General features: G+C 71.1%; 55 protein-coding genes (1 of these 55 running past the window's edge). 20 read left to right on the forward strand and 35 right to left on the reverse strand.

Features of this window, described 5'->3' with window-relative positions; translation table 11 throughout:
* Window positions 1-26: 26 nt before the first annotated feature.
* Entirely contained in the window at window positions 27-254 is a 228-nt protein-coding gene (locus CEY15_RS06740; RefSeq protein ID WP_017836608.1) for a DUF3107 domain-containing protein, read from the reverse strand.
* A 289-nt stretch (window positions 255-543) separates the two neighbouring features.
* Between CEY15_RS06740 and CEY15_RS06745 the strand changes: the two genes are divergently transcribed.
* On the forward strand, window positions 544-2,112 hold the full coding sequence (locus CEY15_RS06745) for a DEAD/DEAH box helicase (protein ID WP_095717920.1): 1,569 nt from the start codon (window positions 544-546) through the stop codon (window positions 2,110-2,112).
* A 26-nt stretch (window positions 2,113-2,138) separates the two neighbouring features.
* Window positions 2,139-3,461: an Rv3212 family protein gene (locus tag CEY15_RS06750; protein WP_017836610.1), complete on the forward strand. Its 1,323-nt coding sequence runs from the start codon at window positions 2,139-2,141 to the stop codon at window positions 3,459-3,461.
* A 37-nt stretch (window positions 3,462-3,498) separates the two neighbouring features.
* On the opposite strand, the gene CEY15_RS06755 is transcribed toward CEY15_RS06750, so the two are convergent.
* The gene (locus CEY15_RS06755; protein ID WP_141244220.1) at window positions 3,499-3,936 is read right to left on the reverse strand and encodes a hypothetical protein; all 438 of its coding nucleotides are present in this window, start codon (window positions 3,934-3,936) and stop codon (window positions 3,499-3,501) included.
* Window positions 3,937-4,323: 387 nt separating this feature from the next.
* On the opposite strand from CEY15_RS06755, the gene CEY15_RS06760 reads away from it, so the two are divergent.
* A complete protein-coding gene (locus tag CEY15_RS06760) occupies window positions 4,324-4,572 on the forward strand; it encodes a WhiB family transcriptional regulator (RefSeq protein ID WP_017836612.1) in 249 nt (82 codons plus the stop codon).
* A 94-nt stretch (window positions 4,573-4,666) separates the two neighbouring features.
* On the opposite strand, the gene CEY15_RS06765 is transcribed toward CEY15_RS06760, so the two are convergent.
* Window positions 4,667-4,882, reverse strand: coding sequence for a biotin/lipoyl-binding carrier protein (locus tag CEY15_RS06765; RefSeq protein WP_017836613.1), 216 nt, complete (start codon window positions 4,880-4,882; stop codon window positions 4,667-4,669).
* 104 nt (window positions 4,883-4,986) lie between these two features.
* On the opposite strand from CEY15_RS06765, the gene CEY15_RS19105 reads away from it, so the two are divergent.
* Window positions 4,987-5,061 (forward strand): 50S ribosomal protein bL37, encoded by a 75-nt coding sequence (locus tag CEY15_RS19105; RefSeq protein ID WP_371204257.1) that lies wholly within the window; start codon window positions 4,987-4,989, stop codon window positions 5,059-5,061.
* Window positions 5,062-5,135: 74 nt separating this feature from the next.
* On the opposite strand, the gene CEY15_RS06770 is transcribed toward CEY15_RS19105, so the two are convergent.
* Window positions 5,136-5,480 carry a zf-HC2 domain-containing protein gene (locus CEY15_RS06770; RefSeq protein WP_017836614.1) on the reverse strand — a complete coding sequence of 115 codons (345 nt, stop codon included), beginning with the start codon at window positions 5,478-5,480 and terminating at the stop codon, window positions 5,136-5,138.
* On the reverse strand, window positions 5,480-6,157 hold the full coding sequence (locus tag CEY15_RS06775) for a sigma-70 family RNA polymerase sigma factor (RefSeq protein ID WP_017836615.1): 678 nt from the start codon (window positions 6,155-6,157) through the stop codon (window positions 5,480-5,482). The genes CEY15_RS06770 and CEY15_RS06775 overlap by 1 nt, the downstream gene beginning before the upstream one ends.
* A gap of 98 nt (window positions 6,158-6,255) precedes the next feature.
* Between CEY15_RS06775 and CEY15_RS06780 the strand changes: the two genes are divergently transcribed.
* Window positions 6,256-6,798 (forward strand): aminoacyl-tRNA deacylase, encoded by a 543-nt coding sequence (locus CEY15_RS06780; RefSeq protein ID WP_095717810.1) that lies wholly within the window; start codon window positions 6,256-6,258, stop codon window positions 6,796-6,798.
* Between the two features lie 32 nt (window positions 6,799-6,830).
* On the opposite strand, the gene CEY15_RS06785 is transcribed toward CEY15_RS06780, so the two are convergent.
* Window positions 6,831-7,625 carry an SOS response-associated peptidase gene (locus CEY15_RS06785; RefSeq protein WP_095717811.1) on the reverse strand — a complete coding sequence of 265 codons (795 nt, stop codon included), beginning with the start codon at window positions 7,623-7,625 and terminating at the stop codon, window positions 6,831-6,833.
* Window positions 7,626-7,666: 41 nt separating this feature from the next.
* Here CEY15_RS06785 and aroA point away from each other — a divergent pair, with 41 nt between their 5' ends.
* Together aroA and rsgA are read left to right on the forward strand one after the other, a co-directional pair.
* Entirely contained in the window at window positions 7,667-8,989 is a 1,323-nt protein-coding gene (gene aroA, locus CEY15_RS06790) for a 3-phosphoshikimate 1-carboxyvinyltransferase (RefSeq protein ID WP_095717812.1), read from the forward strand.
* Window positions 8,990-8,993: 4 nt separating this feature from the next.
* On the forward strand, window positions 8,994-10,043 hold the full coding sequence (rsgA, locus tag CEY15_RS06795; RefSeq protein ID WP_017836619.1) for a ribosome small subunit-dependent GTPase A: 1,050 nt from the start codon (window positions 8,994-8,996) through the stop codon (window positions 10,041-10,043).
* Window positions 10,044-10,090: 47 nt separating this feature from the next.
* Here the strand turns inward: rsgA and CEY15_RS06800 are convergent, their stop codons facing one another.
* The 4 genes from CEY15_RS06800 to CEY15_RS06815 all read right to left on the reverse strand — a co-directional run bounded on the left by CEY15_RS06800 (window position 10,091) and on the right by CEY15_RS06815 (window position 13,739).
* Complete coding sequence (locus CEY15_RS06800) at window positions 10,091-11,209, reverse strand: ferredoxin reductase (protein WP_017836620.1); 1,119 nt, start codon at window positions 11,207-11,209, stop codon at window positions 10,091-10,093.
* A gap of 147 nt (window positions 11,210-11,356) precedes the next feature.
* Window positions 11,357-11,878, reverse strand: coding sequence for a DUF6912 family protein (locus tag CEY15_RS06805; RefSeq protein WP_095717813.1), 522 nt, complete (start codon window positions 11,876-11,878; stop codon window positions 11,357-11,359).
* A 31-nt stretch (window positions 11,879-11,909) separates the two neighbouring features.
* Window positions 11,910-13,325 carry a wax ester/triacylglycerol synthase family O-acyltransferase gene (locus tag CEY15_RS06810; protein ID WP_095717814.1) on the reverse strand — a complete coding sequence of 472 codons (1,416 nt, stop codon included), beginning with the start codon at window positions 13,323-13,325 and terminating at the stop codon, window positions 11,910-11,912.
* A gap of 3 nt (window positions 13,326-13,328) precedes the next feature.
* Window positions 13,329-13,739: an HAD family hydrolase gene (locus CEY15_RS06815; RefSeq protein WP_095717815.1), complete on the reverse strand. Its 411-nt coding sequence runs from the start codon at window positions 13,737-13,739 to the stop codon at window positions 13,329-13,331.
* A 131-nt stretch (window positions 13,740-13,870) separates the two neighbouring features.
* Between CEY15_RS06815 and CEY15_RS06820 the strand changes: the two genes are divergently transcribed.
* A complete protein-coding gene (locus tag CEY15_RS06820) occupies window positions 13,871-14,449 on the forward strand; it encodes a hypothetical protein (RefSeq protein ID WP_245847349.1) in 579 nt (192 codons plus the stop codon).
* Between the two features lie 6 nt (window positions 14,450-14,455).
* On the opposite strand, the gene secA is transcribed toward CEY15_RS06820, so the two are convergent.
* The 12 genes from secA to CEY15_RS06880 all read right to left on the reverse strand — a co-directional run bounded on the left by secA (window position 14,456) and on the right by CEY15_RS06880 (window position 29,806).
* Complete coding sequence (secA, locus tag CEY15_RS06825; RefSeq protein WP_176475042.1) at window positions 14,456-17,227, reverse strand: preprotein translocase subunit SecA; 2,772 nt, start codon at window positions 17,225-17,227, stop codon at window positions 14,456-14,458.
* 170 nt (window positions 17,228-17,397) lie between these two features.
* A complete protein-coding gene (gene hpf / locus CEY15_RS06830; RefSeq protein WP_017836627.1) occupies window positions 17,398-18,081 on the reverse strand; it encodes a ribosome hibernation-promoting factor, HPF/YfiA family in 684 nt (227 codons plus the stop codon).
* Between the two features lie 233 nt (window positions 18,082-18,314).
* Complete coding sequence (locus tag CEY15_RS06835; protein WP_017836628.1) at window positions 18,315-18,920, reverse strand: ComF family protein; 606 nt, start codon at window positions 18,918-18,920, stop codon at window positions 18,315-18,317.
* Window positions 18,921-19,085: 165 nt separating this feature from the next.
* Complete coding sequence (locus CEY15_RS06840) at window positions 19,086-20,825, reverse strand: LpqB family beta-propeller domain-containing protein (protein ID WP_095717818.1); 1,740 nt, start codon at window positions 20,823-20,825, stop codon at window positions 19,086-19,088.
* The gene (gene mtrB, locus CEY15_RS06845) at window positions 20,822-22,549 is read right to left on the reverse strand and encodes an MtrAB system histidine kinase MtrB (RefSeq protein ID WP_095717819.1); all 1,728 of its coding nucleotides are present in this window, start codon (window positions 22,547-22,549) and stop codon (window positions 20,822-20,824) included. Before mtrB ends, CEY15_RS06840 begins: the two co-directional genes overlap by 4 nt.
* A complete protein-coding gene (mtrA, locus tag CEY15_RS06850; protein ID WP_017836631.1) occupies window positions 22,546-23,226 on the reverse strand; it encodes an MtrAB system response regulator MtrA in 681 nt (226 codons plus the stop codon). Before mtrA ends, mtrB begins: the two co-directional genes overlap by 4 nt.
* Window positions 23,227-23,336: 110 nt before the next feature.
* Window positions 23,337-23,975: a dTMP kinase gene (locus CEY15_RS06855; protein WP_095717820.1), complete on the reverse strand. Its 639-nt coding sequence runs from the start codon at window positions 23,973-23,975 to the stop codon at window positions 23,337-23,339.
* 11 nt (window positions 23,976-23,986) lie between these two features.
* Complete coding sequence (gene ahcY, locus CEY15_RS06860) at window positions 23,987-25,453, reverse strand: adenosylhomocysteinase (protein WP_017836633.1); 1,467 nt, start codon at window positions 25,451-25,453, stop codon at window positions 23,987-23,989.
* A 60-nt stretch (window positions 25,454-25,513) separates the two neighbouring features.
* Window positions 25,514-26,755, reverse strand: a complete 1,242-nt coding sequence (gene manA, locus CEY15_RS06865) for a mannose-6-phosphate isomerase, class I (RefSeq protein WP_017836634.1) — start codon at window positions 26,753-26,755, stop codon at window positions 25,514-25,516.
* 4 nt (window positions 26,756-26,759) lie between these two features.
* Window positions 26,760-27,854 (reverse strand): hypothetical protein, encoded by a 1,095-nt coding sequence (locus CEY15_RS06870; protein WP_095717821.1) that lies wholly within the window; start codon window positions 27,852-27,854, stop codon window positions 26,760-26,762.
* Window positions 27,847-29,223 (reverse strand): phosphomannomutase/phosphoglucomutase, encoded by a 1,377-nt coding sequence (locus tag CEY15_RS06875; protein ID WP_031264822.1) that lies wholly within the window; start codon window positions 29,221-29,223, stop codon window positions 27,847-27,849. The genes CEY15_RS06870 and CEY15_RS06875 overlap by 8 nt, the downstream gene beginning before the upstream one ends.
* A 106-nt stretch (window positions 29,224-29,329) precedes the next feature.
* On the reverse strand, window positions 29,330-29,806 hold the full coding sequence (locus tag CEY15_RS06880; RefSeq protein ID WP_017836637.1) for a DUF3499 domain-containing protein: 477 nt from the start codon (window positions 29,804-29,806) through the stop codon (window positions 29,330-29,332).
* A gap of 235 nt (window positions 29,807-30,041) precedes the next feature.
* On the opposite strand from CEY15_RS06880, the gene CEY15_RS06885 reads away from it, so the two are divergent.
* Window positions 30,042-30,494, forward strand: coding sequence for a metallopeptidase family protein (locus tag CEY15_RS06885; protein WP_031264823.1), 453 nt, complete (start codon window positions 30,042-30,044; stop codon window positions 30,492-30,494).
* Window positions 30,495-30,548: 54 nt separating this feature from the next.
* Here the strand turns inward: CEY15_RS06885 and CEY15_RS06890 are convergent, their stop codons facing one another.
* Window positions 30,549-30,860 carry a WhiB family transcriptional regulator gene (locus tag CEY15_RS06890; protein WP_017836639.1) on the reverse strand — a complete coding sequence of 104 codons (312 nt, stop codon included), beginning with the start codon at window positions 30,858-30,860 and terminating at the stop codon, window positions 30,549-30,551.
* A 260-nt stretch (window positions 30,861-31,120) separates the two neighbouring features.
* On the opposite strand from CEY15_RS06890, the gene cofD reads away from it, so the two are divergent.
* Window positions 31,121-32,185, forward strand: a complete 1,065-nt coding sequence (gene cofD / locus CEY15_RS06895) for a 2-phospho-L-lactate transferase (protein WP_095717922.1) — start codon at window positions 31,121-31,123, stop codon at window positions 32,183-32,185.
* The gene (locus tag CEY15_RS06900; protein WP_245847351.1) at window positions 32,182-33,612 is read left to right on the forward strand and encodes a coenzyme F420-0:L-glutamate ligase; all 1,431 of its coding nucleotides are present in this window, start codon (window positions 32,182-32,184) and stop codon (window positions 33,610-33,612) included. The genes cofD and CEY15_RS06900 overlap by 4 nt, the downstream gene beginning before the upstream one ends.
* Window positions 33,613-33,617: 5 nt before the next feature.
* Here CEY15_RS06900 and CEY15_RS06905 read toward each other — a convergent pair whose 3' ends face one another.
* Together CEY15_RS06905 and CEY15_RS06910 are read right to left on the reverse strand one after the other, a co-directional pair.
* Window positions 33,618-34,730, reverse strand: a complete 1,113-nt coding sequence (locus CEY15_RS06905; RefSeq protein ID WP_176475039.1) for a sugar phosphate nucleotidyltransferase — start codon at window positions 34,728-34,730, stop codon at window positions 33,618-33,620.
* An 81-nt stretch (window positions 34,731-34,811) separates the two neighbouring features.
* Entirely contained in the window at window positions 34,812-35,690 is an 879-nt protein-coding gene (locus CEY15_RS06910; RefSeq protein ID WP_017836643.1) for a glycosyltransferase family 2 protein, read from the reverse strand.
* A 114-nt stretch (window positions 35,691-35,804) separates the two neighbouring features.
* Here CEY15_RS06910 and CEY15_RS06915 point away from each other — a divergent pair, with 114 nt between their 5' ends.
* Both CEY15_RS06915 and CEY15_RS06920 read left to right on the forward strand, forming a co-directional pair.
* Complete coding sequence (locus tag CEY15_RS06915; protein ID WP_245847353.1) at window positions 35,805-37,364, forward strand: LCP family protein; 1,560 nt, start codon at window positions 35,805-35,807, stop codon at window positions 37,362-37,364.
* 85 nt (window positions 37,365-37,449) lie between these two features.
* Window positions 37,450-38,136: a TIGR03089 family protein gene (locus CEY15_RS06920; RefSeq protein ID WP_095717823.1), complete on the forward strand. Its 687-nt coding sequence runs from the start codon at window positions 37,450-37,452 to the stop codon at window positions 38,134-38,136.
* A gap of 138 nt (window positions 38,137-38,274) precedes the next feature.
* Here CEY15_RS06920 and CEY15_RS06925 read toward each other — a convergent pair whose 3' ends face one another.
* From CEY15_RS06925 to CEY15_RS06945, 5 genes are all read right to left on the reverse strand, one after another.
* A complete protein-coding gene (locus CEY15_RS06925) occupies window positions 38,275-39,444 on the reverse strand; it encodes an acyl-CoA dehydrogenase family protein (protein WP_095717824.1) in 1,170 nt (389 codons plus the stop codon).
* A 201-nt stretch (window positions 39,445-39,645) separates the two neighbouring features.
* The gene (purE, locus tag CEY15_RS06930) at window positions 39,646-40,158 is read right to left on the reverse strand and encodes a 5-(carboxyamino)imidazole ribonucleotide mutase (RefSeq protein WP_017836647.1); all 513 of its coding nucleotides are present in this window, start codon (window positions 40,156-40,158) and stop codon (window positions 39,646-39,648) included.
* A gap of 44 nt (window positions 40,159-40,202) precedes the next feature.
* Window positions 40,203-41,489: a 5-(carboxyamino)imidazole ribonucleotide synthase gene (locus CEY15_RS06935; RefSeq protein ID WP_095717825.1), complete on the reverse strand. Its 1,287-nt coding sequence runs from the start codon at window positions 41,487-41,489 to the stop codon at window positions 40,203-40,205.
* A gap of 22 nt (window positions 41,490-41,511) precedes the next feature.
* Window positions 41,512-42,075, reverse strand: coding sequence for a PH domain-containing protein (locus CEY15_RS06940; RefSeq protein WP_017836649.1), 564 nt, complete (start codon window positions 42,073-42,075; stop codon window positions 41,512-41,514).
* A 3-nt stretch (window positions 42,076-42,078) separates the two neighbouring features.
* Entirely contained in the window at window positions 42,079-42,957 is an 879-nt protein-coding gene (locus tag CEY15_RS06945; protein WP_095717826.1) for a biotin--[acetyl-CoA-carboxylase] ligase, read from the reverse strand.
* Between the two features lie 105 nt (window positions 42,958-43,062).
* Here CEY15_RS06945 and CEY15_RS06950 point away from each other — a divergent pair, with 105 nt between their 5' ends.
* The 4 genes from CEY15_RS06950 (at window position 43,063) to CEY15_RS06965 (ending at window position 47,726) form a co-directional block, all read left to right on the forward strand.
* A complete protein-coding gene (locus CEY15_RS06950) occupies window positions 43,063-44,712 on the forward strand; it encodes an acyl-CoA carboxylase subunit beta (RefSeq protein ID WP_095717827.1) in 1,650 nt (549 codons plus the stop codon).
* Window positions 44,709-44,939, forward strand: a complete 231-nt coding sequence (locus tag CEY15_RS06955) for an acyl-CoA carboxylase subunit epsilon (RefSeq protein ID WP_095717828.1) — start codon at window positions 44,709-44,711, stop codon at window positions 44,937-44,939. The genes CEY15_RS06950 and CEY15_RS06955 overlap by 4 nt, the downstream gene beginning before the upstream one ends.
* Before the next feature lie 154 nt (window positions 44,940-45,093).
* Window positions 45,094-45,774 carry a Maf family protein gene (locus CEY15_RS06960; protein ID WP_095717829.1) on the forward strand — a complete coding sequence of 227 codons (681 nt, stop codon included), beginning with the start codon at window positions 45,094-45,096 and terminating at the stop codon, window positions 45,772-45,774.
* Between the two features lie 164 nt (window positions 45,775-45,938).
* Window positions 45,939-47,726 (forward strand): acetyl/propionyl/methylcrotonyl-CoA carboxylase subunit alpha, encoded by a 1,788-nt coding sequence (locus CEY15_RS06965; RefSeq protein WP_095717830.1) that lies wholly within the window; start codon window positions 45,939-45,941, stop codon window positions 47,724-47,726.
* A gap of 127 nt (window positions 47,727-47,853) precedes the next feature.
* On the opposite strand, the gene CEY15_RS06970 is transcribed toward CEY15_RS06965, so the two are convergent.
* The gene (locus CEY15_RS06970; RefSeq protein WP_095717831.1) at window positions 47,854-49,629 is read right to left on the reverse strand and encodes a glycerol-3-phosphate dehydrogenase/oxidase; all 1,776 of its coding nucleotides are present in this window, start codon (window positions 49,627-49,629) and stop codon (window positions 47,854-47,856) included.
* 79 nt (window positions 49,630-49,708) lie between these two features.
* Here CEY15_RS06970 and glpK point away from each other — a divergent pair, with 79 nt between their 5' ends.
* The gene (gene glpK, locus CEY15_RS06975; protein ID WP_095717832.1) at window positions 49,709-51,268 is read left to right on the forward strand and encodes a glycerol kinase GlpK; all 1,560 of its coding nucleotides are present in this window, start codon (window positions 49,709-49,711) and stop codon (window positions 51,266-51,268) included.
* Window positions 51,269-51,284: 16 nt separating this feature from the next.
* On the opposite strand, the gene CEY15_RS06980 is transcribed toward glpK, so the two are convergent.
* From CEY15_RS06980 to CEY15_RS06995, 4 genes are all read right to left on the reverse strand, one after another.
* A complete protein-coding gene (locus CEY15_RS06980; RefSeq protein WP_095717833.1) occupies window positions 51,285-52,358 on the reverse strand; it encodes an ABC transporter ATP-binding protein in 1,074 nt (357 codons plus the stop codon).
* The gene (locus tag CEY15_RS06985) at window positions 52,355-53,959 is read right to left on the reverse strand and encodes an ABC transporter permease (protein ID WP_245847356.1); all 1,605 of its coding nucleotides are present in this window, start codon (window positions 53,957-53,959) and stop codon (window positions 52,355-52,357) included. Before CEY15_RS06985 ends, CEY15_RS06980 begins: the two co-directional genes overlap by 4 nt.
* Before the next feature lie 55 nt (window positions 53,960-54,014).
* The gene (locus CEY15_RS06990; protein ID WP_095717835.1) at window positions 54,015-55,040 is read right to left on the reverse strand and encodes an iron ABC transporter substrate-binding protein; all 1,026 of its coding nucleotides are present in this window, start codon (window positions 55,038-55,040) and stop codon (window positions 54,015-54,017) included.
* A gap of 99 nt (window positions 55,041-55,139) precedes the next feature.
* On the reverse strand, window positions 55,140-56,546 hold the full coding sequence (locus CEY15_RS06995; protein WP_017836661.1) for an NAD(P)H-quinone dehydrogenase: 1,407 nt from the start codon (window positions 56,544-56,546) through the stop codon (window positions 55,140-55,142).
* Between the two features lie 152 nt (window positions 56,547-56,698).
* Between CEY15_RS06995 and CEY15_RS07000 the strand changes: the two genes are divergently transcribed.
* Both CEY15_RS07000 and CEY15_RS07005 read left to right on the forward strand, forming a co-directional pair.
* Complete coding sequence (locus CEY15_RS07000) at window positions 56,699-57,235, forward strand: gamma-glutamylcyclotransferase family protein (protein ID WP_017836662.1); 537 nt, start codon at window positions 56,699-56,701, stop codon at window positions 57,233-57,235.
* Window positions 57,183-57,671 carry the 5' portion of a purine-nucleoside phosphorylase gene (locus CEY15_RS07005; protein ID WP_428844187.1) on the forward strand. 420 nt of this gene lie beyond the right edge of the window, so the window shows 489 of its 909 coding nt (coding positions 1-489); the start codon lies at window positions 57,183-57,185; its stop codon lies off the right edge, out of view. The genes CEY15_RS07000 and CEY15_RS07005 overlap by 53 nt, the downstream gene beginning before the upstream one ends.

The following is a 57,671-nucleotide window of genomic DNA, read 5'->3' on the forward strand; positions in this document are numbered from 1 at the left end:
GGACACCCACTTTGTTCAGCAGTCTCCTAGGAGAGGAACCCCACCGGGCGGCGCGCCGACTCGCCGATCTCGACGTAGGCGACCCTGTCGGTCGACACGAGATAGCGGCGGCCCTTCTCGTCGTCCAGCTCCAGGACCGCCTTGCTCTCCGCGGTGAGAGCGGCCTCCACGCGGGCGTGCACGTCCTCCGGGTTCATCCCGGTCTTGAACACGAGCTCGCGATTGCTGTCGGCGATGCCGATCTTGACCTCCACGGTGCCTGCCCTTCTCATCGTCGGCGCATGCCACGCCGTCGTCGCTGATACGTGGGACCCAGGCTAACCCGGACCCGGTGTCCCGCGGCGTCACGGGATAGGGTGGACCCACGTGGATCACACCCGCGCCCGGTCGATAGTCCGGGCCCCGCACCAAAGGATCCCCGTGGAAATGTGCGCGCGCCCCGCTCGCCGAGGCCGTCCATCGGAAGGCCCGTCCTCCCGCGCGCGAGACGAGAAAGGCACCGCCCTGTCCACCACAGATGTGACCACCAGCGAAGTCGACGGCATGGCCACGACGACCGCGGTCGTCGACGCCCCGTCCTCCGACGCCTCCCCCAGCTTCGCCGAACTCGGGGTCCGTCCCGAGATCGTCACCGCGCTCGGTGAGCGAGGCATCACCCACACCTTCGCCATCCAGGAACTGACCCTGCCGCTGGCCCTCGCCGGTTCGGACCTGATCGGTCAGGCCCGCACGGGGATGGGCAAGACCTACGGGTTCGGGGTGCCGCTCCTACACCGCATCTCCACGGGCGAGGTGACCCGGGAACTCGACGGCACGCCCCGAGCCCTGATCATCGTGCCCACCCGCGAGCTGTGCGTCCAGGTCACCCAGGACCTCAAGATCGCCGCCACCGGGCTCACCGCCCCGGGCCGATCGGGGACCCGCCCCCTCAAAGTGCTGTCCATCTACGGCGGCACCCCCTACGAGCAGCAGACCGACGCTCTCGAGAAGGGCGTCGACGTGGTGGTGGGGACCCCCGGGCGACTGCTCGACCTGGCCAACCAGTCGAAGCTGGTGCTCGGCAAGGTCGAGGTGCTGGTCCTCGACGAAGCCGACGAGATGCTTGACCTGGGCTTCCTGCCGGACATCGAGAAACTGCTCCGGATGGTGCCGGACCAGCGTCAGACCATGCTCTTCTCGGCCACTATGCCCGGACCGATCATCACCCTGGCCCGAACGTTCCTCACCAAGCCCACGCACATCCGGGCGGAGGCCGCCGACTCCGGCGCCACACACGAGAACACCACCCAGTTCGTCTACCGCGCGCACTCCATGGACAAGCCCGAGGTGGTCTCGCGGATCCTCCAGGCCGAGGGACGTGGCGCCACGATGATCTTCTGTCGCACCAAGCGCACGGCGCAGAAGTTGGCCGACGACCTGGCCGAGCGGGGATTCCGGGTGGGGGCGATCCACGGTGACCTGGGCCAGGGCGCGCGCGAGAAGTCACTGAAGGCCTTCAGGTCCGGGGACGTCGACGTCCTCGTGGCGACCGACGTGGCGGCGCGCGGCATCGACGTCGACGACGTCACCCACGTCATCAACTACCAGTGCCCCGAGGACGAGAAGACCTACGTCCACCGGATCGGCCGTACCGGACGAGCCGGACGCAAGGGCGTCGCTGTCACCCTCGTCGACTGGGACGACCTGCCCCGCTGGGGCCTCATCGACAAGGCTCTCGGCCTGGGCCACGGCGAGCCCGCCGAGACCTACTCGACGTCCCCCCACCTCCGCACCGACCTCGGCATCCCGGAGGGCGCGGGGGGCCGGGTCGGGGCCGCGACCGGGACCGGCTCCGGCCGGCGACCGGCCGATCGCGACGCCCGGGGATCCGGGCGCGGATCCGGCACCCCTCGTCGGCGCACGCGATCCGGGCAGTCAGGGCAGTCGGGGCAGCCCGGGTCCGGCGATGCGGGCACAGCCTCCAACACCAACACCGCCTCCGACTCCAGCCCCGCCTCCGACTCCGGCCCGGCCGGTGGCGACGCCGCGGGCGGCGGTGACGGCACCCCGAGGCGTCGTCGGCGTCGTCGGCGGAATCCCTCGTCGTCCTCCGAGTCCACCGGCCGGGACTAGAACCGACCTCCACCCCTGGAAGGCACGTGCGCACACTCAGGAGAGGGCCCGGCCGCCGGCTGCCGTTCGCCGGAGTCGCCCCCGAACGCCGGACGCGACGAGACCTCGTCACCGCCGGGGTGATCGCCGTCGTCATGGTGGTGACGGCGGCCGCGGTGCTGCTGTCCGGCAGCGCGGCCGGGTCACAGCTGCGTGCGGCGGGGTCAGAACAGCCCGAGTACGGTCCGGCCACCGAGCCCCCGACCTCGCTCCAACCGCTCTGGTCGCACGAGTCCGCCGACCCCGGTCCCCCGCTCACCACCAAGGGCACTCTCGTCACCGTCTCCCCGGACGGGGTACTCGTCGGTCGGGACGCGGGATCCGGCGAGGAGCGCTGGTCCTACACGCATGCGGGGCGGTTCTGTGCCGGGGCGTTCTACGCCGATCGACTCGTGGCCGCGTTCGACGGCGCCTCCGGGTGCAGTGACGTGACGTCCCTCGACCCGACCAGGCAGGAATACGCGAGCACCAGGCAGAGCGCGTTCGCGGACTCCATGGAACTCACCGCGTCCTGGAGACACGTCCTCGCGTTCAGTCCGGACCGACTCGAGATCTGGCGCGACGACCTGGTCCGGACCGTCGAGTACGGGGCGGTGAGCGCACCACAGGAGGCCGGGATGCAGCCCCGGGCGGGGTGCACGCTCGTGACGGCCGACCTCACCGACGAGCGCTTCGCGGTGTCCGAGCGCTGCCCCGGCGAGGAGTCCGTCAGGCTGACCATCTCCGAGACCGTCCCCGAGGACAACCGTGCCCCCGAGGAGATCGCCTCGGAGCCGACCGGTGCCGATGGCCTGTGGATCATCGAGGTGACCGAGCAGGGGGTCCTGGCGCTCCGGAACCAGGGCCCCGATTGGACCGTCGAGTGGTTCACCTCCCCCACTGAACACTCGACCGTCCTCGTCCTGGAGGGTGAGCCGGGTGTGCTGCCCTCACCCCTGTCCGTCTCGGGCGACAGTGCTCAGGTCCGGTGGTTCGACGGGCGCTCCACGCACGCCTTCGACGGGCCGTCCGGGAGGCACTCCTGGACGCTAGGGGCGTCGACCGGCCCCGGATTGACCGGTGGGTGGTCCCCGGACCCGGAGGCCCATGCGAACGACGAGTGGGTACTCGTCCCCGTCGACGACGCCTTCGCGCTCCTCGACCACGACACCGGGCGCGAGGTCCGCCGTCTCCCCGGGGCCCCCGCGACAGGGGGCGAGGTGACAGGGGGCGATGTGACTGCGGACGGGGTGACGGGACTCGCCCAGATCGGCGACATCCTCTACGAGAGCCGGGCGGGCCTGGTCCACGCGTACAAGTTCCTCGACTGATCCTGCCGCCGGGTACCCGGGTTTCCGGTCGATCAGGTCACGCGGCGTACCACTCGATCGCGTCCCTGCGGAACAACGAGACCAACGCGACCGCGCAGATCACGGCCAGGAGCAGGCCTGCGAGGTACTGGTCCGAGCCCACGCCGACGTACCAGGCCACGAACAGCAACAACAGTTCGGCGATCACCACCAGACCCCGGCCCCACCGGCGCCCCCGCAACAGTCCGACGCCGGCCGCGAGAAGACCTCCACCGAGGATCGCGAACCAGACCGCGGTCCCGTAGCCACTGATGACGACGGTCTCCTCGCGATGGCCACCGGCCGCACGGATGGCGAGCGCCACAGCCACCCCCACACCGATGAGCCCCTGCACCGAGGAGATCCACCCGGCCACCCGGACGGGCGTGGGGATGGCCGCTCGGGGATCACGCCCATCCAGCGGCGGACGGTGGTCGTCAGGTCGGGTCACGTTCACCTCCACAGACTATGTCGCGGCTGCGACCGAACCCGCACCACCCTTGCGGACTGGACTCCGTTTAACCCATTACAGCGCCTGGCGTGGGCTTTCAGCTCGATTTGACAACCGGGGTGACCTTTGCCACATCGCATCACGAGAGGGTTGACTTGTCATGGAATCGTGGCACGATCGTTCGTAACAGCGCAGACGCACAAAGTTTGCATTGCCTTAACCGAGAGCTCTTCCGTCAGGAGCGAGCCCGAGGAGAGGGTACACCCCCCACCACATCGCCGGATGTGAAAGTACGTGTACGTCCGCGCGCCGATCTTCGCACATCGGCGCGTCGACGTCGTCTTCTCGTGTCCGGTTGACCCGATAACGGTCTCGTAACCGTAAGGAGTTCCCATGGACTGGCGCCACAAGGCCATCTGCCGCGACGAGGATCCCGAGCTGTTCTTCCCCGTCGGCAATTCCGGACCCGCCCTCGCCCAGATCGCCGAGGCGAAGATCGTCTGCAACCGTTGCCCCGTCACCGCCGAGTGCCTGGCCTGGGCCCTCGAGTCCGGCCAGGACGCGGGCGTCTGGGGCGGCATGAGCGAGGACGAGCGTCGCGCTCTGAAGCGTCGTCGCGCCCGCACCCGCACCTCGGTCTGATCAGCACCGTCTGATCAGCACCGCCTGATCGACACGAAGGCCGGTTCCTCTCCCCCGTGGGAGCGGAACCGGCCTTCGTCGTTCCGGGCGGACGTCAGCCGATCACGGCGATGAGATCACCGGCCTGGATGACATCCCCGGGGGCCACGGCCACCTCGGTGACGGTGCCGGCCGTCTCGCACAACACCGGGATCTCCATCTTCATGGACTCGAGGAGCACGATGGTGTCGCCCTCGGCGACCTCGGTGCCGACGGCTGCGACGACCTCCATGACGTTCGCGACCATTTCGGCACGGACCTGTTCAGTCATTCGGATGTTCCTCTGCTTTCCTCACGCGGCGGCCCCCGGACTCCCTAATGCAACCACACAGGGGTTCTCGTGGGAGACTTGTACACCGACGAAAGGAGGCGACCATGGGCAAGCGTGGCCGCAAGAGGCGGGATCGCCGCAAGAACAAGGCCAACCACGGCAAGCGTCCGAACAGCTGAGTCCGGACCACCAGAACCGAGTGGAGGGGCGGGCACCGACACGGTGCCCGCCCCTTCACTCGTCCACCGGGGGGTCACTCGGTTCGGTGATGTCCCTCCGCATTGCGCCGGTGGACGGTCGTGGTCCGGTGCACCACCGTCGTGCCGTCGGCGTCGGTGGTGGTGACCGTGGTGCGCCGGATCTCCACCATGAGCCGTTCCCGCAGCCCGGACGGCGCCTTCTCGCAACACGAGCTGGACAGCTTCGCCTTGAGCCGACGCTCGGACAAGAAGAGCTCCCGGCAGTGGGGGCACCCGGCGAGGTGGTGCTCGAGCCTCGAGCGGCACGCGTCGTCGCATTCGAGGTCCACGAGCAGGGACAGGTCGCGCCGGGCGGCCTCGCAATCGATCCGATCCAACCGCGGGTCGTGCTCCCTCATCACGACGCACCCCCCGCCCTGTCGCGACCGAAGCCACGCTCGGTCGCCACGTCGCGGAGCAACTCACGGAGCTGCTTCCGGCCCCTGTGCAGGCGCGACATCACGGTTCCCAACGGGGTGTCCATGATCTCGGCGATCTCCTTATAGGGAAGATCCTGGACATCCGCGTAGTAGACCGCCATCCGGAACTCCTCCGGCAACTGCGCCAATGCGGCCCGGATCTCGTCGTCCGGCAGCAGCTCCATCGCCTCGACCTCCGCCGAGCGCAGTCCGGTGGAGGTGTGTTCCGCGGCGGCCGCCAGCTGCCAGTCCGTGATCTCCTCGGTCGGATACTGGGCGGGTTGGCGCTGCCGCTTGCGGTAGTGGTTGATGTACGCGTTGGTCAGGATGCGGTGCATCCAGGCGCGGAAGTTCGTCCCGGGCTTGAACGAGTGGAAGCCCGCGTACGCCTTCGCGTACGCCTCCTGCACGAGGTCCTCCGCGTCTGCCGGGTTGCGGGTCATCCGCAGAGCGGCACCGTACAACTGGTCGAGAAGCGGCATGGCCAACTCCTCGAACTGCTCGGCACGTTGGTCGGACTCGTCGGGCTGCAACTCTGTCGGCAACCGGTACTCCTCACCTGTCGGTGACCCGGAGTCTATCCGCACGCCGGGGGCGTCGAGGACCGCGGTCCGCATCGCACCCTCCTTCCCTCGCCCCGGAACCGTCCCGGGTACCTGCTCTCACCAACACCCGCCTCTCGCGCGCTATTCCACCGCGCCCCGTCACTACGCTGGTGTGGGTGACACGCAAACGCGCGGGACAGCGCACACCCGCCACCGCGGCGACCCCTGCCGTCGCCGCCCTGCTCTCCGCGGGCGTCGACCACGTGGTGCACACCTACAGCGCAGGCGCCGGTGCCTTCGGCGAGGAGGCCGCACGCGTCATGGGCGAACGCCTGGGGATCGACGGCGACAGGGTGTTCAAGACGCTCGTGCTGGCGACGGCCCGCCCACCGGCGGGGACCCGGACCCCGCTGGCGGTCGCGGTCCTACCGGTCACGGCCATGCTCGACCTCAAGGCCGCCGCCGCCGCACTGTCCTGCGGAAAGGCCTCACTCGCGCCCGTGGAGGTGGTGGAGAAGACCACCGGGTACGTGGTCGGCGGGGTCTCGCCCCTCGGGCAGAAGAGGGCCCTGGCGACGGTCGTGGACCGGTCCGCGTCGGACCACCCCACCATCCTGTGCAGCGCCGGCCGGCGGGGATGGGAGATCGAGCTCGCACCCGCGGATCTCGTCGCCCTCACCGGAGCCACCACGGCGGCGATCACCGCACGGTGACGCGCCGGGGCGGTCCGGTCGGATCTGTCCGGTCAGAACAGCATCCCGGCGGTCGGATCCACCGGGCGCACCAGGTCCGGACCCTCGTTCCGGACGTTGGAAACCGCGCGCGAGACCGGCCGGATCTCCACCCGGTCGGCCCACCGACCCAGGTCACCGCCCGCCCCGTCGACCAGCGCCCGGGGGTCGCCGATCACGGACGGGTCGAGCCAGTCGGAGACCACGGACGGGTCCACCACGAGCGGCATCCGGTCGTGGACGCGGCGCAGCGGACCGAGCGCCTCGGTGGTGAGGATGGCGCACGAGAGCTGGGTGACGCTCTGGTCGGTGGGATCACGCCGGGCTTCCCACAGCCCCGCCATGAGCAAGCCCTCGGTCCCGGGCAGACTCATGTGGAACGGCTGCTTGGGCCCCGCCCGGCCCCCTGACGTCGCCGGCTGGCCGGGGACCCACTCGTACCACCCGTCCATCGGCACCACACAGTGGCGCCGGGCGACGGCGGTGCGGAACGACGGCTTCTCGAAGGCGGTCTCGACCCGGGCGTTGAACAGGGTCGGCAACCTCGCCGGGTCCCTGGCCCAGGACGGCACCAGGCCCCAGCGCATCGAGCGCAGGACCCGCCGGGGGGTCCCGCTCGGGTCGAAACGCTCGCGCGGGGCGTCCAGGACGAGCGCCGCGATGGTCGTGGTGGGTGCGATGTTGAACCGCGGCGAGACCGGACCCCGGTCGGGCCACAGCCCCGGTGGGGGCGACGAGGCCTCGTCCACGGCGTCGAGTTCCACCGCGAGCCGCGCCGGATCCGAGGAGAGCGAGAACCGTCCACACATGCGGCCCATCCTCCCACCCGGGCCGGGCGGGATCGGAGAGGATGCGCGACAATGACCAGGTGAGTCATTGGAACGCACCCGTCGCCGACACGCCCGTGCACGCCGTGGTCCCGGTGCCCGGGTCCAAGTCGCTGACCAACCGCGCCCTCGTGCTGGCCGCACTGGCCGACTCCCCCGCGCGGGTGAGCGGGACGTTGCGAAGCCGGGACACGGACCTGATGATCGGGGCGCTCCGTGCGCTCGGAACCCGCATCGAGGGTCCCGCGGGACCGCTCGGCCCGGACGACACCGACCTGCTCGTCACACCCGGGCCGTTGCACGGGGCGGACATCGAGTGCGGCCTGGCGGGGACGGTCATGCGATTCGTGCCACCTCTGGCCGCGCTCGCCACCGGCACGTCGACGTTCGACGGTGACGCCGCCGCGCGGGTGCGTCCCCAGGCCACGGTCCTCGACGCGCTCCGCTCTCTCGGGGCCGACGTCACCGGGGACAGGCTCCCGTTCTCGGTGTCCGGGACCGGTTCCCTCCGGGGCGGACGGGTGGAGATGGACGCCTCGGCCTCCTCGCAGTTCGTCTCCGGACTGCTGCTCTCCGCCGCCCGTTTCGACGACGGGGTGGACCTGGTCCACGTGGGTGCCTCCGCCGTCCCGTCCGGTCCGCACATCGAGATGACGTTGGCGATGCTCAGGGACGCCGGGGTGGTCGTCGAGCAGCCCACCGCGTCGTCCTGGCGCGTGGCGCCGGGGCCGATCTCCGCCGTCGACCGGGTGGTGGAGCCCGACCTGTCCAACGCCACCCCGTTCCTCGCCGCGGCCGCCGTCACCGGCGGGTCCGTGCGCGTGCCCCGCTGGCCGGTCTCCACCACGCAACCGGGGGACGCCATCCGCGGGATCCTCGAGGAGATGGGCGCGTCGGTGACACTCGAGACCGCGGACGGGGCGGATCACGGGACCCTCGTCGTCGTCGGACCCGACCACCTGTCACCCCTGGTCGCGGATCTGTCCGCCATCGGTGAGCTCACCCCGACGATCGCCGCGCTGTGCGCGCTCGCCGACGGACCGTCCACGCTCACCGGGATCGCGCACCTTCGTGGGCACGAGACCGATCGGCTCGCCGCTCTCGCCGCCGAACTCGGCGCGGTGGGGTGCGAGGTCACGGAGCGAGCCGACGGCCTCGAGATCGTCCCGGGGCCCCTGCACGGCGCCCCGTGGCGGGCCTACGCCGATCACCGGATGGCCACCGCCGGTGCCATCATCGGCCTCGGTGTACCCGGAATCGAGGTGGACGACATCGACTCCACCGCCAAGACCATGCCGGGGTTCACCTCGATGTGGACCGCCATGCTCGCCGGCGGGACGACGTAGCGTCGTGGCCACCAGGCGGGGCGGGAGCGGCGCGCGCGGCTGGGACGAGTCCGACATCCGGATCCGGCCGGGCAAGGGATCGAGGCCCCGCACCAAACGCAGGCCCAGCCACGCCGACGCGGCGTCCGCGATGGTCGTGAGCGTCGATCGGGGACGCTGGGGATGCGTGCTGCTGGACGACGGACCCGACCACGTCGCCGGCACCCGGATCGTCACCATGCGGGCCCGCGAGCTGGGTCGCACGCCCATCGTCGTGGGCGACCACGTCGGCGTTGTCGGTGACCTCACCGGCACCCGGGACACCCTGTCGAGGATCGTCAGGGTCGCCGAACGCAGCACGGTACTGCGCCGGACCGCCGACGACTCCGACCCGTACGAGCGGGTGGTGGTGGCCAACGCCGAACTACTCCTCATCGTCGTCGCGGTCGCGGACCCCCCGCCTCGCGCCGGCTTCGTCGCCCGCGCGCTCGTGGCGGCCTACACGGGCGGGCTGGACCCCGTCCTGTGCCTGACCAAGGGCGACCTGGACGACCCGTCGGTGTTCGCCGCCGAGTTCGAGGCACTCGACGTCCCCGTCCTGCGGACCGGGATCGACGACGACCTCGGGGCCCTGCACGATCGGATCGACGGCCGGATCTCCGCCATGATCGGCCACTCCGGGGTCGGCAAGTCCACCCTCGTCAACCGTCTGATCCCCGACGCCCGCCGGGCGACCGGCGTGGTCTCGGGCGTGGGTAAGGGCCGGCACACCTCGACCCAGTCGGTCGCCCTCGAACTGGGGTCCGGGGGCTGGGTGGTGGACACCCCGGGGATCCGGAGCTTCGGACTGGCGCACGTCTCACCCGACGACGTGGTGGCGGCGTTCTCCGATCTGGACGAGATCGCTCAGGACTGCCCGCGGGGCTGCACCCACCAGGGCCCGCCCGCCGATCCGGAGTGCAGGTTCGACACCGTCACCGACCCCGCAGTCCACCGACGTGCGCTGGCCGTCCGAGAACTCCTCGGCGCCCTGCAGTCCAACGACGCGTGGGCACTCGGTTCGGATCAGGACTGAGCACGGATCGGGGGCGAGCAGGGGCCGGGGGCGGCGCGCCGACGCGGTCAGAGCTTGAGTTCGACGTCCCCCAACGCCACCGAGACGCAGGTCTGGATCCGCTCACCGGGCCCGTGGTCGGTGCCATTGCGCAGGTCGCGGACGTGCCCCTCGTCGAGTCCCACGACACACGTCTGGCAGATGCCCATCCGGCAGCCGAAGGGCATCTGCACGCCCACCTTCTCCCCGCCCTCGAGGATGGTGGTGGCACCGTCGAGCTCGACGGTCTTGCCGGTCGACCCGAACGTCACGGTGCCGCCCGAGGCTCCGGCGTCCCGGTTGACGGTGAAGCGCTCCACGTGGAGGTCGTCCCGGTCGGTGGCGTCGAAGTGCTCGTCGAGCTCGTCGAGCATCGCGTTGGGGCCGCACGCCCAGGTCGGTCGCTCCGACCAGTCGGGGACGAGGGCGGACATCTGGCGCGAGTCGATGCGGCCCTCCTCGCTGGTCACCCGGAGATGCAGGACGTAACCGGGCTGGGTCTTCTCGAGGGCGCGCAGCTCGTCGTAGAAGAGCGCGTCGTCCCTCTCACGCACCGAGTGCACGTGGACGACGTCCGGGAACGGCTCGGTGACCGAACGGCGGTCCAGGGACCGGAGCATCCCCATGACCGGGGTGATCCCGGAACCGGCGGTCACGAACATCAGCTTGGGAGGGGTCGGCGTCGGCAGGTGGAAGTCGCCCGCCGGCGCCGCGAGGCGGACGATGGTCCCGGGTTCGACGGTGCCGACGATGTGGTTGCTGAGAAGTCCCTCCGGCAGCGCCTTGACGGTCACCGAGTACTCGCCGCGGCCGGTGGTGGGGGCCGAGGTCAGGGAGTAGGAGCGCCAGGTCCAGCGGCCGTCGAGGAGGACGCCGATTCCCAGGTACTGGCCGGGCTGGTAGTGCGGGGTCGCGCCCCAGCCGGGCTTGATCACCAGCGTGACGGTGTCCTCCGCCTCGCGGCGCACCGTGACCACCTCGCCTCGCAGTTCGCGGGAGGACCACAGCGGATAGATGAGCGACGAGTAGTCGTCCATCCGGAGCGGGTGCGTGAGGCGGTTGAGGAATCGGTGCGCGGCCCGTGGTTCCGGAACCCTCGCAGCCGCTGCGCGCAGTACACGGTTGAGCCCGCTGGTCGACTCGGTCACTGGTGCCTCCTTGAGACCGGGGACCGCACGACCCGAGGACCGGGCCGACGGTGCCGGAGATGAGAACCTACGGTAGCGAAGGGTAGCGCCTGGCGGGCACCCCACGGGCATGATCCCGCCCAACGGGCGCAGACTCTCCGACCCTCTTCAGAGCAGACTCAACAGGAACGGCAGTTCACCCGCGTCGTACCAGGCGAGGTCGATGTCGAGTGCGTCGCCCACGGTGAGCTCCGCGTCCTCGTCGCCCAGATCAGCACGGTCCACGGCCTCGACCGCGGCCTCGACGGCATCGGCGGCGCCGGCCAGGTCCACGTGGACGGCGGCGATCTCCTCCATCGCCACGGTCCCCCTGGACAAGCGCACCACGGCGGTGTCCAGATCCGGTCGCGGCTGGGCGTCGGCGTCGAGGACGTCCACACTCACCACCACCCGGCGGTAGGGGTGCGTGTCGTGCACCGCACCGGAGTCGATCTCTCCACCCAGCAACCGCAGCGAGGCACGGGCCGCCTCGAGGTACGCCACGTGCTCGATCTCCTCCGTGTCCCCCTCGGCGTAGGACTCCACGAGCGCGGGGGTCGCCGCGAAAGCGGTCCCGCTGCGGACGGGCATCTCCCCGCTGTCGAGCAGTGTCTCCAGCATCGCGAGCGTGGCGGGGACGAACAGACGCATGATGGTGCCTTCCTCGGGTGGGCGGTGCGGGTCAGCGGGAGGTGCCGGTGAGCTCGTCCAGCGCCGAGGAGATGAGCTCCCCGATCTCCTCCACGTCCGGCACCGCCTGACGGTCCGCGGTGAACCCGCAGTAGACGACCCCCGAATAGCTGCTCATCGACACGGCCAGCGCCTGACCGTCGAGCAGCGCCGGGACGGGATAGACCTCCGCGAGCTCACCGTCACCCCAGAACATCTTGTGCTGCGGGCCGGGCGCGTTGGTGACGACCAGGTCGTAGCTGTCCGACGGCAACATGATCGCGGCGCGGGAGCCCAGCGCGTGCAGGGTGGGCGGGGCGAAACCCGAGAGTCGGGCCAACGACTTGGCGCCCACCGCCTGTCTGGGATGCCGCTGGGTGGCCGTCTCCCTGGAGATCTGCGCGAGCCGCATCCTGGGGTTGGGCTCCCCCACCGGCATCCCGATGAGCGCGGAGGCGATCTCCGCGGAAGTCGCCTCCGCGGAGGCCTCGGGACCATCGGAACCCTCGGCCGGGCCCGACTCCGAGGACACGGCCATCGGGACGATCGCGCGGAGCGTGTCCGCAGTGGACAGGGGGTGACCGCAGGACAGGATCCACGACCGCAGTGCCCCGCAGAGGACTGCCAGGACCACGTCGTTGACCTTGCAGCCGTGCTCCCGGGCGATCTCGCGTGCACGGTCCAGGGGGAACGACGCCAGCCCGACACGGCTGCCTCGGGGTCGGGAGGTCCGGAACATCTCCGCGAGTCCCCCGGCCGGGCGCAGAACGGTCAGGCTCGCGGCGCCGACCAGACCCCGGCTCGCCCTCTCCACCGCGTTCACCAGACGGGCGGAGCGCCGGACCAGCTCCAGGGGGTCCGTGGCGATGGTGATCAAGGCGTCCAGCACGAGCACCCCGTCGCCCGGAGACGGGACGGGGGTCCAGGTGGCCACCTCGTGTACGTCCGCCGACGCCTTCTCGTCGGTCATGAGGACCTGCGCGAGGTCCACGGCGTTGGGGCCGCCGAGCAGGACGTGATGGGTCTTGGTGAGCACCGCCAGCCGCCCGTCGGCGAGGCCCTCGATGAGGTAGAGCTCCCACAGTGGCCGGCCGGGTTCGAGCGGACGGTCGACCAACCGGGCCACCAGATCGGCGAGCTGCCGTATCCCGCCGGGAGCCGGCAGGGCGGACCGCCGGACGTGGAAACTCAGGTCGAAGTCCGGATCGTCGACCCAGACCGCCCGCGCGAGACCGAAGGGGACGTACCGGATGCGCTGCCGGAACCGGGGCGCGTCGGCGAGCCGGGCGTCGACGAACTCCATCACCCGGTCGATGTCCCAGGGATCGTCCCGGGAGACGAGCGCCAGGGAGCAGGAGTGCCGACTCCGTGATCGGGTGGCGTCCCCGAGGAGCAGATCCGCGTCCGCCGTCGCCAGCCTGGCCGCCACCGGTCAGACCGCCTCGTCGAGTCCGAGCAGCCCGCGGATCTCCACGGCCGCGCGGTCGAACACCTGATAGAACACTCCGATCATCCCCGTCTGGACCGCGCCCAGGACGTTCTCGATCGCGTCGTCGACCATCACGCACTCGCGCGGCTCCAGCTCCAGGCGGCTGGCCGCCTCGAGGAACGCCTCGGGATCGGGTTTCTCCACTCCGGTCCGGCCGCTGAGCACCACGTGATCGATCCCGTAGGCACGGGCGTCCTCATGCACCCGGTCGGCACCCGGACCCTCGGGCTCGTTGCTGAGGACCGCCAGGCGTACGTCGTTGGCACGTGCGCCGATGAAGATCTCCCGCCAGCTCTCGCGGTCCTCTTCCGTGCCGTCCAGCACCCCGAAGTAGTCGACAATCAGTCCTCGCATGGCACCAGCCTAGGCAACGCCCGTCGACGGTGCAGAGGTGGAGCCGGAACCGTCCTCTTTGCCCCGCGCGTCACACCATATAGAGGGATGCGAGACCGGCCCGGTTCTCGTCGTAGGGAGCAGGAGTGCACATGACCCCGACACCAGTGACATCGACCCCCGTGTCGTCACCGTCGACAGGCCGGTACGCGACCTCCCGGGAGTGTGGGTCGGACGAATGCATGGTCAGGCCGCTGCTCTCGACGGAGCCCGGCTCCGACTCCCGTCGGCACGACCGCGCGAACGGCCCGGTCACCGACACCGTCCCGGTGGCGGTCCCGGTGCCGGATCCCGAGGACGCGGTGCCGGTGCCGGCGCGGCGGGCAGCGCACGCGCTGGTGATCATGGCACTCGAGGTGGTCGACCGAAAGCGGACACCACGCAACACCCGGGGAGCGTTCCCGCCCCACCTCATCGAGATGCTCGGGACGGTGGCCCGCGGCGGCGTCCCCGGCCGCGCCCTCGGTGTGGCGCGGATCTACCGCCTCCACATCCACCCCGCCGATCCGGGAGGCGCGGACTCCTCGGGAGCCCCCGGGTCCCCGGGTGGCGGTGGCCGGGACTACGAGGTCTGCGCCACATACGCCCGCGGGCCGCGACTGTTCGCCGTCGCGGCCCGCATCCGGGTCACCGATACCGGGGCGACCTGCACGGCCCTCCGGTTGGTCTAGGGACCGTCAGCCCTTGCGCCCTCGGGACGCGGCCTTGGCCGCACGCTCACGGCGATCGAGCCGGTCCTGCCGTTCCTGGGAACGGCGCTCGGCACGGTTCGCCGGGGCGCTCTCGTCGACGAGCTGCGCCTCACCCGTCTCCGACGGGCCCGAGAACTGCATCTGGTCGTCGCTCACGTCGCGGCCCGTGCCCGCGGCCTGCAGGATCGGATTGGCACCCGCGAGAGACGCGGCCTGCGCCGCCGAGGGCGCCGCCACCGACTTCTGCTGCTGACCGGCCTCGACCTTGACGTTGAACAGGAACGCGACGGTCTCCTCGCGCACACCGTCCATCATCGCCGAGAACATGTCGTAGCCCTCGCGCTGGTACTCGACCAGGGGGTCGCGCTGGGCCATGGCGCGCAGCCCGATGCCCTCCTTGAGATAGTCCATCTCGTAGAGGTGCTCGCGCCACTTCCGGTCCAGGACCTGGAGCATGATCGACCGCTCGAGCTGGCGCATCGCGCCCTCGCCGCCGATGCCCTCGATCTCGGCTTCACGCTCGTCGTACCGGGCGAAGACGTCGTCGAGGATCGCGTCCTTGAGGTTCTTGGCCGACAGGTCGCCCGACGCACCGTACTCGTCGCCGTCGATGATCGACTGCGCGGTGATCGAGACAGGGTAGAGCTGCCCGAGGGCGTCCCACAGCTTGTCCAGATCCCAGTCCTCGACGTACCCCTCGGCGGCGGCGCCGTCGACGTACGCACTGATCACCTGGTAGATCATCGACTCGACCTGGTCGGTGATGTCCTCGCCCTCGAGGATCCGCTTGCGCTCGCCGTAGATGACGGTGCGCTGCTGGTTCATCACCTCGTCGTACTTGAGCACGTCCTTGCGGATCTCGAAGTTCTGCGATTCGACCTGCGTCTGGGCGTTCTTCACCGCCCGCGAGACCATGCCCGCCTCGATCGGCACGTCGTCGGGCAGGCTCAGCCGGTTCATGATCGCCTCGACGGCCGCGCCGTTGAACCGGCGCATGAGCTCGTCACCCAGGGACAGGTAGAACCGGGACTCACCCGGGTCGCCCTGGCGACCCGAGCGGCCGCGCAGCTGGTTGTCGATCCGCCGGGAGTCGTGTCGCTCGGTGCCCAGGACGTAGAGACCGCCGGCCTCGCGGACCCGCTCGGCCTCCTCCTTGCTGAGCTTGCGCATGCGCTCGATCTCGGCGTCCCACGCCTCCTCGTACTCCTCCGGGGTGTCGACGGGGTTGAGTCCGCGCTCACGGAGGTTGAGGTCGGCGATGATGTCCGGGTTGCCACCGAGCACGATGTCGGTACCACGACCGGCCATATTGGTCGCCACGGTGACCGCACCCGGGCGACCGGCCTGGGCGATGATCTGGGCCTCGGACGCATGGAACTTCGCGTTGAGGACGTGGTGCTTGATGCCCTTGCGGTTGAGCTGCCTCGACAGGTGCTCACTGCGCTCGACGGACGCGGTGCCCACGAGGACCGGCTGCTTCTTCTCGACGCGCTCGGCGATGTCCTCCACCACGGCGGCGAACTTCGACTCCTCGGTCTTGTAGATGAGGTCGGCCAGGTCCTCGCGCGCCATCGGCCGGTTGGTCGGAATCGGCATGACCTCGAGCTTGTAGATGGAGTAGAGCTCGGCGGCCTCGGTCTCGGCCGTACCGGTCATCCCGGCCAACTTCTCGTAGAGACGGAAGTAGTTCTGCAGGGTGATGGTGGCCAGGGTCTGGTTCTCGGCCTTGATCTCCACCCGTTCCTTGGCCTCGATGGCCTGGTGCATGCCCTCGTTGTAGCGGCGCCCGTCGAGGACCCGCCCCGTGAACTCGTCCACGATGATCACGTCGCCGTCGCGGACGATGTAGTCCTTGTCCTTGGTGAACAGCTCCTTGGCCTTGATGGAGTTGTTCAGGTAGCTCACGAGCGGCGAGTTCGCCGCCTCGTAGAGGTTGTCGATGCCGAGCTGGTCCTCGACGAACTCGACGCCCTGCTCGGTCACACCGATCGTGCGCTTCTTCCGGTCGACCTCGTAGTGCGTTCCCTCCTCGAGCAGGGGGGCGATACGGGCGAACTCCCCGTACCACTTGCTCGACCCGTCGGCGGGGCCCGAGATGATCAGCGGGGTCCGCGCCTCGTCGATGAGGATCGAGTCGACCTCGTCGACGATCGCGTAGTTGTGGCCACGTTGGACCAGCTCCGCGGTGTCGTGCGCCATGTTGTCGCGGAGGTAGTCGAAGCCGAACTCGTTGTTGGTGCCGTAGGTGATGTCGGCCGAGTAGGACTCCCGCCGCTGCGCGGGGGTCATGCCGCCGAGGATGGCTCCGACAGACAGTCCGAGGAACCGGTGGACGCGACCCATCCACTCGGCGTCGCGCTTGGCCAGGTAGTCGTTGACCGTGACCACGTGGACGCCCTGGCCGGACAGGGCGTTGAGGTAGGCGGGGAGCACACAGGTCAGGGTCTTGCCCTCACCGGTCTTCATCTCCGCCACGGCGCCGGTGTGCAGGACGATGGCGCCGATGATCTGCACCTTGTACGGCCGCTGCCCGAGCACCCGGTAGGCGGCCTCGCGGGCCACCGCGAACGCCTCGGGGAGCAGGTCGTCGAGCGTCTCACCCTTCGCCAGCCGAGCCCTGAACTCGTCGGTCTTGTCGCGGAGCTCGTCGTCGGTCAGCTTCTCCGTCGCCTCGGACAGGGTGTCCACGTAATCGGCGAGAGCGCTGTACCGCTTGAGCTTTCGACCTTCGCCGGCTCGGAGCAGCTTGGAAAGGATGGACACAGTCTCGAACGTCCTCGTGGTCGGGTTGATCGGAATTCTGGCTACCTGCGCGGGGTCCACGCGGGCCCTCGGTTCATCCTAGGTGCTGTGGGCCTCGGATACACGCCGCGGGCGGCCCGGTCCATTCGGACCGGACCGCCCGCGGGGCGTGCGAGCCGTGACCGTCAGGCCTCGTCGCTCAGCGTGATGAGCCCGTAATCGAACGCGTGCCGCCGGTAGACGACGGTGGCGCGCCCGGACTCGGCATCGCGGAAGAGGTAGAAGTCGTGTCCCACGAGCTCCATCTTCTCGAGCGCGTCGTCGACCGACATCGGGGTCCCGTCGTGCTCCTTGCGGCGCACGATCTGGCCTGGCAGCTGATCGTCGTGCCCGTCGGCGTACTCGTCCATCACGTCCGCCGGCGCGGCCTCGGACGCGAGTTCCGCGGTGGCCTCGGCGACGGACTGCGGTCGACGGTGACCGGAGTGGCTGATCTTCCGCCGGGTGCGGGCCTTGCGCATCTGCCGCTCGAGCTTGGCCACCGCCGACTCCAGGGCGGCGTAGAAGGTGTCCTCGGCGGCCTCCGCGCGGGCGACGCCCGGCTTGCCCTTGAGGGTGATCTCGATCCGCTGGCTGGCCTTGGCCAGTCGTGGGTTCTTCTCGTGCAACAGGACCACGTCGAACCGGGTGATCGCCGGCGAGATCTTCTCGATCTTCGCGAGCTTGGTGTGGATCCGGGTCGCGAAGTGGTCGGGGACCTCGACGTTCCGGCCCTTGATTGTCACCTGCGCTTCAGGGGCACCGGGGTCGTCGGTCGACGGACCGTCGAAGGTGGCGGGGTCGAGCAGGACTGCGGGGGTCTTCGCCATCGAAGCTCCTCCTCATCGGGCCTGCGGCGGGCCCCGGAGACCGGCCCGGTTACCGCCCGGGACACCGGTCGAGGGACCAACCCACATGGCTGAGTGGACACTCTCCGGACGCGGAACACCATCGGCAAAATTCTCGTGAACGCGCTGGTGAACCCCGTCCGACGCCCACATTACCCGGTCGCCAGCGCACCGGACCGCAGTGGGCGCAAGTCGTCCAGAAGTCACCCTCGCCCTCAGGCGGCGGTGACCCCGAGGACGCCGTCGACGCGCAGACCGCCCTCGCCCAGCACACCGACGCACGCGGCGGCCGTGGCCCCCGTGGTGACCACGTCGTCCACCAGCAGGACGGTCGCCGGCGTCTCCAGCACCTCGGTGACCGTCGACGGCGCCCCGGGCGTGGCCCGGATCAGGGTGTCCGGTGATCGCCTCCTGATCCGGCCGGAGAGATTGCCGGACCTCGCCCGCGCGTCCAATCCGGCGGCGTCGCGGACCCTGCCCCGGATCTCGAGCAGCGGGGCCACGGCCACGGGTCCACCCGGGACCGACCCCGCCAGTTCGGCCGCGAGGACGTCCACGAGCCCCCGGACGTGGTCGAACCCGCGTCGACGGCGCGCCCGCCCGGACGCCGGGGCGGGCACGAGGACAGTCGGACGTTCCGACGCCTCCGCGATCTCGCCCTCCGCCCTGAGCGCGTCGATCCCTGCCGCGAGCGCGACACCGAGGGGGGCGGCGAGGTCGGGGCGGCCCCGGTCCTTGTACGCCGACACGGCCCGGGCGGCGGGCCCGACGTGCCGGGCGAGCGCCCACACGGGCACCGGGAGGTCCGCGCGTGTCCGCACGTGCAGCGGACTCCCACCGAGGCTCAGGGCGCACTGCGGACACCATCGCTCCCGCGCGCGCCCGCACCCGGCACACTCGAGCGGGACCAGCAGATCCGCCAGCGCCGCGGACCACGCGGTGCCCGACGGGCGCCCCCGTCTCCCGTCGGCCCCCGTCGGCACTCGTCAGCCCGCGACGACCGGATCCGCCCGGATGGCGGCCAGTCCGTTGATCTCCCGCCAGTAGCGATCCCCGGTCTCGGCCACCGTGTCGAGCCGCAGCAGGGACCGCTGGTCCACCACGTACACCTCCCGGCCCGCGGCGGCGATCGCCGTGACGGGTCCGGCGATGTTGCGCTGCGAGAGCGGCGTGGTCATCGCGCCGTCGACGGTGATCGTGGTGACGGGTACCTCCGTGGTGTTCTGGCCGATCACGACAGTCGACCGGTCGCGCCACGCCACGACGGCGGCCGTCTCTCCCAACGCCCTCCCGATCTGCCGGAACGTTCCGGCGAGCGGCTGCCCGGTCTCCGCGGAGAGGGCGCCGATGAACACCTTGCCGTCGACCACCACCGCCAACTGTGCCCCGGACGGATCGATCCTCAGGCCGGTGAACCGGGAGCCGAGGGCGCGGAGCGGGGCGCCGTCCATCTCCTGGACGGACGGGGCCTGCACCCCGATGCCGACCCGCACCAGCCTCGTGTCGTCGACCATCACCCAGGCGCGCCCGTCCACGGGGTGGAAGGTGGGCCCGGTGAGGGTCTGGGCGACGAGGGCGTCGTCCGGCTCGCCGTCGACCGCGCCGATCAGCAGCCGTTGGGGCGCCGCGCGGTCTTCGCCGGCGATGACCGCCAGCGCTTCACCGTCGTGCGAGAGGGTCGCACTCCGACCCCCGCGGACCTGTGACCACGGGCCCCCCGCCGGTCTGGCCCCGGAGGCGTCCAACCTCACCAGGCCGTCGGCGGCGGTGAGCGCGTTGCGCATCGGTTCGACCGGCGGATACGGGTCGAACGTCCGGACGTCCTCCGTCGTCCACCCGTCCGCGAAGCGTTCGTCGAGCGGCGCGCCGTCCCGCTCGAGCCGGTACGGTCCGGGAACGTCCGCACGGGCCAGGGTCCACACGACCTGGGCGGCGAACTGCGTGGTGGCCTGGCTGCTCAGCACCGGCAGGCCCGTGAAGTCGATGGCGGTCCCGGCTCCCTGTTGCCCCTCGGCGGAATCGTCGGGACGAACCGAGACCGACGCCGGGATCCGGGACAGGACGGCGGACTCGAGCCCCGGTCGGGGCCCGGTGGCGAGCAGGTTGACCAGCGAGAACTCCAGGTCGGTCCGGTCCGCGGCCGTCCACCGCGTGTCGGGGACCAGCGAGTCGCCGGATCCGGAGAGGAAGAACAGGTCGCGCTGGGCGTAGGTGGAGACGAACTCGGTCCGCTCGAGCACGACACCCGGGGGAAGCTCGTCGATCCGCCACTGGCCGTCCCGCCGGGCCAGGCCGATCGTCACCTCGAGTTGCCCGACGTCCTCCCTGAAAATGCCACCGGGATCGAGCGACCCGACCTTCTCGGCGCGCAGGGTGTACTCCGCGCGGTCGGCGCCCCGTCCGCCCTCGGCGCTGAGATCGGCCCGCAGGACGATGGTGGTCTGAGCCGAATCGTCCCAGGAGTCGGCCGCCTCCGGGGTGAGGAACTGCCGGGCCGCGGCGTGGCGCTGGTCCGCGATCGCCGCGGCCTTGAGGAAGTCGCGGACCAGCAGGTCCGGTTCCTGGTCGGGAACCGGGGTGGGGACGGCCAGTCCGGCACCGGACGGCGAGAACGTGTCGATGACCTGGGGGGACGACGACGAGGGCAGGGTCGCACAGCCGGACGCGGCCAGCACGGTCGCGCAGATCGTCGCGATCGCGACGAGGAGTGCCCGGCCGCGGCTCACGAACGGACCTCCTCGGAGCCGGGGACACGCGTCAGGGGCGTTGGGGACCCCGTGCGCACCAGCCGCGCCTCGTCCTCCGGTGTCAGCGGCAGCGGGCTCGAGGTGAGGGTTCCGCCGTGGCGACGGGGGATGGTCAGGCGGAAGCACGACCCCTCCCCCGGGCTCCCCCAGCAGTCCAGACGACCGCCGTGGAGCTTGGCGTCCTCGAGCGCGATCGCCAGACCGAGCCCGGTCCCGCCCGACCGACGGACCCGGGAGGGATCGGCGCGCCAGAAGCGGTTGAACACCAGCGACTCCTCGCCGGGCTTGAGCCCCACGCCGTGGTCGCGGACCGAGACCGCGAGGGCCGCCTCCGACCCCCGGAGGGTCACGCGCACGGGCTTGGACTCCGAGTGGTCGAGGGCGTTGGCGATGAGGTTGCGCAGGATGCGCTCGACCCGACGGGAATCCACCTCGGCCATCACCGGTTCGGACGGCATGTCCAACTCCACCTGGACTCCCGCGGACTCCGCGATGTGCGACACGGTGGACACCGCGTCCTCGACCGCCCCCCGCACGTCCAACGCGGCCACCGACAACTCCGCCATCCCGGCGTCGTGGCGGGAGACCTCGAGGAGGTCGGTGAGCAGGCTCTCGAACCGGTCGAGCTCGGACTCCAACAGTTCCACCGCGCGCTTGGTCGGGGGATCCAGGTCCCCGGCCGAGTCCGAGATGATGTCGGCCGCCATCCGGACCGTGGTCAGCGGGGTACGCAGCTCGTGGGAGACGTCCGAGGTGAACCGCTTCTGCAGGTCCCCGAACTCCTCCAACTGGGTGATCTGGTCCGACAGGCTCTGCGCCATGTCGTTGAACGCCATGGCCAGTCGGGCGACATCGTCCTCTCCCCGGATCACCATCCGTTCCTTGAGGTGGCCGTTGGCGAACCGCTGCGCGATCGACGCCGCCTGGCGGACCGGGAGCACCACCTGTCGTGCGACCATCCACGCGATCGCTGCGCTGAGCACGATGATCGCCAGGCCCGCTGTCGCGACGATCCCGCGCATGATCCCGAGGGTCTGCTCCTCGGCGATGAGCGGGTAGACCAGGTAGAGCTCGAGACCGGGGATCGAGGAATCCGTGGGGGTGCCGATGATGAGCGCCGACGTCTCCTCGTCGCGGAACACGACCGGCTCGATCTTCTGCGCCACGAGGCCCCGCTGCACCAGCGCCTGGAGGTCCGCCGGCACCTGCGCGTCGGCAGGGCTGACGACCTGCCCGCGGCCGGTCTGGTCGGGGACCACGAGGATCGGCTCGAAGGTTCCCGCGTGGACGGATTCACCCTCCGCGGCGACACCCCGCTCCCCGAGTGCGCTGCGCGCCTGGTCGAGCCGTGACTGTTCGCTCGTGCCCTCGTCGGTCGCGGCGATCTGCGCCTCGACGGTGACCCGCAGCCTGCCCGTCTGCTCGACCGCGGCGTCGAGCTTGGTCGAGAGCAACTGTGTGGCCATCTGGCTCTGCAACATGAACGCGATCGTGAGGATCACCCCCATCGACAGCGCCAGGGTGGAGGTGACCACGCGGAGCTGGAGGGAACGTCGCCACATCCTGGCGATCCGCATCCCCATAACGGTGAGATCCAGGTCCCGGAGCCGCTCCCTGAGCGTCGGCGACGAGTCGGCCACGTCCCTGGTGTCGCGCTCGTCGCCGGAGGACGCCGACGCGTCGTCCGTGCGACGGTCGGTCACGAGACCGGACCGGCCTTGTACCCGACGCCGCGCACGGTGAGGACGACCTCGGGGTTCTCCGGGTCCTTCTCGATCTTCGCCCGCAAGCGCTGGACGTGGACGTTGACCAGCCGGGTGTCGGCCGAGTGACGGTAGCCCCAGACGTGCTCGAGGAGCACCTCGCGGGTGAAGACCTGGCGGGGCTTTCGCGCGAGTTCCACGAGCAGGTCGAACTCCAGCGGGGTGAGCGGAATCGGGGTCCCCTCCCGCGTCACCGTGTGGGCGGGCACGTCGATGCTCACATCCCCGATGTGCAGGAGTTCGCTCGGCTCGTCCTCACCACGCCGCAGCCGCGCCCGGATCCGGGCCACCAGCTCCTTGGGCTTGAACGGCTTCATGATGTAGTCGTCGGCCCCGGACTCGAGTCCCAGCACCACGTCCACGGTGTCGGTCTTGGCGGTGAGCATGACGATCGGCACCCGCGACTCCCCGCGGATGTCCCGACACACGTCGATTCCGCTCCGGCCCGGGAGCATGAGGTCCAGCAGGACCAGATCGGGTTGGACCGCGCGGAAGGTCTCGATGGCCTGGACACCGTCGCCCACGACCTCGGTCTCGAACCCCTCGCCCCGCAGGACGATGGTGAGCATCTCTGCCAGGGCGGCGTCGTCGTCGACGACGAGGATCTTCGGGGTCATTGTCACCACTTGTGTCGGCGTGTGTGTCGGCATGTGTTCATGAAGACCTTACCCGTCCCGCACGCGCGGGACGGGGCCGCGCCTCGGCTCGGTGTCCGGTCTCCGACCGCTCAGTGTCCCGCCACGAGGTCGGCCAACCGTCGCACGTCGGGGTCGACGCCCAGCACCTGCCAGGGCGAGCGCCACCCGGTGGCGGCGAGTCGGCGGTAGATCTCCCCGGTCGCGGCCTGGAGGGCGGCGTCCCTCTCGTAGCGGTCCCGGGTCCGACCCGGGTCCGCCGTCTCGCGGGATCCCGCCCTCTCGGCCGCCAGCGCGACAGGGGTGTCGAGCAGGATCTGCAGGTCCGGGGTCGGCAACCCGAGGCGGTCGAACTCGAGCTCACCGATCCAGCGGAGAACCTCGTCCTGGCGGCCCGGGCCGAGCCGGGCCGCCGTGTACGCGGCGTTGGACGCTACGTAACGGTCGAGCAGGACCACGTCGTGGGAGCTGATCAGGTCGCCCAGCTCGCCCAGCGCCGCGTGCCGGTCCAGAGCGAACAGCAACGCCATCGCGTGCGGCGAGTCGGCGGCGCCGGCCTGACCGCCGTGCAGGGCGTCCGCGGCGAGGTCGGCGTGCAGGGTCCCGTACCGGGGAAAGGCGAGCCGACCGACCGACACGCCCCGGTCGGTGAGCTCACCGACCAGGGCGGTCGTCAGGGTGTTCTTGCCCGCGCCGTCGAGCCCCTCGACGACGACAAGTCGCGCGACCACCGGAAAACGGGTCAGTACCGGTAGTGGTCGGGCTTGTACGGGCCCTCGACGTCCACCCCGATGTACTCGGCCTGGTCCTTGGCGAGCGTGGTGAGGGAACCGCCCAGCGCCTCGACGTGCAGGCGTGCGACCTTCTCGTCCAGGATCTTGGGCAGCAGATGGACCCCGACGGGGTACTGGTCGGCGTTGCTGAACAGCTCGATCTGGGCGATCACCTGGTCGGAGAAGCTGTTGGACATCACGAACGAGGGGTGGCCGGTGGCGTTACCGAGGTTGAGCAGACGCCCCTCGGACAGCACGATGATCGAGCGGCCGTCGTCGTCGAAGACGAACTCGTCGACCTGGGGCTTGATGGTGATGCGGGAGACGCCCTCGGCGGACTCGAGGCCCGCCATGTCGATCTCGTTGTCGAAGTGACCGATGTTGCCCAGGATCGCCTTGTTCTTCATCCGCGTCATGTGGTCGAAGGTGATGATGTCCTTGTTGCCGGTGGCCGTGATGATGATGTCGGCCGACTCGATGGCCTCGTCGACCGTCACCACGTCGAAGCCGTCCATGAGGGCCTGCAGCGCGTTGATCGGGTCGATCTCGGTGACCTGGACACGCGCGCCCTGACCGGCCAGGGCCTCGGCGCAGCCCTTGCCCACGTCGCCGTACCCGCAGACCAGGGCCTTCTTGCCGCCGATGAGGGCGTCGGTGCCGCGGTTGATCCCGTCCAGCAGCGAGTGGCGGGTGCCGTACTTGTTGTCGAACTTGCTCTTGGTCACCGCGTCGTTGACGTTGATCGCGGGGAACGGCAACACGCCCTCGGAGTGGAAGTGGTACAGGCGGTGCACGCCGGTGGTGGTCTCCTCGGTGACGCCCTGGACCGACTCGGCGATGGCCGTGTACTTGCCCGGGTGGGCCGGCACGGACTCGCGCAGCAGCGCGTGGAAGACCTTCTCCTCGGCGGACCAGGCGGGGTCGTCCGACGGCACGGCTCCGGCCTGCTCGAACTCCTTGCCCTTGATCACGAGCATGGTGGCGTCGCCGCCGTCGTCGAGGATCATGTTGGGATCGGCGCCCGGCCAGGTCATGATCTGCTCGGTGCACCACCAGTACTCGGTGAGCGTCTCGCCCTTCCACGCGAACACCGGCACACCCGACGGGGCCTCGGGGGTGCCCTCCGGGCCCACGACGACGGCGGCGGCCGCCTCGTCCTGGGTGGAGAAGATGTTGCACGAGGCCCACCGGACCTCCGCGCCGAGCGCCGTCAGGGTCTCGATCAGCACCGCCGTCTGCACCGTCATGTGGATCGACCCGGCGATCCGTGCGCCGGCCAGCGGCTGCTGCTCCCCGTACTCCTCCCGCAGCGCCATCAGACCGGGCATCTCGTGTTCGGCCAGACGGATCTGCTTGCGGCCCGCCTCCGCCAGCGACAGATCCGCCACCTTGAACTCGACACCGTTGACGGACTGCACGTGCAGATCAGCGGACATGTGTGCGACCAGCTCCTCGTGATTCGTGGAAAGACTCCCGCACCACAGTAGCGGGGTGTTCTACCGGTGCGGCGTCCCCGTCGCCGGACCGCCGACACGGGTGCGGAAGACGGTCGCCCCGTCCACGGCCTCCAGCTCGACCTCCGGAGTCGAGGCGGGCACCCACACCGCGTGGCCGGGCCCCAGTGTCTCCGTGGTCCCGTTCTCCGTCACGCGCACCAACCCGGAGGTACACAGCAGGACCTCCGGGCCGTCCGTGGGATAGCCGACGGGACCGGAGGCGGCGGGGAGCTCGATGCGCGAGAGCGCGAAGTCCGGCTCCGGCGTGGGGTAGTCCATCTCCCCCGGTATCCCACGGTCGGCCCGGACCGGCCGGACCGTGGGGTCCAGCAGGGGGTCGAACGCGAGTACGCGCATCAGCTCCGGGACGTCGACGTGCTTGGGCGTCAGTCCCCCGCGCAGGACGTTGTCCGAGTTGGCCATCACCTCCACCCCCACGCCGCGGAGATAGGCGTGGAGCTGACCCGGTCCCAGGTACACGGCCTCCCCCGGGAGGAGCACCACCCTGTTCAGCAACAGGGCGCCCAGGACCCCCGGGTCCGTGGGGTAGCGCTCGGCCAACTCCACCACGGTCGTGGCCTCGTGCGACCACCGCCCGGCGACGCCTTCCACCGTGAGGTAGTCGACGGCCCCGGCGACGAGGTCCGCCACCACCGTCGCCAGCGCGGTGTGCGGCATTGTCACGAAGGTGGTGAACACTGCACGCAGGCCCTCGGCGTCCGGTTGCCCGTCCAGCATCTCGCGGTAGGGACGAAGCGCGGGGACGTCCAACGCGTCCAACAACTCCACGGTCCGGGCAACGGGCCGGAACCCCACCAGCGCGTGGAACTCCGTCAGCGCCACCAGGATCTCGGGCTTGTGGTTGGTGTCGCGGTAGTTACGATCCGGTGCGTGCAGGGCGATCCCCCGCGCATCCTCCGCGGCGAACCCTTCTCTCGCCCGCTCCGGGGACGGGTGGGCCTGCAGGGAGAGCGCCTGCTCGGCGGACAGGAGCTTGACGAGGAACGGCAACCCTCCGCCGTGCTGCGCGGCCACCCGGGCACCGAGTTCCCCCTCGGGGTCGGCGGCGATCCGTGCGTCCAACCCCCGCCCGTCCGCGCAGAGCGACGAGCCGGAGTCGTGGGCACCGAACCAGTGCTCGGCGACCGGGTGCGGTGCCGGGGAGTGCGTCCCGCACAACTCGGGGAGCGCGGTCCGGGAGCCCCAGGCGTACGCCTGGACGACCGGGCTGAGTGCCACCACGGGTCTAGAGCCCCCCCACCAGGTAATACGCCGCGGAGAGCTCGGTCCGTGCCATGAGCGCGGCCACCCTTCCGCTCAACGGGTCCGGTGCGGCGCCGAGAGTGTCCCGACCGCGATCGGAGATCCACTCGACGTCCACGAGCGGACCCGCGGTCAGGCGGACGAACTCCTCGTCCGCGCTCAACACCATACCGAGGTGCCGGATCGTCCTGTGTTCGCGCTCACCGTCCAACTCGTCATCGTGGAACAGACTCGCGAGTGGGTCTTCGGCGGGCAGGCCTCGCGCGCGCTCGGCCTGGGACCGGACCGCGTCCGAGACGGAGGAGGCCGCCGTGACCCTGCCGGCGTCGCAGAACGCCGCGACCGCGCGGTCGCAGTACGCGGCCGAGACCGGATCGGCGTGGATCCACACGAGCGGGTCCGTGCCGGAGACGGCGGTGGCCAGGAGCTTGGCCGGGTTGACAGGGGTCGCGAGATCGGGTCCCAGACCCTCGAGTTCGACGTCGACGACGTCCGCGGCCACGCCGACGTCCAGTCCCGGCACGCCGAGGGCGGTGAGGACCGCCATCCCCGCGGCCAGGTGGTGCAGGACCCCCCGGTGCGGCGGGAGGTACGGGAGCGGGGAGAGCCAGACGGCACGGCCCCCTCCCGACTCGCCCACGGGTCCTTCCTTCGGCACGTCCACCACGACGACGGCGCCCCTGTGGGCGGCGGAGTCGACGGCCGATGCGAGGTCACGGTCCCCGGCGTCGTCGCCCGATACCAGGACGACGTCCAGGGCCCCGACCCATGTGGGAAGGGTGTGGGCGTGGACGAGCGGCGGGACCGCGGCCCCGCCGACGGTCTCGCAGAGAGCGGCGACCACCCGGGCGGCCTGGCGGGCCCGGTCCGACCGCCCGGTGACCCAGACGAGTGACCGCGGCCGGAACCCCACCAGGCCGTCCAGGGTCCCGGCGTCCACGGCGGTCGCGACCGACCGGAGCTGGGCACCCGCCATCGACGCGTGGAGCAGTGCGCCGGTGGCGTCGGACGAGCGGAGGGCCTCGGCGTCGTCCAGATCGACCCGGCCGGCCCCCGTGTCGCTGGTGAGGTCAGGCACGGACGATCGCGAGGACCTCGTCGACGACCGCGGCGACGCCCTCCCCGGTGGGCGCCTCCGCGTTCAGACGCAGCAGCGGTTCGGTGTTCGAGGCCCGCAGGTTGAACCACGCGCCGTCCCCGAGGTCCACCGTGACGCCGTCGAGCCGGTCGACGGACACGGCGCGGCCGGCGAACGCGTCGATGACCTCCTCCATCCGGGCTACCTGCGCCTCCGCGGAGTCCAGGGTCGAGTTGATCTCCCCCGACGCGGCGTACCGGGTGTACTCCGCCATCACCTCCGAGAGCGGGGCGTCCTGCTCCCCGAGGGCGGCGAGGGTGTGCATGGCCGCGAGCATCCCCGAGTCGGCGCCCCAGAAGTCGCGGAAGTAGTAGTGCGCCGAGTGTTCGCCGCCGAAGACCGCACCGGTGTCCGCCATCTGCGCCTTGATGAAGCTGTGCCCGACCCGGGTCCGGACCGCGACGCCGCCCTTCTCCTCGACCAGTTCGGGGACGGCCCGGGAGGTGATGAGGTTGTAGATGATGGACGCGCCGGGCTCCTTGTCGAGTTCGCGGCCGGCCACCAGCGCGGTGATGGCCGACGGCGCGACGGGCTCACCCCGCTCGTCCACCACGAAGCAGCGGTCGGCGTCGCCGTCGAACGCGAGCCCGATGTCCGCTCCGCTCTCACGGACCAACGACTGGAGGTCGACCAGGTTGGCCGGTTCGAGGGGGTTGGCCTCGTGATTGGGGAAGTTGCCGTCGAGCTCGAAGTACAGGGGCACGATCTCCAGCGGCAGGCCGCTGAGGACCGCGGGCACCGTGTGACCACCCATCCCGTTCCCGGCGTCGACCGCCACCTTGAGCGGGCGGATTGCCGAGAGATCGACCAGTTCACGGAGGTAGGAGCCGTAACCGTCGAGGACGTCACGCTCGGAGACCGTGCCGGCCTCACCGTCGTAGGCGGGCACACCTTCGACGAGCTCGTCGGCGATCGTGCGGAGGCCGGACTCCTGACCGACCGGCTTGGCGCCCGCACGGCAGAGTTTGATCCCGTTGTACCGGGCCGGGTTGTGGCTGGCGGTGAACATGGCGCCCGGGCAGTCGATCATCCCGGAGGCGTAGTAGAGCTGGTCGGTCGAGGCGAGGCCGATCGTCACCACGTCGAGCCCCTGGGAGGTGACGCCGTCGCCGAACGCCCTGGACAGCGCCGGAGAGGAGTCACGCATGTCATGACCCACCACGACGGTGTCAGAACCCTCGGAGCGCATCAGCCGGGCGAACGACGCGCCGACCTCGCGAACGAAATCCTCGTCGATCTGCTCCCCCACGACGCCGCGGACGTCGTAGGCCTTGATGACTGCTCGGATGGACTCGGCGGTGCGTGGCACGTGCTGCTCCAGGGATGAGAGGCGGTCGGACGGTGTCATCAGACGACCCTACCCGCCGGGTTCCCACCCGGCCCGCGCCTCGCGGTCGGGGGCGGCCGGCGGCCGGTCAACCGAGCTCCGGACCCGGCTCCCGGTCCCCGTCGGCGGGCTCCGCGGACGACGTGTCGACACGGTCGGTCGCGTTCGGGACGACCCGCAGGTGGGGGCGGGAGCCGGAGGGCTCGACCGACTCCTCTGCGAGCACCGGGGCGGGGTCCGAGACCCCCAGTCGCCGCAGGCGGTCGGCGTCCACGAGCGCGGCCCCCGCCCGCCGACCGCCGACGGGGCCTCCGGCGACGGCGTCCAGCAGCGCCGTGAGGTCGGAATCCTCCGCCGAGACGTCGATGTCGGGATGGCGGACCAGATCCCAGCCCCGGGGGGCGGTGATGCGCAGGGCGTGCGCCGCGCACAGGTCCCACGAGTGGGGCTCCGAGATCGCCGGGAGCGGTCCGACGACGGCCGTCGAGTCGGCGTAGACATAGGTGAGCGTGGCGACCGCGCGGTTGGGACATCCCGGGCGGCAGCAACGACGGTTCTCACTCACGAGACCCCAGCGTAGTCCCGTCGGGCCGCCTCGTGCGCCGCGACCCGCCGCCACGGTGCCGCGGGCTGTCGGGGGCGGCGGCTACCCTCGCCTCATGACCCCACACGGACCGACCCCCGGTCGGCCGCCCACAGGGAACGCGATCCCGGGCGCCGGACAGAACGACGTGTGCTCGGGCAGCCGGATCTCCGTACGGGACTTCCCGGGAGACCCCGGCCGTCGTGGCCCGCGGGTGGTGACCTCCCGACGTGCCGCGCGACGCGGGCACGGCCCGCGCGGCCCGATCCTGCCGCCGGAGGTCCCCCGGTGGCGGAGCCGCGCCGCCGAGTTCGACGCCGCCGCGCTCGAGGCGTTCGCGGAGATCGACCAGCACTGGCATTCCCGCCTGGTGCACCTGGATCTCGCCGTGGACATGGTGCCGCGGATGCGGCTGAAGCCGGGCGAGACGTGGCCCGAAGAGGTGGTGGCGGACGGCCTGGTGCCGCTCGCCCGCCTGGTCCCGGCGGGCGTCGACCGGGCCGGCCAGCCCACGCGGGCCCGGTTGGTCCTGTTCCGCAGGCCGCTCACCCGCCGCGCGCCGGGCGGGGACGACCTGCGCGACCTCATCTACTCCGTGCTGGTGGAACTGGTCTCACAGCACCTGGAGATCTCCCCCGACGACGTCGAGGCCGGCCCCGGCGAGGACTGATCCGCACGAGCGGACTCGAGTCAGTGGGTGACGCTCACATCAGTGGGGGCACCCTCACATCACGGCGTCACGCTTGATCCGTCGACGTTCGCGCTCCGACAGTCCACCCCAGATGCCGAATCGCTCGTCGTTGGCCAAGGCGTACTCCAGGCACTCCGCCTTGACCTCACATCCCGTGCAGATCTTCTTGGCCTCGCGGGTGGAGCCGCCCTTCTCCGGGAAGAAGGCCTCAGGATCGGTCTGCGAACACAGTGCCCGCTCCTGCCAGCTCTCCTCCTCGTCCTCCACGAAGAGCGCGCCGGTGCCGAGGTCGACCAGGGCCAGTTCGGGTCCCGCTGCGGTGCGTGACTGTCGATCCACGGTCATCCCCTCGTGTTACGTTGCTCGTCGCTCGTGCGTCTGCCCGGCCCCGCGTGCCGCTCAGATACGAATGACACACCTGTGATTACACACATGCGAGTCGTTCAGGTCAAGCGAAATCGGGGATACCTAGCATTTCCGTCCACCGTCAGCCGCAATGACACGCCGGATCCAGTGTGGCGTGGAACACCCTCGCATCGGAGAGGGCGGCCGGAACGCCCGGCCGCCCTGTCCGCGCCGCGACCCCGTCACTACTCTTGGTCGACGTGAGGATCTGTGTAGTGGCCGGTGGCGTCGGTGGCGCCCGTTTCCTGCTCGGCGCACGTCGCCTTCTCGGACTGGACCCTGCTCCCGCGGGTGGGGGAACCCCGCTGCCCGGAGTAGATCCCACACACCGCCTCGACGCGGTGGTCAACGTCGGCGACGACGCGTGGATGCACGGTGTCCGGATCTGCCCCGACCTCGACACCTGCATGTACACCCTCGGCGGGGGCATCGATCCCGACCGCGGGTGGGGTCACGCGGGCGAGACGTGGAACTGCCGCGACGAACTCGCCGCCTACGGCGTCCAGCCCGACTGGTTCGGTCTCGGGGACAAGGACCTGGCCACGCACCTGGTCCGTACGCAGATGCTGGGTGCCGGATACCGGTTGACCGACATCACCGAGGCGCTGTGCACCCGGTGGTCGCCCGGCGTCCGGCTGCTGCCGGTGACCGACGACCGCTGTGAGACGCACGTCGTGGTCCCCGACGGTCCCGACGACGAGCAGGGATCCGGCGAGCGGGCGATCCACTTCCAGGAGTGGTGGGTCCGCCACCGGGCGCAGCTGCCGGCCTCGGCGTTCGTGCAGATCGGCGCCGACGCGGCCCGGCCCACCCCGGAGACCCTCGAGGCCATCGCGGAGGCCGACCTCGTCGTCGTCGCCCCCTCCAACCCCGTGGTCTCCGTCGGCGCGATCCTCGCCGTCCCCGGGATCCGGGCCGCGCTGCGGTCCACCTCGGCGCCGGTCGTGGGGGTCAGCCCCGTGATCGGCGGCGCGGTGCTGCGCGGGATGGCCGACGCGTGCCTCACCGCGATCGGGGTCGAGACCTCCGCCCTTGCCGTGGCCCGCCACTTCGGGGCCCGGTCCGGTACGGGGCTGCTCGACGGGTGGCTGGTGGCCCCCGGCGACGGTCCGGCCGGTGGTGCCGGGGGCGGGGACGGCGAGGTGGACGGTATCGCCGTCCGCGAGGCGCCGCTGCTCATGACCGATCCGGACGCCACCGCTCGGATGGTGGCCGCCGCCATCGACCTGGCCGGACTCGAGGTCCCCGCGCGGGCGGGGCGATGACCGACGACGCCGTCCCCGAGATCCGGCGGTGGGCGGGCGAGCACGCCGCCCCGTCCGACATCCGACTGTGGGCACCGGACGGACTACCGGAGTTCCGACCGGGCGACGACCTCGCCCGGATCCTCGCCGGCGCGCTCACCGACGACCCGAACGGTCTGATTGACGGCGACGTCGTGGTGCTCACCTCCAAGGTGCTGTCCAAGACGGAGGGGCGGATCGTGCCCGCGCCCACCGACCCCGACGAGCGGGACGCCCTGCGCCGCCGACTCGTCGACGAGGAGTCGGTGCGGGTGGTGGCACGGGTCAACCGGACCCTGATCACGGAGAACCGACTGGGCATCGTCCAGGCCGCCGCCGGGGTCGACGGCTCCAACGTGGAGTCCCGCGAGCTCGCCCTGCTCCCTGAGGACCCCGACGGCTCCGCCGCCGCCCTCGCCCGGGACCTGCGCCGACTGACCGGAGTGCGCGTGGGAGTGGTGGTGACCGACACCATGGGCCGCGCCTGGCGCACCGGCCAGACCGACGTGGCGATCGGTGCCGCCGGCCTGCGCGTGTCCGTCGGCTACGACGGAGCCGTGGACCGGCAGGGTAACGAGCTGTTCGTCACCGACGTCGCCGTGGCCGACGAGATCGCCGCGGCGGCCGACCTGGTCAAGGGGAAGCTGGGCGCCCGTCCCGTCGCGGTGGTGCGAGGGGTGGGGCACCTGCTGGTGGATGACGACGACGACCGGACCGATACCCCGAGGCGGGCCCGCGACCTCATCCGGGACAGCGGATCGGACCTGTTCAGGCTGGGCACCGCGGAGGCGCTGGCGCAGGGTCGGGAACAGGGCCGTCGCGAGGCCGTGCCCGGCCGTCGCTCGGTCCGGCGGTTCTCCGACGAGCCCGTCCCCGCGGAGGTGCTCGCCGACGCGGTGGCCGACGCGCTCACCGCGCCCGCCCCACACCACAGCACGCCCGTGAGGTTCGTCCGCGTCTCCGGCGCCGCGCGTCACCGGCTGCTCGACGCACTCCGCGCGGACTGGGAGGCGGACCTGCGGGCGGACGGCCACTCGGGCGACATCCTGGCCCGCCGCCTCGCCCGCGGCGATCTCCTCCGCACCTGCCCCGAGCTCATCGTGCCGTTCGTCGACGACTCGGCCGGCGCCCACGACTACCCGGACCCACGGCGCAACGCCTGCGAGGAGACCATGTTCACCGTGGCCGGTGGCGCTGCCGTCCAGTCGCTACTGATCTCCCTCGCCGCACGCGGACTGGGATCCTGCTGGGTGGGATCGACCATCTTCGCCGCCGACACCACCCGCCGCGAGCTCGCCCTGCCCGCGTCCTGGCGACCCCTCGGGGCGGTGGCCGTGGGAGTCCCGGCCGATCCGGTCGCACCCCGGGCCCCGCGCCCGGCCGGGGACGATTACCTGTCCGTCGAGTAGCGGAGCTACATGTCCGTGGAGTAGCGGATCCCGCCGTCGGGGATCACGACCCCGGGCCACACCCGGGCCCCGCGCAGCAGCTCGCAACGCGCACCGATGTCCGCGCCGTCGCCGATCACCCCGTCGCGAATCAGCGCCCGGTGCCCGATGCGCGCGCCGAAGCCGATGATCGACCGTTCGACCGTCGCCCCGGCCTCGATACGGGCGCCGTCGAAGACCACGGCGCCGTCCAGCCGGGCTCCGGCCCCGATCTCGGCGCCGCGACCGACCACGGTCCCCCCGATGAGGACCGCCCCGGCGCCGACCCCCGCACCCTCATGGACGAGCGCCTCGCTGTGATGACTCTCGAGTGCAGGCGACGGCGCGATGCCGCGGACGAGGTCCGAGGACCCGCGGACGAAGTCCTCGGGCGTGCCCATGTCCCGCCAGTACGCCGAGTCCACGAAACCGTAGACCCGCTTGCCTTCGGCGAGCAGCTGCGGGAAGGTCTCGCGCTCCACCGAGACGGGGACGCCCTCGGGGATCTGCGCGATCAACTCGCGCCGGAAGACGTAACAGCCGGCGTTGATCTGATCGGTCGGCGGGTCCTGCGTCTTCTCCAGGAACTCCAGGACCCGGCCGTCGTCACCGGTCGGCACACAGCCGAAGGCCCGGGGATCGGAGACCCGGACCAAATGCATCGTCAGGTCGGCGTTCCTGGCGTGGTGCAGGTCGAGGATCCGGGTGAGATCGGTACCGCCCAGCACGTCCCCGTTGAACACCATGATCGTCGAGGCGGTGAGCTCGTCCAGAACGTTGCGGATGCCGCCGCCCGTCCCCAGCGGCTCGGTCTCCACCACGTACGTCAGTTCCAGGTCGAGATCGGACCCGTCACCGAAATGCTCCTCGAACACCTCGGCTTTGAACGACGTACCCAACACCACCCGCCGGATGCCCGCCGCCCGGATCCTCGAGAGCAGATGGGTGAGGAAGGGCACACCGGCCGTGGGCAGCATGGGCTTGGGCGCCGAGATCGTCAGCGGGCGCAGGCGGGTCCCCTTCCCGCCCACCAGGACCACCGCCTCGGTGTCTGTGATCGGATCGCGCGGCGCGGCGCCGGTGGGGGTCGTCGAGGTCACTGTCCTGCTCCCGGTGTCGTGGCCCCCGGGCCGCGCGCTGGCGCGGCCCGTCCGGGCCGGTGGTTGGTCTCGTCGTCCGCGTCAGCGAAGGCCACGTCGGGCGGATCGGATCGCGAGTCGGCACCGTAGCGCCAGACCCGCGCGGAGGGCCCAGCGTAACGGGGCCTGCCAGGCATGCGGATGCCTGTCCGCCTGGAACAGGTACGCGCTGCGGTGATGCGCCCGGAGGGTGAACTCCGGCACGGTCCTGGCCGCGTGGCCCTGGTCGTGGTGGATCACCGATGACGGCACGTAGACGTTGTGCCAGCCGGCGCGGCCCAGCCGGTCCCCCAGGTCCACGTCCTCCAGGTACATGAAGTAGCGCTCGTCGAACCCTCCCACCGCGTCGAACGCCTCACGCCGCAGCAGCAGGCACGACCCGGACAACCACCCTGCGGTCCGCTCGGAATCCATGTCGGCGTCATCGAGATAGCGGGCGGTCCACGGGTTGCCGGGCCACACCGGGCCCAGCAGCGCGTGACCGATCCCGGCGCCGAGGCTCGGCACGGCGCGGGCCGAGGGATACACGGACCCGTCCGTCTCGGCGATCATGGGGCCGAACGCCGCCGCCCGGGGCCACCGCTCGGCGGCGTCCAGCAACGCGTCCACCGATCCCGGCTCGAACCACACGTCCGGATTGACGACCACCACGAACTCCTGGTCGAAATCGGCCGGTCGCCGGGAGATCTCGGTCACGGCGCGGTTGATCGCGGTCCCGTACCCCAGGTTCCCTCCCGTCGGGAGGAACTCGGCGAAGTCGTGCGCGGCCGCCGCGGCCTCGGGCGCGCCGTCGGTGGAGCCGTTGTCCGCCATCACCAGCGCCACCGGCCGCGTCGTGGACCCGGGCAGGGTCTCGACGAATCGGCTCAGATGGTCGCCGGGCGAATAGGTCACCGTCACGACGGGCAGTCGGGTCGTCACCCGCAACACCCTACGACGCCGCACGCCGATTCCGACGCCCGGCGCGCGGCGCGGTACCGTGGGGGAATCTTCGGCGGCCTCGCGCGGCCCCCGATTCGACGACAAGGACGGTGGATGAGCGCCGAGGTACCAGCGACGCCCCGGCGCGCACCCGCCCCGGGGCGGGGCCGGCGCCACGCGACCCCCTCGCGTCCGGTGGGATCGCGGATCGCCCGCGCCCTCGCCGCCCTCGTCTCCGTCTTCTGCCTCCTAGTCACCGGTGTGGGCTGGTCGCTGTTCAACGGTCTGAGCTCCGACCTGTCCTCGGCGGGCGGCCTCGAGATGGGGGACGGCGGGCTCGACGGCGCCGTCGACATCCTCCTGGTCGGCACGGACAACCGGACCGACGCCCAGGGCAACGCGCTGAGCCAGGAGGAGCTCGCGACCATCCGGACCGGCGAGGACGAGGGTGAGAACACCGACACCATCCTGCTCATCCGAATCCCGGAGGACGGGAGCTCGGCGACCGCCATCTCCATTCCGCGGGATGTCTACGTGGAGACCCGGGAGATCGGGGGCAGCAAGATCAACGGGGTCTACGCCGGGTACAAGCAGACCTACCTGGACCGCGCCGCGGCCGAGGCCCCCGACGGCGCGCCCACCGAGCAGGACCAGCGGGACGCCGTCCAGGCCGGCCGCAACGGGCTGATCAACACCATCCGGGATCTCACCGGCGTGCAGGCCGACCACTACGCGGAGATAGGCCTGCTGGGATTCGTGCTGCTCACCGATGCCGTCGGCGGCGTCCCGGTGTGCCTGAACGAGGACGTCGACGAACCGCTCTCCGGGGCGAACTTCCGGGCCGGGGTCCAGACGGTGTCCGGCTCCGACGCCCTGAGCTTCGTGCGGCAGCGGCACGACCTGCCCGCAGGCGACCTCGACCGGATCGTCCGCCAGCAGGCGTTCATGTCCCAGCTGGTCAAGAAGACCCTGTCCGCGGGCACCCTCGCCGACCCGACGAAGCTCGGAGCGCTCGTCGACGCGGCCCGACGCTCGTTCGTCATCGACGAGAACTGGGACTTCGTCGACTTCGCGATGAAACTGCAGGACATCAGCGGCGGTAACGTCCGTTTCGAGACCATTCCGGTGACCAGTATCGACTCCTTCACCGAGTGGGGCGAGTCCATCGTCACCGTCGACCCCGACCAGGTCGCCGAGTTCGTCGGCGGATTCGCCAGTGCCGATGACGCGGAAGAGGACCAGGACCAGACCCCGACCGGCACGCCCGGCGTCGACCCCGCGGCCCTCACGGTGTCGGTGGTCAACACGACGGCGATCGACGGGCTCGCCGCCCGGGTCTCCGGTTCACTGTCCGAACTCGGGTACGGCGTCGGGGACCTGCTCACCGATCCCGCCGCCGCCTACACCTCGCACGTCGCGGCGGGATCGGCTGACGACCCCGCCGCGTTCGCGGTCTCCGATGCACTCGGCGGACTGCCGGTCCAGGTGGATCCCGCGGTGCCGCCCGGAGCGGTCCGCGTGGTGCTGGCCGAGGACTACAGCGGTCCCACGGGGGATGCCACCGCGACCGAGTCCTACTCCCCCGAGACCACCGACTACGCACCTCTGCCACCCTCGATCGCACAGCGTCCGACCTTCGACGCCGGCGGCTCGGACGTTCCCTGTGTGAATTAACCGCCGTGTGAATTAGCCGCTGTGTGAATTAGCCGCTGTGTGAGTTGACCGAACCTCGCCCGAACGACCAGCCGGAGGACGCCCCGTGACCACCGCCGCAGACACCGTGCTCCAGCCACTACTCGCGGCGGACCCTGGTGCGCCCCTGGTCACCCACTACGACCTCGCGGCACCGTCGCGGATCGAGCTGTCCGTGGTCTCCACGGCCAACTGGGCCGCCAAGATCGCCGGTCTGCTGCGGGACGAGGTCGCCGTGGCGCCCGGGGACGTGGTGGTGTGCGACCTGCCTGCCCACTGGCTCACCGCCGGGGTCCTCCTCGGCGCCTGGTGGGCCGGGGCCGAGGTGCGGACCGGGCCGGCCGAGGACGCCGTGGCGGTGATCACGACCGCCGACCGCCTGGACCGCCAGCCCGCCGACGTCGAGACACTGCTCATGACCACCGACCCGATGGGCCGGCCGTTGGGCGCGGCGGGCGTGGCCGTCCCCCCGGGGGTCATCGACCTGGCCGAGTCGTGCCGGATACACCCGGACGCGTTCGTCCCCTCCGGGCGTGGGCAGTTCGCGCTCGACGGCCGGATGGTGGAGGACCTGGCGGACCCGACGCTGGCCGGCCGGGCGCTCGTCGCCGGCCGCGAGCGAGACGACGCCCTCACCGTGCTCGCCCGGGTCTTCGCCTCCGGCGGCTCCGCCGTCCTCGTCACCGGTTCAGACGCGGATGCGCCGGGCGTCGCCGACGTGGCCACGACGGAGCGGACCACTCTCACCCTCTGACCGGGTCGCCCCCCGGACGAGAAGATCCGCCACCCACGCGCCGGATCCGCTCCCTGCGAGGGGTAGCGGATCCGAACTCGCGAGCGGCGGATCGGCGGGGTTCGGTGCTCAGGCCCGCCCGGCTCAGGCCAGCCCAGCTCAGGCCAGCAGCTGCCGCGCCATGACCATGCGGTTGATCTGGTTGGTGCCCTCGTAGATCTGGGTGATCTTGGCATCGCGCATCATGCGCTCGACCGGGAAGTCACGGGTGTACCCGGCGCCACCGAAGAGCTGCACCGCGTTGGTGGTGACCTCCATCGCGACATCCGAGGCGAACGTCTTGGACGCCGCGGCCATAAAGCCCAGTTTCTGTCCGCCCGGTGCACTGCCGCGCTCGGCGTTGGCGGCGGCGGTGTACACCATCAGGCGCGAGGCCTGGACCTTCATCGCCATGTCGGCAAGCATGAACTGCGTGTTCTGGAAGTCCGAGATCGCCTTGCCGAACTGCTTGCGTTCCTTGGTGTAGGCGATCGCCGCGTCGAGGGCGCCCTGCGCCAGACCCACGGCCTGGGCACCGATGGTGGGGCGGGTGTGATCCAGCGTCTGCAACGCCGTCTTGAATCCCGTGCCCGGCTCGCCGATGATCCGGTCACCGGGGATCCGGACGTTCTCGAAGTACAGCTCCGCGGTAGGTGAGCCCTTGATCCCGAGCTTCTTCTCGGTCTTGGACACACCGAAGCCCTCGTCGTCCGCGTGCACCATGAACGCGGAGATCCCGCCGGCGCCCTTCTCCGGGTCCGTGACCGCCATGACGGTGTACCAGGTGGACTTGCCACCGTTGGTGATCCACGCCTTGCCGCCGTTGAGGATCCAGTCGTCACCGTCCTGGCGGGCGCGCGTGCGCATGGCGGCGGCGTCGGACCCCGCCTCGCGCTCGGACAGCGCGTAGGAGGCCATGGCGCCCTCGGCGATCCCGGGCAGGACCTTCTGCTTGAGGTCCTCGTTCCCGGCGAGGATCAGGCCCATGGTGCCGAGCTTGTTGACGGCGGGGATCAGCGACGAGGAACCGCACACGCGCGCGACCTCTTCGATGACGATGCAGGCGGCGACGGAGTCCGCGCCCTGTCCGCCGTACTCCTCCGGCACGTGGACGGCGTTGAACCCCGAGGCGTTGAGGGCGTCGAGCGCCTCCTGCGGGAACCGCTCGTTCTCGTCGACGTCCGCGGCGTGCGGCTCGATCTCCTTCTCCGAGAGCGCGCGGATCGCGGCGCGGAGCTCCTCGTGCTCCTCCGCGGGCTGATACAGGTCGAAGTCGGGGTTACCGGACATCTGCGGTCCTCCAAGAGGGAATCGTCGGTATTGATCGCGCGGCGGACACCGTCCGGGGGCCCTCCCGGCGATCCCGACGGCGCGCCTTCTCCGTCGTTCTCGCCGCGGGGTCTGACGTGCCGCGCCCGACCACCCAAGTTACCAGTCGGACACCGCCCCCTTGCCCGGGCGGCGGGGGCTCAGCCGAGCAGGCTCCCGGACTCAGCCGAGCAGCCTCTGGCGGAGCGCGGCGTCCTTGCGCTCGACCATCGCCTCCAGATCGGCCTGGAAGTGCTCCATCCGCGACCGGAGCTCCGCGTCGGAGGCGGCGAGGATCCGGACCGCCAGGAGCCCGGCGTTGCGCGCACCGCCTATCGACACGGTGGCCACGGGCACCCCGGCCGGCATCTGCACTATGGACAGCAGCGAGTCCATCCCGTCGAGGTGCTTCAGGGGCACCGGCACACCGATGACCGGCAGCGGAGTGGCGGAGGCGACCATTCCGGGCAGGTGCGCCGCACCCCCGGCGCCCGCGATCACCACCCGGATGCCCCGCCCCGCCGCCGAGCGGGCGTAGTCCAGCATCTTCTGCGGGGTCCGGTGCGCCGAGACCACCCCCACCTCGAAGGGGATCCCGAACTCGGCCAACGCTTCCGCGGCGGCCTCCATCGTGGGCCAGTCCGAGTCGCTGCCCATGATCAGACCGACCTGCGGTCCACCGGAGGGTGTGGTCATTGCGATGCCTTTTCGTCGAGTAGAGATGCCGAGGAGAGATGGGGTCAGCGGTCGAAGTCCCCGACCGGCGGCCCCGTGTGGGGGTCCCAGCCGTCAGCCCATTCCCCGTGGGAGAGCCAGTGGGCGGCGTGTTCGGCCACCGCGCGCACCGTGGCCACCTGGTCGGGGTCATCCGGGTCGATACCGGGGTCGGCGAGCACGTTGACGTGTCCGATCTTGCGTCCCGGCCGCTCGGACTTGCCGTAGAGGTGGACCTTGGCGTGGGGGAACCTGGCCCCGAGGTGGTGGACCCGCTCGTCCATGCTCATCGCGGGCGTCTCCGCCGCGCCGAGGACGTTGGCCATCACGGTCACGGGGGCGGTCGGGACGGTGGATCCGAGCGGATAGTCGAGAACGGCCCGCAGATGCTGCTCGAACTGACTGGTGGTGGCTCCGTCCATGGTCCAGTGCCCGGAGTTGTGCGGGCGCATGGCCAGTTCGTTCACCAGCACTCCCGGGCGACCGTCGGCGCCGATGACCTCGAAGAGCTCGACCGCCATCACCCCGGTCACGTCGAGGTGCTCCGCCAGGCGTAGAGCGGTGGCCTGGACCGCGGACCGGAGATCGTCGGGCAATCCCGTGGCGGGTGCCACCACGACAGCGCAGATGCCGTCCCTCTGCACCGTCTCCACGACGGGCCACACCGCCCCCTGGCCGAACGGCGAGCGGGCGACGAGCGCGGAGAGCTCCCGGGTCCACGGCACCCGCGCCTCGGCCATCATCGGCACTCCGGCGTCGAGCTGCTCCTGCGCGATCCGCTCGGCCTGCTCGACCGACTCCGGCATCCACACGCCACGGCCGTCGTAGCCGCCGCGCGCGGACTTGAGGACGATCCGCCCCTGCTGCTCGTCATGGAAGCGCCGCACGTCCTCGACCGAGTCCACGGCCGTGAACGGCGGGACGGGTGCGCCGATCTCGGCGAGCGCCCGTCGCATGACCAGCTTGTCCTGGGCGTGGATGAGCGCCGAGGCCCGGGGCCGGACCGCGACCCCGGCGGACTCGAGCTCCACCAGGATCTCCGGGGGGACGTGTCCGTGGTCGAAGGTCATCACGTCGGCGCCGGCCGCGACACCGCGGACCGCGTCGGGGTCGTCGTGGGCGCCGATGACGACGTCGGGCGTGACCTGTGCCGCCGGGTCCTGCGGGTCGGCGGCGAGCACGCGGAGGGTCTGGCCGAGCGCCACCGCCGACTGGTGTGTCATGCGGGCGAGCTGTCCACCCCCGATCATCGCCACGACGGGCGAACCGAGTGGATTGCGGCGGATGCGCGAGTCGTCGTTCACGGGGTCCATGTTCTCACGTGCGGGCGCCGGGTCACCGACGCCCCGGCAGGCCCCAGCGGAAGCGCGGCGGGGCGACGGACGGCCCGGGCGGGGGGACGGGAGGCAGCCGGAGCAGTTCGTCGTAGACCGCGGCGTGGACGCCCGCCACACCGGGGACGTGGTCGATCTCCACCGGCGGCAGGTGCCCGCACTCGAGGATGAGGCACCCCGTGCCCAGAGCCCGGTCGGTGAGCGTGTGCCGGAACCGCACCGCACTGATCCGACGCAGTGGCACGTCGACACACCGTCGGGTCGACCCCGCCGGCCGGTAGAGCACCCGCTCGTCGGTCACCACCAGATCGGTGCGCGCCCACCGCAGCGCGGGCCACAGGCCGAAACGCAGGACCACGAGGAGGTAGACCCCGGCGACCATCGCCCAGGTGGCGGCGCGGTCGCCGGCGTGGACGACCTGCGTCTCGATGAAGCCCCCGGCGATCCCGGCGAGACCGGCGCCGATCACCGTCACCAACCCGGGACGCACGAGCGCCCGCCAGTGCGGGTGACTGTGGACGATCAGCGTCTCCCCCGGCGCGAGAACCGAACGGACGAACCCCACGGGTCAGCCGCCCCACCGGTCGTCGGCGGGGCGGACGTGGGTGACGTCCCCGGCGGCCACGGCCACCTCTCCCTCCGGGGTGACGACGACGAGGCGGCCTTCCCTGTCGACACGATCGGCCCGACCGGTCCGGACGACGTCCCCCGGAAGCAGGACGCGGACCTCTGCTCCGAGCGTCGAGCAGGCGCCCGAGTACTCGGCCAGGAGCTCATCCGAGATGGACGATCCGCTCCCCCTCTCGCATCCGCGCCACTGTTCGTGCCGGCGTGCCAGGGCCTCGAGGACCGCCCGCGCGACGGCGTCGCGGTCGGTGGTGCCACCCGCGAGGGCGAGCGAGGTGGCGTGCGGGATGGGCAGCTGTTCCCGGGTGAGCGTCACGTTGATCCCCAGACCGACCACCAGCGCCGGGAGCCGCAGGTTGAAGTCTCCCTCCGTGGGCACGGTCGTCATCTCCGAGAGGATCCCCGCGATCTTGCACCCGTCGACGAGGACGTCGTTCGGCCATTTCAGGGTGGCGTCCACCCCGCCCGCGGCCAGCAGACCATCGCGGACCGCCAACCCCGTGACCAGTGGAAGCCAGCCGAACAGGGCGGGGGAGACCGCGCCGGGACGCAGCAGGACGCTGAGCGCCACCTGCGTCCGCGGCGGCGCCGTCCACGTCCGTCCGAGTCGCCCCCGACCAGCGGCCTGGTACTCGGCCAGGAGCACACTGCGGTCCGGGGCACCCTGGACCGCCCGCTCGATCGACTCGGCGTTGGTGGACCCGGTCTCCTCGAGCACCTCGAGCGAGGTGTAGGGCGCGTCCGGCGTCCCGACCAGCGCACGCCGCAGGGCGTCGGCGTCGAGTGGGCGCGGGGATCCGGGTCGGGTGTCTGCGTGCACGAGGACCAGAGTAGGTCCGAACCCCGCCCGACGGCGGCGCCGGTGCGGGGCAGTATGCCGGGTCACGTCGTCACGCATCCGGCCGAGTCGTTAGAGTCTTACAACATGACGACTGCCTCAGAACCGGACGTGAGTGACGACGTCCCGACCGACGCTGCGACGCCCGACATCCACACGACCGCCGGGAAACTGTCCGAACTGCGTCGGCGCCTCGACGAAGCCCGCGCCCCGATGGGACAGGCCGCGATCGACAAGATGCACGACAAGGGCCTGATGACGGCCCGCGAGAGGATCGAGAACCTTCTCGACCCGGGTTCGTTCGTCGAGATCGACGCCCTCGCCCGCCACCGCGCCACGACCTTCGGCCTGGCCGAGCGTCGGCCGCTGGGGGACGGTGTCATCACCGGTTACGGCACCATCGACGGCCGCAGCGTCTGCGTGTTCTCGCAGGACGCCACCGTCTTCGGCGGCTCGCTCGGAGAGGTCTACGGCGAGAAGATCGTCAAGGTCATGGACCTGGCGCTCAAGACCGGACGCCCGATGATCGGCATCAACCACGGCGCCGGTGCCCGCATCCAGGAGGGTGTGGTCTCCCTCGGTCTCTACGGCGAGATCTTCCACCGCAACGTCCAGGCGTCCGGGGTGATCCCCCAGGTGTCCCTGATCATGGGCCCCTCCGCCGGCGGGCATGTCTACTCCCCCGCCCTCACCGACTTCACCGTGATGGTCGACAAGACCTCGCAGATGTTCGTCACCGGCCCGGACGTCATCAAGACGGTCACCGGGGAAGAGGTCACCCAGGAGGAACTGGGGGGTGCCACCACCCACATGACCAAGTCCGGTGTCTCCCATTACACCGCGAGCGACGAGCAGGACGCCCTCGACTACGTCAAGGACCTGCTGTCCTACCTCCCCAGCAACAATCGTGCCGAGGCCCCCCGGTTCCCGGTCCCGCCGACCGAGGGAGCGATCGAGGACAACCTCACCCTGGAGGACCACGAGCTGGACACGATCATCCCGGACTCCTCCAACAGCCCGTACGACATGCACGAGGTCATCTCGCACATCGTCGACGACGGCGAGTTCCTCGAGACCCAGGCGCAGTTCGCCATGAACGTGATCGTGGGCTTCGGCCGGGTCGAGGGCCGCAGCGTCGGCGTGGTGGCCAACCAGCCCACCCAGTTCGCCGGCTGCCTGGACATCAAGGCGTCCGAGAAGGCCGCGCGCTTCGTCCGCACGTGCGACGCCTTCAACATCCCCATCCTCACCCTCGTCGACGTCCCCGGCTTCCTCCCGGGAACCGGGCAGGAGTTCGACGGGATCATCCGCCGCGGGGCCAAGCTGCTGTACGCCTACGGTGAGGCCACCGTCGGCAAGGTCACGGTGATCACCCGCAAGGCCTACGGCGGGGCCTACGACGTCATGGGCTCCAAGCACATGGGCGCGGACATCAACCTGGCGTGGCCGACGGCCGAGATCGCCGTGATGGGCGCGTCGGGGGCCGTGGGGTTCGTCTACCGTGACCAGCTCAAGCAGGCCGCGGCCAACGGCGAGGACGTCGACGCGCTGCGCCTGAAGCTCCAGGCCGAGTACGAGGACACCCTCGTCAACCCGTACGTCGCCGCCGAACGCGGGTATGTCGACGCCGTGATCCCGCCGTCGCACACCCGCCTGCAGGTGGCCCAGGCACTCCGCCTCCTCGACCGTAAGGTCGTCGAGGTTCCCGCCAAGAAGCACGGGAACATCCCGCTGTGACCGCGGAGAAGAAGCCCGCCGCCCCGTTCTTCGAGGTCGTGCGCGGCAACCCCACCGCGGTCGAGGTCGGCATCCTGTCCGCCGTCCTGGCGACCGCGCAGGGCAACGCCGTCCACGAGGGGGAGTTCCCCACGGGCATCAAGGACGACTGGGGTTCCTACGAGGAGCGACTGCGGCCGCCGTTCGGGTACAACCCGACGTCGTTCCTCAACCGCCGGCAGTACTGAGTCCGACCCACCCTGGCGCCACCACACAGCCGCCCCTGGCCCTGCACGCCCGCGCGCACCGGAGCGCCGGCACGAGTGCATCGACGGGGGCGGCTGCGGTATCTGCGCCTCCTCACCACCGCCCACACTCCGGGGCCGTGGCTACGCTGGGCCCATGATCAGAGTCGTCCTCGCCTCCGCCTCCCCGTCCCGCCTGCGGATCCTCCAGCAGGCCGGCGTCGACCCGCTCATCCGCCACCCTCGGGTCGACGAGGACGCGCTCCAGGCCGCTCTCCCCGAGGGGACCCCGCACGTACGTGTGGTGGAGGAACTGGCCCGGGCCAAGGCGCAGGACGTCCTCGACCGTGAGGGGGAGGCGCTCGCGGACGAGGCCCGGGCGTCCGGCGCCGACACCCTCGTCGTCGTGGGCTGCGATTCGATGCTCCTGGTCGACGGCCGACTCGAGGGCAAGCCACACACCTACGAACGGGCGATGGCGCGGTGGCAGAAGATGCGCGGGCGTCACGGGGTCCTCATCACCGGACACGCCGTCGTGCTCGCCGACCTCACCGGGGACGGACCCCTCGTCGTCACCGGGCGAGAGACCGACACCTCCGACACCACCGTCCACTTCGGCGCCCCGTCGGACGCCGACCTCGACGTGTACCTCCGCACGGGCGAGCCCCTCGAGTGCGCGGGCGCCTTCACCATCGAATCGCTCGGCGGGTGGTTCATCGACCGGATCGACGGCGACCCGTCGAGTGTCATCGGACTCAGTCTTCCGCTGTTGCGCCGCCTCCTCGAAGACGGCGGGATCCACGCGCACCAGGTGTGGCGGCCTGAGCTTCGCACCTGAACAGCAGGTCAGAGAGGCCGAGTCCCGAAGCACCCGGCCCCACGGGGCAGCTCACGGACCCCCAATCCCACACATGAGGGGGGCCTCTCATTAGACTGCTGAAGAATATCGGTCCCCCACCGGGCGCACCGGTCTAAGAGACGTCCATCACCAGGAGGCCCTGAGTGCCCAGTCATGCCAGCTCTCACATCACCAAGGTCCTCGTCGCCAACCGCGGCGAGATCGCCGTCCGTGTGATCCGCGCGGCGAAGGACGCCGGCCTGGCCAGCGTGGCCGTGTACGCCGAGCCCGACGCCGACGCCCTCTTCGTCAAGCTGGCGGACGAGGCCTTCGCCCTGGGAGGCACCACCTCCGCGGAGTCCTACCTGGTCTTCGACAAGATCCTCGACGCCGCCGCCAAGTCCGGCGCCGACGCCATCCACCCCGGGTACGGCTTCCTCTCCGAGAACGCCGACTTCGCGCAGGCCGTCATCGACGCCGGCCTGATCTGGATCGGCCCCCCGCCGAGCGCCATCCGCGACCTCGGCGACAAGGTCACCGCGCGGCACATCGCCGAGCGGGCCAATGCGCCGATGGCGGCCGGAACCAAGGACCCCGTCGCCAATGCCGACGAGGTCGTGAAGTTCGCGGAGCAGTACGGCCTGCCCATCGCCATCAAGGCCGCCTTCGGCGGTGGCGGGCGCGGGATGAAGGTCGCCCACGAGATGTCGGAGGTCGCCGAGCTCTTCGACTCGGCCACTCGTGAGGCCACCGCCGCCTTCGGCCGCGGCGAGTGCTTTGTCGAGCAGTACCTCGACAAGGCCCGCCACGTCGAGGCGCAGGTGCTCGCCGACCAGCACGGCAACGTCGTCGTGGCCGGTACCCGCGACTGCTCCCTCCAGCGCCGCTTCCAGAAGCTCGTCGAGGAGGCCCCCGCCCCGTTCCTCACCGACGAGCAGCGCAAGCGGATCCACGACTCCGCCAAGGCCATCTGCAAGGAGGCCGGCTACTACGGCGCCGGCACCGTGGAATACATGGTCCAGGGCGACACCATCTCCTTCCTCGAGGTCAACACCCGGCTCCAGGTGGAGCACCCGGTGACCGAGGAGACGGCGGGCATCGACCTGGTCCTCCAGCAGTTCAAGATCGCCGAGGGCGAGGTCCTCGAGTTCACCGAGGACCCGACCCCGCGCGGCCACGCGTTCGAGTTCCGCATCAACGGTGAGGACGCCGGCCGTGGCTTCCTGCCCGCCCCCGGCACCATCACGACCTACCACGAGCCCAGTGGGCCGGGCGTCCGCGTCGACTCTGGCGTCGAGCAGGGCGACACCATCGGCGGAAAGTTCGACTCGATGCTCGCGAAGCTCATCGTCTGGGGCGAGGACCGCGACCAGGCGCTGGCACGGTCGGCCCGCGCGCTCGCCGAGTACACGGTCGAGGGCATGGCCACCGTCATCCCGTTCCACTCCCACGTCGTCGCCAACCCCGCTTTCGTGGGTGACGGAAAGGGCTTCGACGTCTACACCAAGTGGATCGAGGAGGAGTGGGACAACCCGATCGAGCCGTGGAGCGCCACCGGCGCCCCCGCCGACGATGACGAGCCGGTCGAGCGGAAGAAGGTCGTCGTCGAGGTGGACGGCCGCCGCGTCGAGGTCTCGCTACCCGGCGACCTCGCCTTCGGCGGATCCCACAACGGGGGCACCGTCCGCCGCAAGGCCAAGGCACGGACCCGTGGTGGCGCCGCCGGTGCCGCCGCCTCCGGGGACGCCGTCTCCGCACCGATGCAGGGCACCGTGGTCAAGGTGGCCGTCGAGGAGGGCCAGGAGGTCAAGACCGGCGAGCTCATCGCCGTCCTCGAGGCCATGAAGATGGAGAACCCGGTCACCGCGCACAAGGACGGCGTCGTCACCGACCTGTCCGTGGACGCCGGTGCCGCGGTCACCCAGGGCACGGTGCTCTGCGAGATCAAGTGATCCGCTGACCCCACACAACTGAGACGACGGCGCCGCCCATCCGGGCGGCGCCGTCGTCTCATGTTGGGGGGCGCCGTCACGGCCCGCCCCTCCTCCCCGCCCCTCCCCCGTAGGGTTCGTGCCCCGGTCAGCCCGGGTGGTCGACCACCGGTTCGGCGACGGCGGGATCGACGGCCGCCTCCACGAGGAACTCGCGGATCTCGGGGACGCCGCGAAGGAAGTGATCCGCCTCGTCGTCGGACTCCGTCACCTGGCTGGCCCGCTCGGCCTCGACCCGCTGCTCGAACATCCGTACCTCCCGCTCGACGCGGTCGGCATCCCAGTCCAGCACTCCCGCCATGAGTTGGGCGACCTCGCGGGCGCACGCCACGCCTCCGTGCTGGTACTCCATCGAGATCCGGGTCCGGCGGACCAGGACGTCCTCCAGGTGCAGCGCGGCCTCCGCGAGCGCGGCGTAGACCACCTCCACCCGCAGGTAGCGCTCGGCGCCGCCGAGGGTCTCCAACAGGTCCGGGCGGTCCGCGGCCAGGTCGAGCACGTCCTCGAGGCGCGAACCGTACCGGCCGAGCAGGTGCTGGACCTGTTCCTCCCTGATCTCGTAGTGGTCCGCTATCCGGTCCGCGCGGTTGACCATCGCCGGGTAGCCGTCGGCACCGAGGAGCGGGATGTGATCGGTGGTCGAGGCCGGAACGGTCTCCGCGCGCTCGGGCCCCAACTCGGCCACTGCGGCGTCGACCGCATCCGCCGCCATGACCCGGTAGGTGGTGTACTTGCCGCCCGCCACCACCACGGCCCCGGGCGCGGCGCGCATCACCGCGTGTTCGCGTGAGAGCTTGGCGGTCGAGTCGGCCCCGCCCGACAGCAGGGGACGCAGTCCCGCGTACACGCCGCGGACGTCGTCCCGACCGATCGGGGTGGTGAGAACGGCGTTGACGTGTCCGAGGATGTAGTCGATGTCCGCCCCCGTCGCCGCCGGGTGGGCCAGGTCGAGTTGCCAGTCGGTGTCGGTCGTGCCGATGATCCAGTACTCACCCCAGGGGATCACGAAGAGCACGGATTTCTCGGTCCGCAGGATCAGGGCCGCCTCGGAGTCGACCTTGTCGCGGTCCACCACGATGTGGACCCCCTTCGAGGCACGGACCGTGAAGCCGCCCACCTCCCCCAGCATCTTCTGCAGATGGTCCGTCCACACCCCGGCCGCGTTGAGCACGACCTCGGCGCGGACATCGGTCTCCGCTCCGGTCTCGGCGTCCCGGACCCGGACCCCGGTCACCCGGTCGCCGTCCCGCAGGTACCCGATCACCTGCGTGGAGTTGGCGACCACCGCTCCGTGGAGCGCCGCGGTCCGGGCGAGGGTGAGGGTGTGACGGGCGTCGTCGACCAGGGTGTCCCAGTACCGGATGCCACCCACCACGATGTCCTCGCGCAGGCCGGGGGCCACCCGGTGCGCACCCGCACGGCTGTAGTGCTTCTGCGGCGGGACGCTCTTGGCGCCGCCCATGAGGTCATAGAGGACGAATCCCGCGGCCATGTAGGGCCGTTCCCAGAACCGGCGGGTGAGCGGGAAGAGGAACTTCAGGGGCTTGACCAGGTGCGGGGCGAGCCGGGTCATGCTCAGCTCGCGTTCGTGGAGGGCCTCCGCGACGAGCCCGAAGTCGAGTTGCTCCAGGTACCGGAGCCCCCCGTGGAACATCTTGGAGCTGCGCGAGGAGGTACCGGCGGCGAAGTCGCGCGCCTCCACCACCGCCACGCTCAGGCCGCGGGTCGCCGCGTCGACGGCGCTGCCGGTGCCCACCACGCCACCGCCCACGATCACGAGGTCGAAGGACTCCTCAGAGAGCTTCCGCCACGCCTCGGCCCGGCGTTCCGGGCCGAGTACGGACCGAGATCTGTTCGTGGGCATCGTGCTCCCTCCGGGGCCGGGTATCGGATTCCGGCCGGTCGCGCCCGACTCTACGCCCGGCCGGACGTAGTCTGGCGACGTGACGCGTAACACCTTCATCCTCGCGATCGACCAGGGGACCACGTCCTCGCGGGCCATTCTCTTCGACCAGGACGGTCTCCCGGTGCCCGCGGCGACCGCCCAGGTCGAGCACCGGCAGATCCTGCCCCGGGCCGGATGGGTGGAACACGACCCGCTGGAGATCTGGGAGAACGTGCGCACCACCATGGCCCAGGTGGCCGGCCACGCCGATCTCGAGCCGGCGCTGGTGAGCGCGATCGGGATCACCAACCAGCGGGAGACCGTGGTGGTGTGGGAGCGGGAGACCGGCGAACCGGTCTACAACGCGATCGTCTGGCAGGACACCCGTACCTCCGGGATCTGTTCCCGGCTGGCCGCGGCACACCCGGACGGGGACGACCGGTTCCGGGCCGCCACCGGCCTGCCCCTGTCCACGTACTTCGCGGGTCCGAAGATCCGGTGGATCCTCGATCACCTCGATTCCGAGGGCCGGCGGGGCACGGAGCGGGCCGAGGCCGGAGAGCTGCTGGCCGGGACCATCGACTCGTGGCTGGTGTGGAACCTGACCGGCGGCCGCCGCGGCGGCACCGACGGCGAACCGGCTCTGCACGTCACCGACGTCACCAACGCCTCGCGGACCCTGCTCATGGACCTGCGGACCCTGGAGTGGTGTGACGAGCTCTGCCGCGAGATCGGGGTGCCGCGGGCGATGCTGCCCGACATCGTGCCGTCCTCGGGGGTGATCGGTCAGGTGACCGAGCGGCGCATGTTCGGCGGCACCCCCATCGCGGGGATCCTCGGTGATCAGCAGGCCGCCATGTTCGGCCAGACCTGCTTCGACCCCGGTGATGCCAAGAACACCTACGGGACCGGCGCTTTCCTGCTCCTCAACACCGGCACCACCCCGCAGTTCAGCGACAACGGGCTGCTCACCACCGTCTGTTACCAACTCGGGGACGCCGACCCCGTGTACGCCCTGGAGGGCTCCGTGGCGGTGGCGGGCTCGCTGGTGCAGTGGCTACGGGACAACCTCGGGGTGATCTCGAGTGCCGAGGAGACCGAGGATCTCGCCAGATCCCTCGACGACAACGGCGACTGCTACCTCGTGCCGGCGTTCTCCGGGCTCCTCGCCCCGCGGTGGCGTCCGGACGCACGCGGGACGCTGGTGGGACTGACCCGGTTCCACACGCGGGCGCACCTGGCGCGGGCCGCGCTCGAGGCCACGGCGTTCCAGTCCCGCGAGATGACCGATGCGATGGCCGCCGATGCCGGTGAGACCGCCGACGCGCTGCGCGTCGACGGCGGGATGGTGGTCAACGACTACCTGATGCAGTTCCAGGCCGACATCCTGGGCATCGACGTGATCCGGCCCGAGGTCACCGAGACCACCGCGCTGGGCGCCGCGTTCGCCGCGGGTCTCGCGGTGGGTCAGTGGGACTCCCCCGACCGGCTCCGCGAGTTGTGGCGGGAGGACCGGCGATGGGAACCGCGGATGGCCGAGGACGAGCGCGCGCGCCTGTGGGGCCGGTGGAACGACGCCGTCGAACGGACCCTGGGATGGGCGGCCACGGAGAGCTGATCACACACAGAGCTGATCAGCCGGGGGTCGGCGGCCCGGCGTGGAAGACGGCGGGCCGCGAGGGCGTCACCTCCACCCGGTCACCCACCTCGACGATCCCGCCACCCGAGACCGGGACCGCGAAGCTCTGCCCGGTCCCGTCGAAGCGCATCCGGACGAGGGTCGACGCGCCGACGAACTCCACGCCCGTACACACTCCGTGGCCCTCTGATCCGACCCGTCGGACCGATAGGCTCTCGGGGCGCCACAGGACGGTTCCGTCGCCGTTCGCGGGCGAATCGAGCGGGACGGTGCCGATGATGGTCTGCGCGACCTCGCCGCCCGCGGTAGCCGGGAGCAGGACGACCTCGCCCGCCAACTGGGCGACCTCACGGCTCACCGGGTGATGGTAGAGCCGCTCGGGCGTGTCGACCTGCGCGAGGCGACCGTCGATGAGCACCGCCACCCGGTCAGCCGTGGCCAGCGCCTCGGCGCGGTCGTGGGTGACGAGGACGGACGTCGCGCCGGACTCCGCGAGCAGGGCCGAGACCTCCGCACGGACACGCCCCCGCAGAGCGGCGTCGAGAGCGCTGAACGGTTCGTCCAGGAGGATCAGCCCCGAGCCCGGGGCGAGCGCACGTGCCAGTGCGACCCGTTGTTGCTGACCGCCGGACAGCTGGGAGGGACGGGCATCGGCACGGTCCGCCAGTCCGACGAGGTCGAGGACCTCGCGGACCCGGCCGGCGCGCTCGGCGCGGCTACGCCACCGTGCCACCGGATCGACCGGTACGAGTCCGAAACCGACGTTCCGGGCCACCGACAGGTGCGGGAACAGGGCGCCCTGCTGGGGGACGAGACCGATCCCGCGGTGTTGCGCGGGCAGGTGGTCGACCCTGCGACCGTCGACGAGGACGCGTCCCGCCGAGATCGGGTGCAGCCCGGCGATCATGCGCAGGACGGTCGTCTTGCCCGAACCGGACGCGCCGAGAACGGCCAACGCCTCACCCGAGCCCACGATCAGGTCGAGGTCCCGGACGACGGTGGCGCCGCCGTACCCGCCCGCGACCCCCGAGAGCTCGAGCACGCCGCCTGGACGCCTGCTGCCCGTCATGCGGCACTCACCTGTGTCTCCCTCGCTTGTGTCTCCTCCGCCTGTGTCTCCTCCGCCTGTGTCTCCTCAGACCGAGCCGAGAGTGCGGTCCGTACCGGGACGCCCCGCCCGGAACCGCCCGCGCCCCACCCGAAGGACCTGCCGAGCACCACGGCGGGGATCACGGCCACGGCCACCAGCATCGCGGCGTACGGGGCGGCCTGCGAGTAGGCCGCCACCTCGGTGTGAGCCCACATCGCGGAGGCCAGTGTCTCGGTTCCGGTGGGGCGCAGCAGGAGGGTGGCGGGCAGTTCCTTGGCCACGCTGAGGAACACCAGGCTCGCCCCGGCGAGAACGCCCGGCAGCGACAGCGGTGCGACCACGCGGAGGAAGGTCCGGAACCGACCGGACCCCAGCGCCCCCGAGGCGTCCTCGAGAGCGGTCGGTATCGCGCCGATCGCGGACCGGACCACACCCACGGCGAGAGGGAGGAACAGCACCACGTACCCGAACACCAGCAGGGGGAGCTGTTGGTACAGGCCGGGAACCAACCGGATCCCCACGAAGACCACCGCCAGTCCGACCGTGATCCCGGGCAGGGCGAAGCCGATCTGGGCGACGGCCTCGGTGGTCCGGGCGAGCGGGCCGTTCGACCGAGCCGCGAGTATGCCGATGGGCAGGGCCAGCACGATCGTCACCAGCGCCGCGATGCCGGACACGCCCGCGGTGGTGGCCGCGGCCGCGAAGACGGGACCCCACGAGACGTCGACCTCGGCGGCGGCCCGCACCCACCGGACCAGGCCGACGAGCGGGGCGAGCACGCCACCGGCCAGGACGACCCCCACCACCAGGAGCGCCGGCGGCATGTGCCGTCCGAGCCGGACCCGGTCCGGGAGAGAGTCCACCCCGGCGCCGACTCTCGCCACCTCGCCCCGCCGAGCCCGCCGCTCTCCCACCATCACCACGAGCGCCACCAGGATGAGCACACAGGCCAGGACCGCCGCGGGCACCCTGTCGAACGAGGCCCGGTAGCTGTGGTAGATCCCGACGGTGAACGCGTCGTACCGCAGCATCGCCACCGCCCCGAAGTCGGAGAGGGTGTACAGGGCCACCAGCAGCGCCCCGGCCGCGACCGCGGGCCGGATCTGACGCAACGTCACGCCGAGCACGGCCCTGAGCGACCCGCGCCCCAGGGTCCTGGCCACCTCCTCCAGACCCGGATCGACGGTCCGCAGTGCCGCGGCGGCGGGGAGGTAGACGTACGGGTAACACGAGATCGTCAGCACGATGACCGATCCGGTCAGCCCCAGGACCTGGGGGAAGTCCGCGACCCACAGGTAGCCGAGGACGTAGGAGGGCATCGCCAGCGGCACGCAGAGCAGCGCTCCGACGACCGGGGCCCCGGGGAGGTCCGTCCGCACCGTCAACCACGCCAGGGTCACGCCCACCACCACGCTCGCCGCGGTGACCAGGACCACCAGCACGACGGTGTTGACCAGCAGTTCGGCGGACCGACCGGACCGGACCACCTCGAAGGCGTAGGCCGGGCCGCGCTCCCCCGCGCGGATGATCAGGTAGACCAACGGGATGAGGGCCGCGGAGCACGCCACAGTGGCGGCCACCCCGAGGAGGGGGCGGCCGCCACGGAGACGGGAACGGACGTCTATGACGAACCTGTCAGATCATGCCCACGCGAGTGAGCATCTGCTGGGTCTGCTCGAGACCGTCCAGGTCACCGAGGTCGATATCGGGACCGCCGAGGGTCTCGAAGGGGGGCAGTCCGACGGCGTCCGAGGTGATCCCCGGCACGACCGGGTATTCGCTGGACTCCTCGAGGAAGTAGAGCTGGGCCTGCTCGCCGAGGAGTTCCTGCACCACCCGGAGGGCGTCTTCCTGTCGGTCGGACGAGGCGAGCACGCCGACTCCGGCCACGTTGACCAGAGCTCCGGGATCGCCTTGCGTCAGGTAGTGCACCCGGGCGCGCATGTTCTCCTCGCCCTTCTCCTGGGCGGTGTTGTACCAGTAGTAGTGATTGGTCAGTCCCAGCTCGACGTCACCGGTGTCGGCCGCCTCGAGGAGCGCGTTGTTGTTGTCGTAGGTCTTCGGTTCGTTGGCCAGGAAGTCGCGGAGCCACTGCTCGGCCGCCTCGTCACCGCGGTCGACCCGTAGACCGGTGACGAACGACTGGAACGAGGCGTTGGTGGGGGCGTACCCGACCTTGCCCCGCCACTCGGGCTCGGTGAGGGCGTCGATGGTGTCCGGGACCTCTGACTCCTCCAGGGCCTCGGAGTCGTAGACCAGGACGCGTGCCCGCAGGCTCGTCGCGACCCACGTCCCGTCGGCGGCCCGGTACTCGGCGGGGACGACGTCGATGGTCGTGTCGTCGAGTTCCGCGAGCAGACCCTCCTTGGACAGCGCGCCGAGCGCGCCGGCGTCCTGGGAGAAGAAGATGTCGGCGGGGCTGGCCTGGCCCTCCTCCGCGATCTGGGCGGCCATCTCGGGGGTGCTCGCGTACCGCACCTCGAGGTCGATACCGGTCCTCTCCCCGATCTGCGCCAACAGCGGGCCGACGAGGTTCTCGCTGCGGCCCGAGTAGACCACCAGCGCATCGGAATCGTCTCCGGCTCCGTCCGTGGTGCAGGCCGCCAGCCCCACCACGAGCGAACCGACGGCGGCGAGCGCGGCCAGGCGGCGTCGCATCATCAGGGTTCCTCCCTCACAGTCCCGGTGTCGCGTCGCCGACACCGGGTGTGAGCTTAGCCTAAACTTATTCGGGGCTTCACCCCGGTCCGCCCTCCCGGATCAGTCCAGGTCGTCGTGCCGCATGAGCTGGCGCGCGGCTTCCGTGATCGACCCGGTCATCGAGGGGTAGACGGAGAACGATCCGGCGAGGTCGCCCACGGTGAGCTGGTTCCGCACGGCCACGGAGACGGGCAGGATGAGCTCGGACGCAGTGGGGGCCACGATCACCCCTCCGATCACCACCCCGGAGGCGGGGCGACAGAAGAGCTTCACGAAGCCGCGGCGGAGGCTGCGCATCTTCGCGCGGGGGTTGCCCGCCAGCGGGAACACCTCGACGCGGGCGGGGACCTCCCCGCTCTCGATCTGCGCGTGGGAGATGCCGACGGTGGCGATCTCGGGTCGGGTGAAGACCGCCGATGCGACGGTGCGGAGTTTGATGGGGCTGACCCCCTCGCCCAGGGCGTGGTACATCGCGATGCGTCCCTGCATGGCCGCCACCGAGGCCAGGGGGAACAGGTCGGTGCAGTCCCCGGCGGCGTAGATCCCGGCGGCGGTGGTGCGGGAGACGCGGTCGACCTTGATGTGCCCGCTGCGCTGGACCTCGATGCCGGCGCTCTCCAACCCCAGGTCACCGGTGTTGGGTACCGAACCCACGCACATCAGGGCATGCGACCCCTTGACGGTCCGGCCGTCGCCCAGTCGGACGATGATCCCGTCCTCGTGGTGCTCGACCGCGTCCGCGCGGGCGTGCTTGACCAGCGCGACGCCGCGCTCGCTGAGCGCCTCCTCGAGCACCAGCGCGGCGTCGGCGTCCTCGTGTGGCAGGACGCGGTCACGGCTGGAGACCATGGTGACCTTGACGCCCATCTCCGTGAACGCGGAGACGAACTCGGCACCGGTCACACCGGACCCCACGACCACCAGATGCGAGGGGAGCTCGGTGAGGTCGTAGAGCTGCCGCCAGGTCAGGATCCGCTCCCCGTCGGGCTCCGCGCCGGAGAGGATGCGCGGATTGGAGCCGGTGGCGAGCAGGACCACGTCCGCGTCGAGGATCTTCTCCTGGCCGTTGTCCAGGGACACCAGGACGCGGTGCGAGGCCATTCCCGGCCGAGAATCGTGCAGCCGCGCGGTCCCCGACAGCAGCCGCACGCCCTCGCGCTGGAGTTGGGACCTGATGTCGGCGGACTGGGCGCGGGCCAGCGACTTGACCCGGCCGTTGACCTGGCCGAGCCGGTAGGCGGTGGGGTCGAAGTGCATCTCGACGCCCATCTCCTCGGCGCGGCGCATGTCCGTGCGCACGCCCGTGGTCGCGATGAACGTCTTGGAGGGCACGCAGTCGGTGAGCACGCAGTTCCCGCCGATCCCCTCGGCGTCCACGATCGTGACGTCCGCACCGTACTGGGCGGCCACCAGGGCGGCCTCGTAACCGGCGGGACCGCCGCCGATGATGATGATGCGCTGCGTCACAGGTGGTCCTCCACGGGTCACGGGGTCGGGGCCGGGCGCCGCGGGCCACTGTGGTGGACCGCGTCGCGTCCGCGGTACACGGTAGTCGAACCGGCGGCACGGGGCCGGAGGACGCCGGGGCCACACCCGGCCGAGGGACTACTCTGGTCGCCGTGCCTCTCTACGCCGCGTACGGGACCAACATGCATCCCGAACAGATGAACGCCCGCGCGCCGCACTCACCGTTCGCCGGAACCGCGTGGCTGCACGGCTGGCGTCTGACCTTCGCGGGCGAGGACCCGACGTGGGAGGGCGCCGTCGCCACGGTGGTCGAGGACCCGGATTCGAGGGTGTTCGTGGTGCTCTACGACGTCCCCGACGACGACGCCCGCGCCCTCGACCGATGGGAGGGCACGGATTCGATACCGGCACGGAAGATCCGGGTCCGCGTCGAACGCCGTCCCGCCGTCCCCCCGGGGCCCCCGGTCGGCGCCCAGGAGTCCGAGTTCGCGGTCGCCTCGCCCTCCCCCGGCCCGGCGGAGGGCACGGAACTGGTCTGGCTGTACGTCATGGACGCCTTCGAAGGGGGCCTGCCGTCGGCGCGGTACCTGGGTCTCCTGGCGGATGCCGCGGAGTGCGCCGGCGCGCCCGACCCCTATGTGCGCGAACTGCGCACCCGGGAATCCCGCAACGTCGGCCCCGGCGCGTAGGGCGCCGGGTACACCCGTGTCCACGCCGCCCCTGCTCTCCCCCACCGCCGACGCCCGCGCGGCCGCGGACGCCGTTGCGCGCGCGAGCGGGCGGCCCGCCCACCGGGCGACCCTCGTCCTCGGTTCCGGCTGGTCCGATGTGGTCGTGGGACTGGCCGACCCCGGAACCGCGGTGGCCATCCCGATGGCCGGGCTGCCCGGGTTCGCGCCACCGTCGGTCGCCGGTCACCGCGGGACGGTGACGAGCTGCCTCGTCGACGGGGTGCCGGTGTTGGCGGTGGCCGGGCGCACCCACCTCTACGAGGGCGTGGGCACCGAGCCCGTGGTCCACCCCGCACACGTCGCGGCCGCGGTCGGCTCCGACGTCCTCGTGCTCACCAACGCCGCCGGCGGTGTCCGGGACGATCTCACGGTGGGTGAGCTCGTGCTGATCCGC

The sequence above is a fragment of the Dietzia natronolimnaea genome, from assembly GCF_002289575.1.
Classification (GTDB): Bacteria; Actinomycetota; Actinomycetes; order Mycobacteriales; family Mycobacteriaceae; genus Dietzia; species Dietzia natronolimnaea_A.

Coding starts and splice junctions, on each gene's coding strand:
- CEY15_RS06745 (WP_095717920.1), top strand. CDS start 544: ATGGCCACGACGACCGCGGTCGTCGACGCCCCGTCCTCCGACGCCTCC.
- CEY15_RS06760 (WP_017836612.1), top strand. CDS start 4,324: ATGGACTGGCGCCACAAGGCCATCTGCCGCGACGAGGATCCCGAGCTG.
- CEY15_RS06765 (WP_017836613.1), bottom strand. CDS start 4,882: ATGACTGAACAGGTCCGTGCCGAAATGGTCGCGAACGTCATGGAGGTC.
- CEY15_RS06770 (WP_017836614.1), bottom strand. CDS start 5,480: ATGAGGGAGCACGACCCGCGGTTGGATCGGATCGATTGCGAGGCCGCC.
- CEY15_RS06775 (WP_017836615.1), bottom strand. CDS start 6,157: ATGCGGACCGCGGTCCTCGACGCCCCCGGCGTGCGGATAGACTCCGGG.
- CEY15_RS06785 (WP_095717811.1), bottom strand. CDS start 7,625: ATGTGTGGACGGTTCTCGCTCTCCTCGGATCCGGCGCGGCTCGCGGTG.
- aroA (WP_095717812.1), top strand. CDS start 7,667: ATGCGCGACAATGACCAGGTGAGTCATTGGAACGCACCCGTCGCCGAC.
- CEY15_RS06805 (WP_095717813.1), bottom strand. CDS start 11,878: ATGCGTCTGTTCGTCCCCGCCACGCTCGCGATGCTGGAGACACTGCTC.
- CEY15_RS06815 (WP_095717815.1), bottom strand. CDS start 13,739: ATGCGAGGACTGATTGTCGACTACTTCGGGGTGCTGGACGGCACGGAA.
- CEY15_RS06820 (WP_245847349.1), top strand. CDS start 13,871: ATGACCCCGACACCAGTGACATCGACCCCCGTGTCGTCACCGTCGACA.
- hpf (WP_017836627.1), bottom strand. CDS start 18,081: ATGGCGAAGACCCCCGCAGTCCTGCTCGACCCCGCCACCTTCGACGGT.
- mtrA (WP_017836631.1), bottom strand. CDS start 23,226: ATGACCCCGAAGATCCTCGTCGTCGACGACGACGCCGCCCTGGCAGAG.
- ahcY (WP_017836633.1), bottom strand. CDS start 25,453: ATGTCCGCTGATCTGCACGTGCAGTCCGTCAACGGTGTCGAGTTCAAG.
- CEY15_RS06890 (WP_017836639.1), bottom strand. CDS start 30,860: ATGACCGTGGATCGACAGTCACGCACCGCAGCGGGACCCGAACTGGCC.
- CEY15_RS06900 (WP_245847351.1), top strand. CDS start 32,182: ATGACCGACGACGCCGTCCCCGAGATCCGGCGGTGGGCGGGCGAGCAC.
- CEY15_RS06915 (WP_245847353.1), top strand. CDS start 35,805: ATGAGCGCCGAGGTACCAGCGACGCCCCGGCGCGCACCCGCCCCGGGG.
- CEY15_RS06925 (WP_095717824.1), bottom strand. CDS start 39,444: ATGTCCGGTAACCCCGACTTCGACCTGTATCAGCCCGCGGAGGAGCAC.
- purE (WP_017836647.1), bottom strand. CDS start 40,158: ATGACCACACCCTCCGGTGGACCGCAGGTCGGTCTGATCATGGGCAGC.
- CEY15_RS06935 (WP_095717825.1), bottom strand. CDS start 41,489: ATGGACCCCGTGAACGACGACTCGCGCATCCGCCGCAATCCACTCGGT.
- CEY15_RS06950 (WP_095717827.1), top strand. CDS start 43,063: ATGACGACTGCCTCAGAACCGGACGTGAGTGACGACGTCCCGACCGAC.
- CEY15_RS06960 (WP_095717829.1), top strand. CDS start 45,094: ATGATCAGAGTCGTCCTCGCCTCCGCCTCCCCGTCCCGCCTGCGGATC.
- CEY15_RS06970 (WP_095717831.1), bottom strand. CDS start 49,629: ATGCCCACGAACAGATCTCGGTCCGTACTCGGCCCGGAACGCCGGGCC.
- CEY15_RS06980 (WP_095717833.1), bottom strand. CDS start 52,358: ATGACGGGCAGCAGGCGTCCAGGCGGCGTGCTCGAGCTCTCGGGGGTC.
- CEY15_RS06990 (WP_095717835.1), bottom strand. CDS start 55,040: ATGATGCGACGCCGCCTGGCCGCGCTCGCCGCCGTCGGTTCGCTCGTG.